Origin of the sequence: Xanthomonas arboricola (genome assembly GCF_003353015.1) — a bacterium.
Taxonomy (GTDB): domain Bacteria; phylum Pseudomonadota; class Gammaproteobacteria; order Xanthomonadales; family Xanthomonadaceae; genus Xanthomonas; species Xanthomonas arboricola_E.
In genome coordinates this window covers 759,554-806,033 of sequence record NZ_QREM01000007.1, presented here as the reverse complement: position 1 = coordinate 806,033, position 46,480 = coordinate 759,554, and the positions used below count along the sequence as shown (strand labels likewise).

At 68.3% G+C, this 46,480-nt stretch carries 33 protein-coding genes, 1 tRNA gene and 1 pseudogene (1 of these 35 only partly in view); 24 read left to right on the top strand and 11 right to left on the bottom strand.

The window, feature by feature from the left end; all coding sequences use genetic code 11:
- Nucleotides 1-24 precede the first annotated feature (24 nt).
- The 6 genes from C0541_RS06875 to C0541_RS06850 are packed head-to-tail and all read left to right on the top strand — an operon-like array spanning nt 25 to nt 5,876.
- Complete coding sequence (locus tag C0541_RS06875) at nt 25-1,056, top strand: 3-oxoacyl-[acyl-carrier-protein] synthase III C-terminal domain-containing protein (RefSeq protein WP_161959921.1); 1,032 nt, start codon at nt 25-27, stop codon at nt 1,054-1,056.
- A gap of 35 nt (nt 1,057-1,091) precedes the next feature.
- Nucleotides 1,092-1,940 carry an MBL fold metallo-hydrolase gene (locus C0541_RS06870; protein ID WP_115046916.1) on the top strand — a complete coding sequence of 283 codons (849 nt, stop codon included), beginning with the start codon at nt 1,092-1,094 and terminating at the stop codon, nt 1,938-1,940.
- The gene (locus C0541_RS06865; protein ID WP_115046914.1) at nt 1,937-2,896 is read left to right on the top strand and encodes an NAD-dependent epimerase/dehydratase family protein; all 960 of its coding nucleotides are present in this window, start codon (nt 1,937-1,939) and stop codon (nt 2,894-2,896) included. Before C0541_RS06870 ends, C0541_RS06865 begins: the two co-directional genes overlap by 4 nt.
- Entirely contained in the window at nt 2,887-4,041 is a 1,155-nt protein-coding gene (locus C0541_RS06860) for a glycosyltransferase family 21 protein (RefSeq protein WP_115047361.1), read from the top strand. Before C0541_RS06865 ends, C0541_RS06860 begins: the two co-directional genes overlap by 10 nt.
- Complete coding sequence (locus C0541_RS06855) at nt 4,019-4,630, top strand: hypothetical protein (RefSeq protein WP_115046912.1); 612 nt, start codon at nt 4,019-4,021, stop codon at nt 4,628-4,630. The genes C0541_RS06860 and C0541_RS06855 overlap by 23 nt, the downstream gene beginning before the upstream one ends.
- Nucleotides 4,620-5,876 (top strand): glycosyltransferase, encoded by a 1,257-nt coding sequence (locus tag C0541_RS06850; RefSeq protein ID WP_115046910.1) that lies wholly within the window; start codon nt 4,620-4,622, stop codon nt 5,874-5,876. The genes C0541_RS06855 and C0541_RS06850 overlap by 11 nt, the downstream gene beginning before the upstream one ends.
- Nucleotides 5,877-6,011: 135 nt before the next feature.
- Here C0541_RS06850 and dxs read toward each other — a convergent pair whose 3' ends face one another.
- The 5 genes from dxs to C0541_RS06825 all read right to left on the bottom strand — a co-directional run bounded on the left by dxs (nt 6,012) and on the right by C0541_RS06825 (nt 13,110).
- Nucleotides 6,012-7,928 carry a 1-deoxy-D-xylulose-5-phosphate synthase gene (gene dxs / locus C0541_RS06845; protein WP_115047358.1) on the bottom strand — a complete coding sequence of 639 codons (1,917 nt, stop codon included), beginning with the start codon at nt 7,926-7,928 and terminating at the stop codon, nt 6,012-6,014.
- Between the two features lie 408 nt (nt 7,929-8,336).
- Entirely contained in the window at nt 8,337-8,993 is a 657-nt protein-coding gene (locus C0541_RS06840) for an HNH endonuclease (RefSeq protein WP_115046908.1), read from the bottom strand.
- Between the two features lie 1,129 nt (nt 8,994-10,122).
- Entirely contained in the window at nt 10,123-11,916 is a 1,794-nt protein-coding gene (locus tag C0541_RS06835; protein ID WP_115046906.1) for an acyl-CoA dehydrogenase C-terminal domain-containing protein, read from the bottom strand.
- 37 nt (nt 11,917-11,953) lie between these two features.
- Nucleotides 11,954-12,430, bottom strand: coding sequence for an LEA type 2 family protein (locus C0541_RS06830; RefSeq protein WP_115046903.1), 477 nt, complete (start codon nt 12,428-12,430; stop codon nt 11,954-11,956).
- Between the two features lie 143 nt (nt 12,431-12,573).
- Nucleotides 12,574-13,110 (bottom strand): lipocalin family protein, encoded by a 537-nt coding sequence (locus C0541_RS06825; RefSeq protein ID WP_115047356.1) that lies wholly within the window; start codon nt 13,108-13,110, stop codon nt 12,574-12,576.
- 179 nt (nt 13,111-13,289) lie between these two features.
- On the opposite strand from C0541_RS06825, the gene C0541_RS06820 reads away from it, so the two are divergent.
- A tRNA-Phe gene (locus C0541_RS06820) sits at nt 13,290-13,365 on the top strand.
- Nucleotides 13,366-13,686: 321 nt separating this feature from the next.
- Nucleotides 13,687-13,944, top strand: coding sequence for a hypothetical protein (locus C0541_RS06815; protein ID WP_046343205.1), 258 nt, complete (start codon nt 13,687-13,689; stop codon nt 13,942-13,944).
- A 110-nt stretch (nt 13,945-14,054) separates the two neighbouring features.
- On the opposite strand, the gene C0541_RS06810 is transcribed toward C0541_RS06815, so the two are convergent.
- Entirely contained in the window at nt 14,055-14,729 is a 675-nt protein-coding gene (locus C0541_RS06810; RefSeq protein ID WP_115046901.1) for a class I SAM-dependent methyltransferase, read from the bottom strand.
- A gap of 507 nt (nt 14,730-15,236) precedes the next feature.
- Here C0541_RS06810 and C0541_RS06805 point away from each other — a divergent pair.
- Nucleotides 15,237-16,859 carry a hybrid sensor histidine kinase/response regulator gene (locus C0541_RS06805; RefSeq protein ID WP_115047354.1) on the top strand — a complete coding sequence of 541 codons (1,623 nt, stop codon included), beginning with the start codon at nt 15,237-15,239 and terminating at the stop codon, nt 16,857-16,859.
- A 270-nt stretch (nt 16,860-17,129) separates the two neighbouring features.
- On the opposite strand, the gene C0541_RS06800 is transcribed toward C0541_RS06805, so the two are convergent.
- The 4 genes from C0541_RS06800 to C0541_RS06780 all read right to left on the bottom strand — a co-directional run bounded on the left by C0541_RS06800 (nt 17,130) and on the right by C0541_RS06780 (nt 21,393).
- Nucleotides 17,130-17,408, bottom strand: coding sequence for an oxidative damage protection protein (locus C0541_RS06800; protein ID WP_104647961.1), 279 nt, complete (start codon nt 17,406-17,408; stop codon nt 17,130-17,132).
- Between the two features lie 22 nt (nt 17,409-17,430).
- A complete protein-coding gene (gene mutY / locus C0541_RS06795) occupies nt 17,431-18,504 on the bottom strand; it encodes an A/G-specific adenine glycosylase (RefSeq protein ID WP_115046898.1) in 1,074 nt (357 codons plus the stop codon).
- 335 nt (nt 18,505-18,839) lie between these two features.
- A complete protein-coding gene (gene ftsY, locus C0541_RS06785; protein ID WP_161959920.1) occupies nt 18,840-20,471 on the bottom strand; it encodes a signal recognition particle-docking protein FtsY in 1,632 nt (543 codons plus the stop codon).
- A 205-nt stretch (nt 20,472-20,676) separates the two neighbouring features.
- Nucleotides 20,677-21,393: an AraC family transcriptional regulator gene (locus C0541_RS06780; RefSeq protein ID WP_115046892.1), complete on the bottom strand. Its 717-nt coding sequence runs from the start codon at nt 21,391-21,393 to the stop codon at nt 20,677-20,679.
- Between the two features lie 160 nt (nt 21,394-21,553).
- Here C0541_RS06780 and C0541_RS06775 point away from each other — a divergent pair, with 160 nt between their 5' ends.
- The 13 genes from C0541_RS06775 (at nt 21,554) to C0541_RS06715 (ending at nt 39,284) form a co-directional block, all read left to right on the top strand.
- Nucleotides 21,554-22,492, top strand: a complete 939-nt coding sequence (locus C0541_RS06775; protein ID WP_115046890.1) for a proline racemase family protein — start codon at nt 21,554-21,556, stop codon at nt 22,490-22,492.
- A complete protein-coding gene (locus tag C0541_RS06770) occupies nt 22,492-23,742 on the top strand; it encodes an NAD(P)/FAD-dependent oxidoreductase (protein WP_115046888.1) in 1,251 nt (416 codons plus the stop codon). The genes C0541_RS06775 and C0541_RS06770 overlap by 1 nt, the downstream gene beginning before the upstream one ends.
- On the top strand, nt 23,739-23,984 hold the full coding sequence (locus tag C0541_RS06765) for a 2Fe-2S iron-sulfur cluster-binding protein (protein ID WP_024937895.1): 246 nt from the start codon (nt 23,739-23,741) through the stop codon (nt 23,982-23,984). Before C0541_RS06770 ends, C0541_RS06765 begins: the two co-directional genes overlap by 4 nt.
- Nucleotides 23,977-25,290 (top strand): NAD(P)/FAD-dependent oxidoreductase, encoded by a 1,314-nt coding sequence (locus C0541_RS06760; RefSeq protein WP_115046886.1) that lies wholly within the window; start codon nt 23,977-23,979, stop codon nt 25,288-25,290. The genes C0541_RS06765 and C0541_RS06760 overlap by 8 nt, the downstream gene beginning before the upstream one ends.
- The gene (locus C0541_RS06755; protein ID WP_115046884.1) at nt 25,287-26,195 is read left to right on the top strand and encodes a dihydrodipicolinate synthase family protein; all 909 of its coding nucleotides are present in this window, start codon (nt 25,287-25,289) and stop codon (nt 26,193-26,195) included. Before C0541_RS06760 ends, C0541_RS06755 begins: the two co-directional genes overlap by 4 nt.
- A gap of 186 nt (nt 26,196-26,381) precedes the next feature.
- The gene (locus tag C0541_RS06750; RefSeq protein ID WP_115046882.1) at nt 26,382-27,998 is read left to right on the top strand and encodes an aldehyde dehydrogenase family protein; all 1,617 of its coding nucleotides are present in this window, start codon (nt 26,382-26,384) and stop codon (nt 27,996-27,998) included.
- Nucleotides 27,995-29,194 carry a M24 family metallopeptidase gene (locus C0541_RS06745; protein WP_115046881.1) on the top strand — a complete coding sequence of 400 codons (1,200 nt, stop codon included), beginning with the start codon at nt 27,995-27,997 and terminating at the stop codon, nt 29,192-29,194. Before C0541_RS06750 ends, C0541_RS06745 begins: the two co-directional genes overlap by 4 nt.
- 139 nt (nt 29,195-29,333) lie before the next feature.
- Nucleotides 29,334-31,154: a DUF885 domain-containing protein gene (locus tag C0541_RS06740; protein WP_161959919.1), complete on the top strand. Its 1,821-nt coding sequence runs from the start codon at nt 29,334-29,336 to the stop codon at nt 31,152-31,154.
- Nucleotides 31,151-33,016: a DUF885 domain-containing protein gene (locus C0541_RS06735; RefSeq protein ID WP_115046879.1), complete on the top strand. Its 1,866-nt coding sequence runs from the start codon at nt 31,151-31,153 to the stop codon at nt 33,014-33,016. Before C0541_RS06740 ends, C0541_RS06735 begins: the two co-directional genes overlap by 4 nt.
- A gap of 173 nt (nt 33,017-33,189) precedes the next feature.
- The gene (locus C0541_RS06730) at nt 33,190-34,776 is read left to right on the top strand and encodes an APC family permease (RefSeq protein WP_115046877.1); all 1,587 of its coding nucleotides are present in this window, start codon (nt 33,190-33,192) and stop codon (nt 34,774-34,776) included.
- The gene (locus C0541_RS06725) at nt 34,766-37,108 is read left to right on the top strand and encodes a S9 family peptidase (protein ID WP_115046875.1); all 2,343 of its coding nucleotides are present in this window, start codon (nt 34,766-34,768) and stop codon (nt 37,106-37,108) included. Before C0541_RS06730 ends, C0541_RS06725 begins: the two co-directional genes overlap by 11 nt.
- Complete coding sequence (locus C0541_RS06720; protein WP_193725890.1) at nt 37,105-38,745, top strand: DUF5597 domain-containing protein; 1,641 nt, start codon at nt 37,105-37,107, stop codon at nt 38,743-38,745. Before C0541_RS06725 ends, C0541_RS06720 begins: the two co-directional genes overlap by 4 nt.
- A gap of 242 nt (nt 38,746-38,987) precedes the next feature.
- Complete coding sequence (locus C0541_RS06715; protein ID WP_115046871.1) at nt 38,988-39,284, top strand: hypothetical protein; 297 nt, start codon at nt 38,988-38,990, stop codon at nt 39,282-39,284.
- A 571-nt stretch (nt 39,285-39,855) separates the two neighbouring features.
- On the opposite strand, the pseudogene C0541_RS06710 reads toward C0541_RS06715, so the two are convergent.
- Nucleotides 39,856-41,011, bottom strand: a pseudogene (locus tag C0541_RS06710) (DUF5694 domain-containing protein).
- 500 nt (nt 41,012-41,511) lie between these two features.
- Here C0541_RS06710 and C0541_RS06705 point away from each other — a divergent pair.
- Together C0541_RS06705 and C0541_RS06700 are read left to right on the top strand one after the other, a co-directional pair.
- Nucleotides 41,512-43,869 carry a Tat pathway signal protein gene (locus C0541_RS06705; protein WP_115047350.1) on the top strand — a complete coding sequence of 786 codons (2,358 nt, stop codon included), beginning with the start codon at nt 41,512-41,514 and terminating at the stop codon, nt 43,867-43,869.
- Between the two features lie 592 nt (nt 43,870-44,461).
- A protein-coding gene (locus C0541_RS06700) for a TonB-dependent receptor plug domain-containing protein (protein WP_115046869.1) crosses the window boundary here: on the top strand, nt 44,462-46,480 show its 5' portion. 795 nt of this gene lie beyond the right edge of the window; only the first 2,019 of its 2,814 coding nucleotides appear in the window; it begins with the start codon at nt 44,462-44,464; the stop codon falls past the right edge of the window.

Genomic DNA, 46,480 nt, shown 5'->3' with positions numbered 1-46,480 from the left:
GGCTCGGCCCACGCCCGCCACGGTATGCTGCGCGCCTTGTCCAACGAGACCTCCGTGTTGAACGCATTGCCGCTGCGCATCCTGGGCACCGGGCGCCATGTCCCCGCGACGGAGGTGACCTCGCAACAGCTGGATCAACGCTGGCAGCTGCCGGCGGGCACCACCTTCGCGCGCTCGGGGGTGGCTACGCGCCATTACGTGGGCGAGGGCGAGACGGCCTCGTCGATGGGGGCGGCGGCGGCGGCCCAGGCGCTGGCAAGCGCGGGCATCGACGCCGATCAGATCGATTGCCTGATCTCGGCCTGCAGCGTCATGGAGCAGCCGATTCCCTGCCAGGCGGTGCTGATCCAGCGCGCGCTCGGGCTGGGCGATTCGGGCATTCCTGCCTTCGACGTCAACGCGACCTGCCTGAGCTTTCTGGTGGCGCTGGACATGGCCGCCAATGCGTTGGCGCTCGGGCGTTACCGGCGCGTGTTGATCGTCTCCAGCGAAGTGGCATCGGCTGGGCTGGATGCGTCGACGCCGGCCACGGCCGGCTTGTTCGGCGACGGGGCGGCCGCGGTGGTGGTGACGCGCAGCGCCGCCGATGATGGCTCGGCGCTGCTGTCCAGCCGCCTGGCCAGCTACGGCGATGGCGCGGAGCTGTGCCGCATTCGTGGCGGCGGCACGCGCTATCCGCGTGGCGAAGAGCAGGCGCCCGATGCCTTGCGCAGCTTCAGCATGGATGGGCGCGGTGCCTACCGGTTCGCGGCACGCCAGCTGCCTGCCTTCTGGGAACAGCTGCTGCGCGAGGCCGGCACCAGCACCGCAGCGTTGCGCTGCCTGGTGCCGCACCAGGCCTCCGGCGGCGGCCTGGAGCATGTGGTGCAGGCGCTGGGGCTGCGTCCCGATCAGGTGATCCGCATCCTGCAGGACACCGGCAACCAGGTCGCCGCCTCGCTGCCGCATGCACTGCATCACGCCCGGGTCGAGCAACGCCTGCAGCGCGGCGATCTGTTCGCGCTGCTCGGCACCGGGGCCGGGCTGGCGATCGGCGGCATGGTGTTGCGGTACTAGGGCGTGTGCGCATGTCCCGACCAGGTCGCGCGCTGATGCCGCCGCGCGTGTCGCTCGAGTTGCTGCGTATCGGCCATTGCCGCCACTGCGAGCGCATGGTGCGTGCGGACGGCCACTGGCATGCGGTGGAATTCCCCGCGTTGAGCGTGCTGATCCGGCATCCGCAGCGCGGCGCGTTGTTGTACGACACCGGGTATGCCGCGCATTTCTTCCGCGCGACCGATCCCTGGCCCGAGCGCCTGTATCGCTGGACCACGCCGGTGCGCCTGCCCGCGCACGCAACGCTGGGCGCACAGCTGGCACGCCGCGGCGTGCAGCTGGAGGAGATCGCCTGGTGCCTGATCTCGCACTTCCATGCCGACCATGTCGGCGGCCTGCGTGATCTGCCGAACGCCCGCTTCATCTGCCTGCGCGCGGATCATCAACAGCTGCGTGCCTGTTCACGCATCGGCGGCCTGCGGCGTGCCTTGTTGCCCCAGCTGCTCCCCGAGGATTTCGATCGGCGCCTGCAGTTTGCCGAGCAGGCACCGATGCGCGCGCTGACCGGCGCCTGGCAGGGCCTGGGCGCGGCCTACGATCTGTTCGACGACGGCAGCGTGCTGGCGGTGCCCTTGCCCGGGCACGTACCCGGGCAGATGGGACTGTGGGTGCGCGACCAGCACGACCGCGAGGTGCTGCTGTGCGCCGATGCGGTGTGGTCGTCGGCAACCTGGGCGACGCTGCAGTGGCCGGCCTGGCCCACGCGCTTGTTGATGCACGATTGGCACGCGTTCCGGCGCACCGTGCAGCAATTGCACGCGCTGTCGCTTGCCCATCCCGAGTTGGCCATCCTGCCGTCGCATTGCCAACCCAGTCTTGACCGTTATCAACCGGAGTGGCGATGAGCCTGCGTATTCTCGTGACCGGCGCGTCCGGCTTTGTCGGTGGTTCCTTCCTGCGACGTTTTCAGGAGCAGCCGGGTGTGGAGATCCACGGCATCGGTCGTCGTGCCAGCGATCTGCCCAACTACCATCGCATTGATCTGAGCCAGCCGTTCGCGCTGCCGTGGCAGCCGGACGTGGTGATCCACGCCGCGGCATTGGCCTCGCCGTGGGGCACGCGCGCGCAGTTCCAGCGGCACAACGTCCAGGCCACCGCCAACGTCATCGACTTCTGCAAGCGTCACGGCTGCCCGCGTCTGCTGTATGTGTCGTCCAGTTCGGTGTTCTATCGCGAGGCGCATCAATACGACCTCAGCGAGGACAGCCCGATCGGGCCGGCGTTCGTCAACACCTACGCGCAGACCAAGTACCTGGGCGAAACGCTGCTGCAGCACTATCCGGGCGACACCTGCGTGCTGCGCCCGCGTGCGGTGTTCGGGCCGGGGGACACGGTGCTGTTCCCGCGTGTGATCGCCGCTGCACGCAAGGGCGCGCTGCCACGCTTCGTCGGCCAGACGCAGCCGGTGATCGGCGACCTGATCTACATCGACACGCTGTGCGATTACCTCTATCGCGCGGCGACGGCGCCGCAGTTGCAGCCGGCCTACAACCTCACCAATGCGCAGCCGGTGGATCTGCAGCAGTTGCTGTTGGACCTGCTCACGCGCCTGCAGCTGCCGCTGCCGCGACGCGAGGTGCGCATCGCCACCGCACTGCGCATGGCCAGCGTGGTGGAAGCGGCCTATCGCGTGCTGCGCCTGCGCGGCGAGCCGCCGATCACGCGCTTCGGCGTGGGGGCGTTCGCCTATTCCAAGACCTTCGATCCACGACGCACGCTTGCCGATCTCGGGCCGCCCAGCGTCAGTCTGGAACAAGGCATCGAGGCATTCGTGCGTTGGCAGGCGGCGCAGTGGGCGTAGTCGTTCCGATAGTGGCAGCCGCCTACCTGGCGGTGCTGACGGTCAAGACGGCTGCAGTGCTGTGGGTGCTGCGTGGTGCGCGCACACTGCCACCGGGTGGCGCCAGCGCAACCCAGGCCGAGGTGGCGATCCTGCAGCCGGTGCTGGGGGGCGATGCGCAGTTGCAGCAGGTGCTAGCCACCAACCTGCAAGCGCTGCCGGATGCGCAGTTTGTCTGGTTGCTGGATGCAGACGATGGCCCGGGAAATGCGGTTGCCGACGCCTTGGTGGCGCTGCATCCGCATGTACGCATCGCGCGCATGCAGGTGCCGGCCGCGCCGGCCGGGATCAACCCCAAGGCCTGGAAGCTCGACCACGCGCTGGCGCATGTGCAGGCGCCGATCAGCCTGATCCTCGACGACGACGCACAACTGGGCGCCGGCGCGCTCGCACGCCTGCTGCAGGATCTGGCCGACGCCGATGTGGTGACTGCATTGCCGTACTACCAGGACGGCAGCACGCTGGCAGGCCGGCTGTTGTCGCAGTTCGTCAACAACAATGCGGCGCTGACCTATCTCGGTTGGCTGCCGTTCGCCGCGCCGCTGACCATCAACGGCATGTGCTATGCCGCGCGGACCGAGCAACTGCGCGCCTGGGGCGGCTTTGCCGCGTTGCTCGACCAGCTCACCGACGATCTGGCCGTTGCCACCTTGGTGCGTGAGCGCGGCGGGCGACTCCGCCAATCCGTCGCGCCGGTGGCGATGCGCACCGCGCTGCCGGATCTGGCCAGCTATGCGCGCCAGATGCATCGATGGATGCTGTTCGCATCGATCCTGCTGCGTCGGCAGACCGTCGGCGTGCGTTTGGCGATCGGCGTGCTGCAGGGGCTGCCGCCGTTGCTGCTGCTGGCCTTGCTGGCCTGTGCCTGCGTGCAGGCGAGCTGGCCGGCAGCGGCCGGCGTGCTGGGCACCGTGCTGCTGCGTGCGCTGCTGCTGTGCCTGGTGCAATGGCGGGTGACCGGGGCGGTGCGCCACCGTCCGTTGCTGTCGGTTGTCGCGGAGTGCCTGCAGCCGCTGCATCTGCTGCATGCCGCGCTGGTGCGCACGATCCGCTGGCGCACCCGGCGTTATCGCGTGTTGCCGGATGGACGTTTCCGTGCGGACTGACGGCGCCGGCCTGCAGGTGGCCTTCCTCACCGGGCAAAGCGATCCGGAGCGCTGCGCGTTGAGCGGGGAACAACAGCAGTTTCTGCACCAGCTTCAAGGCGAAGGCCGGCGGCTGATCGACTGCAATTATCCGTATCGCTCCGCTGGCCTACCGCACCGGCGCACACCGCTGTGGCGCGCCAGCGTGTGCAACGCGCGCCAGTATCTGGCCGCACGCGGCGCACGCGTCGCGGACGCCGATCGCATGCGCGTGGTGGCGCTGCTGGAGCAGGCGCCGAGGACGGTGCTGTTGGCCGGCAGTTGTGGCCTGCAGCTGCTGACCGCGTTGCAGCTGCCGCAGGCGCTGCGCGCGCGTCTTGCGGTGTTTGCCTATGGCCCGGTATGCACTGCGCCTGCGACGTTCGGACAGCTGCGCATCGTCCAGGGCCGTGGCGACTGGATCTCGCGCCTGCTGTTCGGCGCTGCGCCAGATCTGAGACCGGCATGCGGGCATCTGCACTATCTGCGCGATGCAGCGGTGCTGGCCGAGTGCCAGGCCTTTGTCGCGCAGATCGAGCAGGCAGTGCAGGGGAGGGACCATGCGCATTGATCTGATCGCACCCCCGTACAGTGGGCATCTGCATCCGATCCTGGCGATCGCCCTGCAGTTGGCGCCGCATCACGAGGTCCACGTCATCAGCACGCCGGCGGCACTGGCGCGCATCCAGGCCTGCGGGCTGAGCGGCGTCGGCGTGCTGGACGCGCAAGCCGACCGGCAGTTACGCGAGATCGCCAATCCGCCGTATGCGGTGGGCCACAACCCCTTGCGGCTGCGCCGCCAGTTGCACGAGGCGCTCGGCCTGATGGCGCGGCTGGGCGATGCGGTCCGGCAGCGCTGGCGCGACCGCAGGCCGGACCTGGTGATCGCCGACTTCACCTTGCCCAGCGCGGGATTGGCGGCACAGGCGATGGGCATCGCCTGGTGGACCAGCATGCCGTCGCCCTGCGTGATCGAAACCGGCGACGGGCCGCCGGCGTATTTCGGTGGTCTGCTTCCGGCATCCACGGCACGGCAGCGGATCTGGCATGCCGTGGCGCGGCGGCTGACGCGTGGATTCAAACGGAGCCTGCACCTGTGTTATCGCGGTCAGATGCGTGCAGCCGGATTGCCGGCGATCTATCGCAACGACCGCAGCGAGGCGGTGTATTCGCCGCACTGCATCCTGGCCCTGGGGCTGCCGTCGTTCGAGCTGGCCCGGCGCTGGCCTGCGGCGGTGCGCTTCGTCGGGCCGCAGCTGTGCACGCCGCCCTCGACGGTGGCGCCGCCGCCGTTCGTCCCCGGTCGTCGGCACGTGCTGGTGACGCTGGGCACGCACCTGCAGTGGGTCAAGCAGCGGATGGACCAGGTACTGCGTGCGGTGGCCGTGCAGTTCCCGCAGGTGATCTTCCACTTCAGCGATGGCGATACCGCCGCGCCGCCAGCGCAGGCACACGGCAACTACCAGCGCCTGCCGTACGTGGACTACGCACGGCAGCTGCATCGCTACGACTTGGTCGTCCACCATGGCGGTGCCGGCATCCTGTATGCCTGCCTGGCTGCGGGATTGCCGTCGCTCGTCTATCCGCTGGATTACGACCAGTTCGATCACGCCGCGCGCCTGCACAGCGCAGCTGCGTCGCGGTGGTTGCGCAAGCTGGATGACCTGCCTGCGTTGTTGCGCCAGGCGCTTGCTGCCACCGGGGTGCCGGCGGGCGTGGGTAGATTGCAGGCAGAACTGCGCGACATCGAGGCGCAGGCGCGCATCGTGCGGCTGGTGGATGCGTTCGCGCGTACCGGGGCGGTGCCGCAGCTCTGATGTCCCACCAGGCGGATCGGTCACGCCCGGCGCCAATCCATCAGCGTCAATACGCCGCACATGGCATTGCCGGGACCGGCCGGCGATTTTCCAACCGCCTGCCGCAACGACCGCTGCGTGCAAGCAGCGCGGGCCTCAGCCCGCAGCCGCGTTCAACGTGGGCGCCTTGCCTGCCATCAGCTGCGGCCAGCGCCTGAGCACGGCGGCGCGGATGCCGGCCTGGTCGATGCCGGCCTCGGCCAGCAGGTCTTCGCGGCTGGCGTGGTGCTGGAAGCTGTCCGGCAGGCCCAGGTGCAGCATCGGCAGGGTGACCGCTTCGGCGTTGAGCAGTTCGGCCACGCCCGAGCCGGCGCCGCCGGCGACGACATTGTCTTCGATGGTGACGAAGCCTTCGTGGCTGGCGGCCAGCTCCAGCAGCATGGCCTTGTCGAGCGGTTTGACGAAGCGCATGTTGACCACGGTCAGGCCAAGTTCGCGGCCGACCGCTTCGGCCGCATCCACGCTGGCGCCAAAGCCCAGCAGGGCGATACGGCTGCCACTGTGACGCAGCTGCGCCTTGCCGATCGGCAGGGTGGTCAGCGAGGCATCCAGGGCCACGCCCGGGCCGGTGCCGCGCGGGTAGCGCACGGCCGCCGGGCCTTCGTAACGCACGCCGGTGGTCAGCATCTGACGGCATTCGGCCTCGTCGGCCGGCGCCATCACCACCATGTGCGGGACGCAGCGCAGGAAGCTCAGATCCAGGTTGCCGGCGTGGGTGGCGCCATCCGGGCCGACCACGCCGCCGCGATCGATCGCAAACAGCACGTCGAGCTTCTGCACCGCCACGTCGTGCACCAGCTGGTCGTAGCCGCGCTGCAGGAAGGTGGAGTAGATCGCCACCACCGGTTTGGCGCCTTGCGTGGCCATGCCGGCGGCCAGCGTCACCGCATGCTGCTCGGCGATCGCCACGTCGAAATAGCGCTGCGGGTATTCCTTGCTGAAACGTACCAGGCCCGAGCCTTCGCGCATCGCCGGGGTGATCACCAGCAGCCTGGGCTCGGCCGCCGCCATGTCGCAGACCCAGTCGCTGAAGACATCGGTATAGGTCGGCTTCTTGGCGCCGGGCTTGGCGACCAGGCCCTTGCTCGGGTCGAATGGTCCGACGGCGTGGTAGCCGATCTGGTCGCCTTCGGCCAGCTCGTAGCCCTTGCCCTTGGTGGTGACGACGTGCAGCAGCTGCGGGCCCTTGAGGGTCTTGAGCGTCTTCAGCGCGCCGACCAGGCCGGGCAGGTCATGGCCGTCGATCGGGCCGGTGTAGTGAAAGCCCATTTCCTCGAACAGCGTGGACGGCACGAACATGCCTTTCCAGTGTTCTTCCCAGCGCCGCACGAAGCGCGCGGTGGGGTTGTTCTTCTTGTCCCCGAGGATCTTCTTGCCGCCCTCGCGGATGGCGTTGAGCGTGCGGCTGCCGCTGGCACGCCCCAGCATCTTGGTCAGCCCGCCGACCGCTTCGGAGATCGACATGCGGTTGTCGTTGAGGATCACCAGCAGGTTCGGCTCCGGGTCCATGCCGCCGGCATGGTTGAGTGCCTCGTAGACCATGCCGGCGGTCATCGCGCCGTCGCCGATCACCGCCACCACCTTGCGCTCGTCGCCACTGCGCTGCGCGGCGATCGCCATGCCCAGCGCAGCCGAGATCGAGGTCGAGGAATGGCCGACGCCGAAGGTGTCGTAGATGCTCTCTTCGCGCTTGGGGAACGGCGCCACGCCGTCCTTCTGCTTGACCGTGTGGATCTGGTCGCGGCGGCCGGTGAGGATCTTGTGCGGATAGGTCTGGTGGCCCACGTCCCAGACCAGCTGATCGACCGGGGTCTGATACAGGTAGTGCAGGGCGACGGTGAGTTCGATCACGCCCAGGCCGGCCGCAAAATGCCCGCCGCTCTTGCCCACCGATTCGATGAGGTAGGCGCGCAGCTCTTCGGCGATCGCGGTGAGATCGGCCTCGTCGAACGTGCGCAGATCGTCGGGGGTCTGGATGCGGGACAGGCGCGGGTAGCGGGTGGAGTCGATCATCATCGTGTCAATGTTCTGAAGCCGTATTGTCCTCCCCATGCGAAGGCCCGGCAAGCAAACCGGTTCAGCTGTCAGCGGGAAGTGATGGCCCGGGCACGGTCGTCAGTGCAGGCGCGCGCGCTGCCTTCTTGGACCCGGGTGCGGCAATCCGCCGCACGGGTCCAAGGGCCTGGAACACCGGCCGGCGAGGCTGCGAGGCTGCGTGGCTGAGCGGCGGCCGGCTGGCCGGGTCGCCGCGATGATTGACGCAGCGGTAGGGCGGCGCATTGCGTGGAGGAGCTGCGGGCTGCGGATTGCGTCGAGTCGACGCGCCCGCCAATGCACGCGTTGCTACATGTCGGTTGGACGATCCCGACGCCTGTCCCGGCGATCCAGCCGGAGCGTCGTGTCGTGCCAGCCGGTGGCGGCCTACAGCGACAGTTTCGAGCGCTTGGGCAACTGCGCGCGCAGGAACGCCATCTGGTCGGACAGGATGTTGCGGTTGGACAGGATCAGGTGCTCGATCCAGCTCGGCCGGTACGGCACCGCCAGCAGCGGCATGTGCGCCTGCTGTGGCGTCCGGTTGGCCTTGCGCGAGTTGCACTGGAAGCATGCCGTGACCACGTTCTCCCAGCTGTCGCGGCCGCCCTTGGAGACCGGCATGACGTGATCGCGGGTCAGCTGCGGGCGACTGAAGTGCTGGCCGCAATACATGCACAGCTGCGCGTCGCGCGCGAACAGGGCGGTGTTGCTGAGGGTGGGCGTCGGGTCCAGCGCGCGCGAACGGGCGTGCCCGCGTGCGGCGATGATGGGATGCAATGCCAGCGTGCTGCGCTCGCCGGTGAGCCGCGAGATGCCACCGTGGATCTGCATGCAGGGCTCGCCCAAGGTCCAGGACACCGCATCGCGCGCGTACAGGCAGGCAGCGTCCTGCCAGTTGATCCAGTCCAGAACGCGACCATGCGCATCGAGCGAGAGCAGGCGCAAGGTGGGAAGTTGCTGGATTGCAGCGACAGCGCTGCCCGCGACCGGGGCTGAGGAGCCTCCGGGGACGATCACATCACCTGCGTGCGTGTCTGTCTCCATCGGGAAAACAGCTTATACCCGATCGTTGACAGTTTGTGTATCGCAGCGACGGGCCGTGGCGCGCGTCTTGCAATCAGGGGATCAGCACGTGCCCGCGCGGCTGCGATGCTTGCGTGCTGCGGGATCGATCCTTGGGCGCGTCGAGGGCCTGGTTTAGCCGTAGGAGGGCACCTGGGCGCGACGTCTCGTTGATCGGTCATGCCTCGTCGCGGCCAGGTCCGCTCCTACGACGGTGGTGGGGTGCTGTGAGGTGCCGTAGGAGNGCACCTGGGCGCGACGTCTCGTTGATCGGTCATGCCTCGTCGCGGCCAGGTCCGCTCCTACGACGGTGGTGGGGTGCTGTGAGGTGCCGTAGGAGGGCACCTGGGCGCGACGTCTTGTTGATCGGTCATGCCCGTCGCGGCCAGGTCCGCTCCTACGACGGCGGTGGGGTGCTGTGAGGTTGCTGTAGGAGCGCACCTGGGCGCGACGTCTTGTTGATCGGTCATGCCTCGTCGCGGCCAGGTCCGCTCCTACGACGGTGGTGGGGTGCTGTGAGGTGCCGTAGGAGCGCACCTGGGCGCGACGTCTTGTCGATCGGTCATGCCTCGTCGCGGCCAGGTCCGCTCCTACGACGGTGGTGGGGTGCTGTGAGGTGCCGTAGGAGCGCACCTGGGCGCGACGTCTTGTCGATCGGTCATGCCTCGTCGCGGCCAGGTCCGCTCCTACGACGGCGTTGGGATGCTGTGAGGTTGCCGTAGGAGCGCACCTGGGCGCGACGTCTTGTCGATCGGTCATGCCTCGTCGCGGCCAGGTCCGCTCCTACGGCGGCGGTGGGGTGCTGTGAGGTTGTGGTAGGAGCGCACCTGGGCGCGACGTCTTGTCGATCGGTCATGCCTCGTCGCGGCCAGGTCCGCTCCTACGACGGCGGTGGGGTGCTGTGAGGTTGNGTAGGAGCGCACCTGGGCGCGACGTCTTGTCGATCGGTCATGCCTCGTCGCGGCCAGGTCCGCTCCTACGACGGCGGTGGGGTGCTGTGAGGTTGTGGTAGGAGCGCACCTGGGCGCGACGTCTCGTTGATCGGTCATGCCTCGTCGCGGCCAGGTCCGCTCCTACGACGGCGGCAGTCCGCCGCGAGGAGGGCGCTTGCTCAGGCTTCGCCGAACAGCTCCGCTTCCAGCGTCATCAACGGCGCGGCGCCGCTGCGAATGGTGGCGGCATGGGTCAGCGTGCGCGGCAACACGCGGGCGAAGTAGAAGCGTGCGGTTTCGCGCTTGGCGCGTTTGAAGTCCTCGCTGTGCGCGGAGGCATCGGCCGCGGCCACGCTGCGCGCCCACCAGTACGCCAGCACCACGTAACCGGAATAAAACAGGTAGTCGTAGCTGGCGGCACCGAGTTCGTCCGGGTTGCGCGCGGCGCGATCGAGCACGTCGCGGGTCAGCATCGCCCACTCGCTGCACTTGTCGCGCAGCGGCTTGATGAACTCGGCCAGCGCGGCGTTGCCTTCCTGCGCATTGGCAAAGCTTTCCACATCGGCCAGGAACAGCTTCAGTCCGGCCGCCTGGCTGGCAGCGGTCTTGCGGCCGATCAGATCCAGTGCCTGGATGCCGGTGGTGCCTTCGTAGATGGTGGTGATGCGCGCGTCGCGGGCCAGCTGCTCCATGCCGTATTCGCGGATGTAACCGTGGCCGCCGAAGCACTGCAGCGCGTGGTAGGTGTTCTCGATCGACCACTCGGTCTGGCAGGCCTTGGAGATCGGGGTGAGGAAGCTCACCAGGGTTTCGGCATCGGCGCGTTCCTGTTCGGTGGCGCCGCGATGGGCGACATCGACCAGGCTGGCCGCGTGCAGCGCCAGCAGGCGGCTGCCTTCGGTCAGCGACTTGATGGTCAACAGCATGCGGCGCACGTCCGGATGCACGATGATCGGGTCGGCCGGCTTGTCGGGCGCCTTGGCGCCGCTGAGCGCACGCGACTGCAGGCGCTCGCGGGTATAGCGCAGGGCGTTCTGGTACGCCCGCTCGGACAGGCCGATGCCCTGCAGGCCCACGCTCAGGCGCGCGGTGTTCATCATCGTAAACATCGCCTGCAGGCCCTTGTGCGGCTGGCCGACCAGGTAGCCCTGCGCGCCTTCGAAGTTCATCACGCAGGTCACCGAGCCCTTGATGCCCATCTTGTGCTCGATCGAGCCGCAGTGCAGCGCGTTGCGCTCGCCCACGTTGCCGTCGCGGTCCACCTTGAACTTGGGGGTGACGAACAGCGAGATGCCCTTGGCGCCGGCCGGTGCGTCCGGCAATTTGGCCAGCACCAGATGCACGATGTTGTCGGTGAGATCGTGCTCGCCGGCGGTGATGAAGATCTTGGTGCCGGTGATGGCGTAGCTGCCGTCGGCGTTGGGCTCGGCGCGGGTCTTGAGCAGGCCCAGGTCGGTGCCGCAATGCGGCTCGGTCAGGCACATGGTGCCGGTCCAGCGGCCGTCGATCAGCGGCTTGAGGAACACGTCCTGCTGCCAGGTTTCGCCATGCTGGCGCAGCGCTTCCATCGCGCCGTGCGAGAGCAGCGGGAAGTTGCCCCAGGCCAGATTGGCGGCGTTGATCATTTCGCTCAATGGCACGCCCAGCGTGTGCGGCATGCCCTGGCCGCCGAATTGCGTCTCGGCGGTCAGCCCGTTCCAGCCGGCGCCAACGAACTGGTCGTAGGCGGCGCGGAAGCCGGGCGGGGTGGTCACCGCGTGGGTGCCCTTGTCGAACGCGCAGCCGATTTCGTCGCCGATGCTGTTGAGCGGCGCCAGCACCTGCGCGGTGAAGCGGCCGGCCTCTTCGAGCACGGCGTCGATGATGTCGGTACTGGCATCGGCATAGCCGAGCCGGGCAAACAGGTCCTGCGCGCCGAGCACGTCGTGCAGGGCGAAGCGGAAATCGGTCAGCGGGGCGGTGTAGCTGCTCATGCGGGATCCTTCAAACGAGTGCGGGAAGGCGTGCGCGTCAGCGCAGCACGCCGTTGAGGCCCGGGGCCGGGCTGAGCGTATTGCGCGACTCGACGCTGAAATCGCGCTGCTTCTTGTCCTGCGGCGTCGCCCACACCGTGCCCTTGAGCGCGTAAGGCAGCGAGCGGCCACCGGCCAGCACGTCGGCGACGGTGATGCGGCCCAGCGAGGTCGGCTGCACGCTGACGGTCACCACGTCGGCGGTTTCCGGGCCGATCGAGATGCCGACGCTCTGGTCGAGCTTGCCGGCGACCTGATCGCCGGCGGAAATCTCCAGCGCCACGCGCTCGAACTGCATCGGGATGCTGCTGTAGTTCTGCAGCCGCAGATCGACCGACCAGGAACCATCGGCACGCACGGTCAATTGCTGGATGCTGGCGGCCGGCTCGGACACGCGGCGTACCGCACCGCCGCAGGCGCTCAGCAACAGGCCGCAGGCCAGCGAAACAATCAGGAGACGATAGGCGCGAGGCATGTGCTGAAGTCCTTGGCGGGATGAGGCGGCGCCAAGAATACTACGCAGTACGGTTGCTGCCTTGCTGCCTTGCTGCCTTGCCCCCTGCGTGTGCAGGGAAGGCGTGTGTTGCGGTACCGCGCGCGGCGGGCCGGCCACAAGCGTCAGGGCAGCGGCGCAGCCACGATCAGCGGCGACAGGTCGTAGCCCATCTGCGTGGCCCGGGCCTTGAGCTGCTCGAACTGCGCGCGCGGCATCTGCGGCGAACGCGACAGGATCCAGAGGTACTTGCGCTCCGGTTCGCCGACCACTGCCCATTGGTAATCCGGGTCGAGCGCGATCACCCAGTAGTCGGCCCACACCAGCGGCAACCAGCTCAACCATTCAGGGGCGAAGCGCACCCGCAGCTGCCCGGGCTGGCCAGCGACCGGGCGCGCCACCCCGTCGGCCTGGGTCAGCTCGCCATCGGCGGTGCGGCAGCCGTTGCGCACGCCGATCAGGCCATCGTCGCGCAAGGTGTAGCTGGCAGTGATATCGCGGCGGCACTTCTTCTGGAACGACACCGGAAGATGCGCGATCTCGTGCCACTGGCCCGCATAGCGGGAGATGTCCAGTTGCGGCACTGCGCGTACCGGCGGTTGGGCGGCAGCCGCCAGCGGCAGCAGCAAGGCGAACGACAACAGCAGGCGGGGCAGGCGCATGACGATCTCCTCGGGACCTGCGCAGGCTAGGCCATGCCGCCCGCCGCGCGGCGTGAACCGTTGCAGGAAAGCATGGGCATTGCGCCGGCCCGCAACAAAGTTCATCGCAAGGCTTGCCCAAACTGCGCCTGCTCGCTATGATGCGCGTCCTCGCAACGCAGGCAGCATGTTGCGATAGTGGCCGAGTAGCTCAGTTGGTAGAGCAGGGGATTGAAAATCCCCGTGTCGGCGGTTCGATTCCGTCCTCGGCCACCATTTTTTTCAAGCCTTCGTTCGCAAGGCTTCCCGGCAACCGCCGGAGATGCACTCCCCTCTTTCAACTCATGTCGGCGCCACGTCGCAGCGTTTGCTGCGGGCGGGTTTTGCTGCGTTTGCCGGCCGCCGTTTCGCATGCGTCCGGACGATGTCGAGGTCGATGTTGCCCGCGCTGCGTCTGGGCGGTGCGTGAATCGCGTCCTGGGAATGGCTGGCAGGCTGCGTCGGGGGAGTGGCGCAAGGGGCTGCGGCCGGCGCGCGCTGCCGGCGCGCGGCGGGTTTCCACGTGGTCTTCAACTGCGCATGGTGATACTTCCGCGCATGACGCACAGAACACTTCGACGCACGTTGATTCACGGCTACTGCGGTGAGTTCCGCGTGGAAACGATGGAAAGTCAGGCCCCTGGACAGACGCAGTGGTCGTCGACGGCGTTCGTGTACCACCGCGACCACCCCTCGCCGATCGCCACCATCGAAGGCGCAGGGCAGGGCGAGTACCGCGGCGATGCGCGCGAGCAGGCGCTGCGCGTGGGGTCGTGTCTGGCGGAGTTCCTGGACCCCAAGGAATACCGGCTCTGAGGTCCGCCGCCGCTACTGCGGCGCCGGACGGTGCGCTCTGGTTTGTCGATGGTGCCGGCAGGTTGCGCCGTCTGCCGGCACGCCTGCAGCGGAGTGGCGCGGCCAACCGGTCAGCCGCCCGCCGGCCACCAGTTGTCCATGTTGCGCCGGTAGACGAACAGGCGCGGCGCCTTGGTCACCTGGGCCGCGGCCTGGCGCTCGCCGGCGACCAGTGAAAACCCGATGTCCGCCAGCATGCGCGACAGCGCATTGGCATTGCCGCGGCCCGGGTCGCTGATGACGATCTCGCACGAGGGCTTGGCCAGTGCGGGAATGAGGGTGGCCAGCATGCTGGCGTGGCGGCTCTCGTAGAGCACGTCGCTGGCGATGATCATGTCGAACTGGCCCGTGTTCAGCGCCCCGGCATCCCAGTCGAGCCGGCGATACGGCACCGAGTCCAGCGAGTTGAGCGCCGCGTTGTACGCCAGGAACACCTCGGCCAGCGGGTGATGGTCGCTGGCGACCACGTCGGCGCCGCGCCTGCGCAACACCAGGCTGGCCAGCCCCAGGCCGCAGCCGAGTTCGAGAATGCGCCTGCCGTCGATCGGGCGCGTGGCCATTGCTTCGGCCAGCAGCCGGCCGGCAGGCCAGACCTGTCCGAACAGGCTCCATTGCGCCGAGGAGATGCCGGCATCGGCCGCACTCTCGTCCGGATCGGCGTATTGCTGCTTGTCGGCAAGTGCGCGGATGACGTAGGTCAGTTGCCCGAAGGTCAACGCGTGAATCTGGGTCTGATAGCCCGGCATGGTGGCATCGCATGATCGCCAGAGCCTGCGCTGGCTGGAAAGACGCGCGCAACGGCGCCGGAATGGCCGAATGAAGCGCAGGAGCTGCTTGCTGCCCGCGCATGCTACGGCAAAACCGCTGCTGCACCTGCCGGCCACGGACGGCCTGTCGCGGCACCATTCACCAGCTTTTTCAGCAAGCGACGGTGCAGGCAATGGCTCACAGCCGCGCGCTTGCATGCGCGCCGGTCGTGTGGCGACGGCTCGCCCCATGCTTCGCGGTGGCCCGGGCCATGCACGGATAATCGCGCAGCGTGCCGGTGCTGCTGGGATGGGGCTGATGGTAGCCGGTGCGGAGGGCATCGACGTGTTGCCAAAGCGGGCGCCGCAGCAGCACGTGCTGTGTCAGACGCGTCGGGTTGCATCGGCAGGGGCGGCCGTACGGGAAAGGCTCATGGATGTGAGGGATCAGCTCACCGGCCCCGACTAGACTATCGCCACGGGAATGGCCCCGCGGAGAACATGCACTTGAACGATTCTGGTCACGTCGAGCCACGGGCGCCTCACATCGGCGAATCGCGCAGCCTTCCTGTCGACAAGCGTCGCTCGGACATCTTCTTTGCGGCGGTGGAAACCACGCGGATGCCGATGACGGTGACCGATCCGCATCTGCCCGACAATCCGATCGTGTTCGCCAACCGGGCATTCCTGGAAATGACCGGGTATTCGGCCGACGAGATCATCGGCAACAACTGCCGCTTCCTGCAGGGACCGGAAACCGATCGCTCCAGCATCGACGATGTCCGCGAATCGATCGAAAACCGGCGCGAATTCGCCACCGAAGTGCTGAACTACCGCAAGGACGGTTCGTCGTTCTGGAATGCGCTGTTCGTCTCGCCGGTGTTCGACGAGAGCGGCCGTCTGGTGTACTTCTTCGGCTCGCAGCTGGATGTGAGCCGGCGTCGCGATGCCGAGGACGCCTTGCGCCAGGCGCAGAAGATGGAAGCGCTGGGGCAGCTGACCGGCGGCATTGCGCACGATTTCAACAATCTGCTGCAGGTGATGGCCGGCCATCTGGAAGTGATCCAGATGATGGCCAACAAGGGCGGCGACAATGCGCAGCGCATCGCCTTCAGTGCCGAGCACGCGGCCGCGGCGGCGGCCAAGGCGGCCACGCTGACGCAGCAGCTGCTGGCGTTTTCGCGCAAGCAGAAGTTGCGCGGGCGGGTGGTGAACCTCAATGGCCTGGTGGCGGGCATGAACAACATGGCCGAGCGCGTGCTGGGCGGTGGCATCACCATGCAGCAGTCGCTGGACGAGCAGTTGTGGAATTGCCAGATCGATACCACCCAGGCCGAAGTGGCGCTGTTGAACGTGTTGATCAATGCGCGCGATGCGATGGCGCAGGTCGAGCGCAAGCAGGTCACGGTGCAGACGCAGAATGTGGAAATCACCAACCACGATCTGGCGATGTATCACCAGCTGGCACCGGGCCGTTATGTGAGCCTGGCGGTGAGCGACACCGGCTCGGGCATGCCGCCGGACGTCGCCAGCCGGGTGATGGAGCCGTTCTTCACCACCAAGGACGAAGGGCAGGGCACCGGCCTGGGCCTGTCGATGGTGTATGGCTTCGTCAAGCAGTCCGGCGGCACCGTGCGCATCCATAGCGAAGTGGGCGAGGGCACCACGGTGCGGCTGTACTTTCCTGCCTCCAGCGAGTTCGAGAACGAACTGCTGGCAGCCAAGGGCCGCGCGATCGACAAGGGCGGCAGCGAGACCATCCTGATCGTGGAAGACAAGCCGGATGTGGCGGTGGTGGCGCAGATGTTCCTGGAGGATGCCGGTTACCGCATCCTCACCGCATCCAGCGGACGCGAGGCGGTCGAGGTGCTGGAACAGCATCCGGAAGTGGACGCGGTGTTTACCGACCTGATCATGCCCGGCGGCATGAATGGGGTGGTGCTGGCCCGCGAGGCGCGGCGCATGTTGCCCAGGATCAAGGTGCTGCTGACCACCGGTTATGCCGATGCCAGCATCGAGCGCACCGACGTCGGCGGTGCGGAATTCGACGTGGTCAACAAGCCGTACACGCAGAAGGAGTTGCTCAAGCGGATCCGCATGCTGCTGGACGGGCCCACCGGCGTCGGCTGAGCGGCGCGCATCCGGGCATTGCGATACCCGGATGTCGGTTGCAGCTGGTCGGCGATCGTGCAGTGCCGCTGCACTGCCGGGGATGCGCTGCGCTGCGCCAGGCGGACTCCCGCTCAGGAACGGTCAGCCAGTCGTGGCGAGCAATCCTTCCGCTTGCGTAAACGGCGCAGGATCCGCACGGCACACGCGATGCACGCCGATGGCATGCACTGGCCGCGCCTGCCCGGCACGAGCGCAGCCGTCGGTGAGCGGCGTCGAATCCTGCCGCGCTTACTCTTCGCGCATCGGCGCGACATAGCCATCGGGCTTGTCGGCATTGCGTTCGAACAGGAACTTCTGCAGCTCGGCCTCGAGAAACGCGCGGTGCTTGGGATCGCGTGGCGAGAGCCGGTTCTCGTTGATCAGCATGGTCTGGTGCGCCAGCCACGCCTGCCATGCGCTCTTGCCGATCTGCGCGAACACGCGCTGGCCGAGCTCGCCGGGATACGGCACGAAATCCAGGCCTTCGGTGTCGCATTGCTGGTACTGGCAGAACACGGTGCGGGACATGCGGATTCCTTTGGGTGCGCGCCTAGAGGGCGTCGAGCAGTTTGCGGATCGGCGCCGGCAGGCCCAGCGCGGCGAGATCGGCGCGGGCGACCCAGCGCAGAGCGTCATTGTCGCGCAGCGCCGGGCGCAGCGCGACCTTGCCGATGCGCAAGGGCTGCAGATGCAGGCGGTAATGGCTGAAGGTGTGCACGATCGGCGGCAGTTCGTCGGCGCGGTCGTAGTTGCCATCGATGTGTGTGTCGAACCATGCGCGCATGCCGCCATCGGTCTCGGCCTGCGGCAGCGTCCACAGCGAGGCCCAGATGCCGGTCGGCGGGCGGCGCTGCAGCAGGATCTGCCTGTCTGCGTTTTCCAGCAGCAGCGCGGTGGCTTCGCGCTCGGGCAGGGTCTTGCCGGGCTTGGGCGTGGGCAGTGCCTCCACCAGGCCATCGCGGCGTGCCACGCAAGCGTCCTGCAGCGGGCACAGCACACAGGCCGGTCTGGCGCGCGTGCACAGCGTGGCGCCGAAATCCATCTGCGCCTGCGTGTAGTCGGCCAGGCGGCCGACCGGCACGTGCGCCACATGCGTCGTCGCCAGTTGCCACAACTGCCTTTCGATCACCGGCAGGCCGGGATAGCCGGCAATGCCGTGGAAGCGCGTCAGCACGCGCTTGACGTTGCCGTCCATGATCGCGAAACGGTCGTTCCAGGCCTGGCTGAGGATCGCCCCGGCGGTGCTGCGGCCGATGCCGGGCAGGGCGAGCAAGGCGTCGACATCGCGTGGCAGTTCGCCATCGTGCAGGGTCACGCATTGTTTGGCGGCCGCGTGCAGGTTGCGTGCGCGTGCGTAGTAGCCCAGCCCGGCCCAATGCGCCATCACGCTGTCGTTGTCGGCGGCGGCCAGGTCGGCCAGGGTCGGAAAGCGGGCGACGAACTTCTGGAAATACGGAATGACCACCGCGACCTGGGTCTGCTGCAGCATGATTTCCGACAGCCACACCCGGTACGGCGCACGTGGATGCTGCCAGGGCAGGTCGTGGCGGCCGTGGCCGTCGAACCAGTGCAGCACGCGGTCGACGAAAGCGTCGGTGGTGGGAGTGGCGTGGTCGGCTGGCATGGGCTCTGCTGGCGATGGAGGGCAATGGCGTCGGGGCGGGGCCGGCTGCGTGGCTGCGGCGGCGGGGCCGCTCAGCGCAGCGGAAAGGCCATTCCGACCAGGCACTGTTCGCAGAAAACGCCCTCATCGCCAGGCCAGTGTGGTGCGGCCGGTGCGTGGTAGTAGACCACCGCCGGATGGGCGCGGGCCTGTCTGCGCAGCGCCGCCGGAAGGGGCTGGGCAAACTCCAGGACACGTCTGGCACGCGACCAGTCGCGGGACACCGCCCTCACCGTGCAGCCGGCCTGCAGCGCCTGTGCGCACAGCGGCTGCAGATGCGGGCAGGTGTCTTCCACTCAGCTGCCCAGGGCTTCCGGCAGCAAGGCATCGACGAAGGCGACCGGGTCGAACACACGCAGGTCTTCCGGGCGTTCGCCGATGCCGGCGAAGCGGATCGGGATATTGAACTCGCGCGCCAGGGCGAACACCACGCCGCCCTTGGCGGTGCCATCGAGCTTGGTCACGACCAGGCCGGTGACACCGACCGCGGCATGGAACTGGCGCAGCTGCGAAATGGCGTTCTGGCCGGTGGTGCCGTCGATGACCATCAGCACTTCGTGCGGCGCGGCGGCATCGATCTTGCCGAGCACGCGGCGGATCTTGCCCAGCTCGTTCATCAGCCCGGTCTGGGTGTGCAGGCGGCCGGCGGTGTCGGCGATCAACACCTCGGTGCCGCGCGCCTTGGCGGCCTGCAGGGCGTCGAACGCCACCGAGGCGGCGTCGGCGTTCTGTCCCTGCGCGATCACGGCCACACCGTTGCGATCGCCCCAGGCCTGCAGCTGCGCCACCGCGGCGGCGCGGAAGGTGTCGCCGGCCGCCAGCATCAGGCTGTTGCCGTCGTCCTTGAAGCGCTTGGCCAGCTTCCCGATGGTGGTGGTCTTGCCGACGCCGTTGACGCCGACGGTGAGCACCACGAAGGGCCTGGCCGCGCGGTCGATGACCAGCGGCTTGGAGACCGGCTGCAGCAGCGCGATCAGGTCGGCGCGCAAGGCCTTGAACATCGCCTGCGCATCGACGAACTCGCGCGACTTCATGCGCTTGCGCAGGCCCTCCACCAGGGCGGTGGTGGCGCCGATACCGACGTCGGCGGTGATCAGCGCGGTTTCGATCTCGTCGAGCAGGTCGTCGTCGAGCTTGGGATTGCGCGAGAACAGGCCGCCGAAGCTGCGCGCAAAGCTGCTGTTGCGCAGGCGGTCGCGCCAGCCCGGTTTGCCGGCCGGGGCGGCCGGTAGCGCATCGCGCTGGCCGCCGATGCCGTCGTCGATGGAGGTGGTGGCCGGCGGGGCGGCGATCACGGCCGGGGCGACGACGCCGGGCGGCGGGGCGGCGACCGGCGCCGCTGCGGGTGCCGCGGTGACTGCGGCAGGCGCCGCCACGACGGGTGCAACGACCGCAGGCGTTGTGGTCGAGGGTGCAACGGCGGGCGTGCTGCTTTGCGAAGGCGTGGCGGTGCCAGCCGGCGGTACGGGGGCGCTCTGCGGCTGCACGACCACCGGCGGCACCACCACTGCAGTGGACGGACGCGGCGCGGCAGCGGGAGCCGGATCGGGCAGCGCCTGCAGCGCCGAAGGCGCCGGTGTTGCCGGCGGCGTGGGTGCGCCGGGGACTGCGGCAACGCTCTGCGCCTGGCCGGTCCGCGCGGCGATGTCCTGCGCATGCCGTTCGGCCGGTGCGGCGGCGGGCGGCGGTGCGGCGGGTGTCTGCGCTATCGGTTCGCTGCGTGCGGGTGCGGCGGGGGCGGGCGGTGCCGTCGTTGCCGTCGTTGCCGACGTGCCGGGTTCGGCGGTCGGCATTGCCTCGACCGGCGACGCCGGGGTGGCGGCGGAAGGTGCGGTGGGGAATGCGGCTGCCAGTTCTTCCAGGCTATAGCGCGAGGTACGCGCGCTGTCGGGCGTGGTTGGCTTGTTACGGCGGAAAAAGCTGGCCATTGGCAACGCAGTAGGGGAAACCCCGAATTCTATCATCCGGGTCTGGTCTCGCCTTGACGCGCGCTTCAGCGGGGTCCTGTGCGGGCCATGGCCGGCGCGCCGCAACGGCTGCGCAACAGCCCTGGCGATCTGCACCGCCACGGCACCATCGATGCTGCCGAATTCGGCATTTGTGCCAGCGCGGTGTCGGGGCCTGTCTGCGTGCCTACAACTGCCCCTTGAGCGCACGGTAATCGCGCGGGGTCATGCCGACGGTTGCCTTGAACTGACGCGCGAACGCGCTCTGGTCGGCAAAGCCGCAGCGTTGCCCGATGCTGGCGATGCTGTCCTCGCCATACAGCAGCCGCATCGCCGATTCGATCCGCAGCTTGGTCAGCAGTTGCTGCGGGGTCACCTGGAACACGCGGCGGAAGTGCCGCTCCAGCTGCGCCACCGACAGGCCGGCCAGGTCGGCCAGGCTCTGCACGCGCAGGTTGTCGCCGAAGTTGGCCTGCATGTGGTCCATCACCTGGCTCAGCCGCTCGTAGGCCGAGTGCCGGCTGTCGGGCTGGCCCAGGTCGCGCGAAATGCCGACCACGCCGATCACCTCGTTTGCTTCGCAGAGCGGGCGCTTGAAGGTCAGGCACCAGCCGGGCAGGCGGTTGGGATACAGATGCACTTCCAGCTGGTTGTCGATGAGCTCGCCACACAGCACGCGGCGGTCCTGCATCATGTAGCTGCCTCCCAGCGGCAGCGGAAACACTTCCAGTGGCGAGCGGCCGATGATGTCGCTACGCAGCTTGCGCCCGAGCCGGCGTACCAGCGTCAGGTTGCAATGGGTGTAGCGGCCCTCGCTGTCCTTGATGAAGAACACCACGTCCGGCAGTGCATCGAACAGCGTCTGCATTTCCAGCGCGGGAAGGTTGAGGTCCATCGGCGTCATGGTGGAGATCACGATTGACGGCTGCACGAAAGGCGCGGCCCTGTATGGATCCTAGCGCAAACGCGGGGCTGTGAACCGGGTTGTCGATTGTGCGGATTTCCGCATTTGCAACTCGCATTGGACGCTAGTCGTCCGGCCGCCGGCAGTGGGAGCATGAGCCATGCACACCATCGACGTCATCGACTCCCATACGGCCGGCGAACCTACCCGCGTGGTCCTCTCCGGCTTCCCCGATCTGGGCGATGGCGACCTGGCGCAATGCCGCGAGCGGTTTCGCCGCGACTTCGACCCGTGGCGCAGCGCGATTGCCTGCGAGCCGCGCGGCTCGGACACCATGGTCGGCGCCTTGCTGCTGCCGGCCCGCGACCCCGACGCCTGCACCGGGGTGATCTTCTTCAACAACGTCGGCTACCTGGGCATGTGCGGGCACGGCACCATCGGAGTGGTGCGCACGCTGGCCGAGCTGGGGCGCATCGCGCCGGGCCGGCACCGCATCGAGACGCCGGTCGGCACGGTGGGCGTGGAACTGGCCGAAGACGGCACGGTGTCGGTCGACAACGTCGAGAGCTACCGCTTCGCGGCGGGTGTGGACGTGGACGTGCCCGGTCATGGCCGGGTGCGCGGCGACGTGGCCTGGGGCGGCAACTGGTTCTTCATCACCGGGCAGGCGCCGTGCGCGCTTGAGCTGGCGCATCAGCGCGAACTGACCGCCTATACCGAAGCGATCCGGCTGGCGCTGGAAGCGGCCGGCATCACCGGCGAGGCCGGTGGCGAGATCGACCATATCGAAGTCAATGGCGCCGCGCCCGATGGCAGCGGCGTGGCACGTAATTTCGTGCTGTGCCCGGGGCTGGCCTACGACCGCTCGCCGTGCGGCACCGGCACCAGCGCCAAGCTGGCCTGCCTGGCCGCCGACGGCAAGCTGGGCGAGGGCGAGCAATGGGTGCAGCAGGGCATCCTGGGCAGCGCCTTCGAGGGCAGTTACCGCCTCAGCGGGCGCGGCATTGCGCCACGCATCAGCGGGCAGGCCTACCTCACTGCGCGATCGCAGCTGCTGATCGACCCGGCCGACCCGTTCGCCTGGGGCATCGTGGCCTGATGGACGAGCAGCTGCGCGCGCAGGAGGGACATGCCGGCGCAGCGTCTGCTGCGGCCGCCCCCTTGCCCGGCGCGGCGCTGGCCGCCGCGGACGCGCCAGCCGCGCACACCGGCAGCGTGCCGGCCGCTGCCGGCACGCGACGCAGCTACGACCTGATCGTGGTGGGCGCGGGCATCGTCGGGGCGGCCTGCGCCGAGGCGGCGGCCGGCGAAGGGCTGCGGGTGGCGATCGTCGAGCCGGGGCCGATCGGCGGCGGTTCCACCGCCGCGGCGATGGGGCACCTGGTGGCAATGGACGACGATCTGGCCGAGCTGGCGTTGTCGGCGTACTCGCTGCGTTTGTGGGAGCGGTTCGCCGAATTGAGCGAGGCAGAATTCAGCCGCTGCGGCACGCTGTGGGTGGCCCGCGATGCGCGCGAACTGGCGGCGGTGCCGGCCAAGATCGCGCGGCTGGCGGCGGCCGGCCTGCAGGCCGACGCGATCGATGCCGGCCGGTTGTACGCGCTGGAGCCGCACCTGGTGCCGGGCCTGGCCGGCGGCATGCTGGTGCCGGGTGAGGCCGTGGTGTATCCGCCGCGGGTGGCGCGGCATCTGGTGAGCCTGGCCTGCAAGGCGGGCGCGCAGCTGTTTGCCGGCCGCAAGGTGGCGCAGTTGCAGGCGCAGGGGGTGCGCCTGGACGATGGCCAGCTGCTGGGCGGCCCGGTGCTGGTCGCCAGCGGCGTGGCCTTGCCGCAGCTGTTGCCCGAGCTGGCGCTGCGCCCGCGCAAGGGCCATCTGGTCATCACCGACCGCCATCCGGGGCTGATCCGGCATCAGTTGCTGGAGCTGGGCTACGCCGATTCGGCGCATGGCGCCGACGCCACCAGCGTGGCCTTCAATGTGCAGCCGCGGCCGACCGGTCAGATCCTGATCGGTTCCTCGCGCCAGTTCGGCGAGCACGACCGCGCGCTGTCGCTGCCGGTGCTGCAGCAGATGCTGCAGCGCGCATTCGCCTATCTGCCGGTGCTGCGCGAGTTGCAGGCGATCCGGGTGTGGACCGGGCTGCGCCCGGCGACCCCGGACGGGCGCCCGTATCTCGGGGCGGTGCCTGGCCGGCGCGATGTCTGGGTGGCCGCCGGTCACGAGGGGCTGGGGGTCACCACGGCACTGGGGAGCGCACGGGTGATCGTGGACAGCCTGCTCGGGCGCACCCCGGCCATCGACCCCAGCCCGTACGCTCCGGCGCGCGCCGTGCACGGTGCCGCCGCATGAGCGCCACGGTGCGCCTGCACGTGGACGCGCAAGCGGTCGAAGTGCCGGCCGGCGCCAGCGTGGCCGCGGCGGTGGCGCAGGCGACGCTGCAGTTCCGGCAGTCGTGCAGTGGCCAGCCGCGCGCGCCGTTGTGCGGCATGGGCGTGTGTTTCGAATGCCGGGTGCGCATCGACGGCATCGGCCAGCAACGCGCCTGCCTGGTGGATGCGCGCGACGGCATGCAGGTACGCACCGATGGCTGAGCGCGTGCAGCATTTCGATGTGCTGGTGATCGGCGCCGGCCCGGCCGGGCTGGCGGCGGCGCAGGCCGCGGCCGGTCATGGCGTGCGGGTCGGCGTGGTCGACCTGCAGCCGCGTGCCGGCGGGCAGGTGTGGCGCAGCGACGTGCGGCATGGCGCGCCCGCCGATGCGCGCACGCTGTTGCAGCAGGTGCAGGGCGCGGCGTCGATCACGCTGCTGACGCGCACGCAGATCCTGCTGGCGCAGCCGGGCTGGCTGCTGGCCGATGGCCCGGATGGCACCCTGCAACTGCATTACGCCGCGCTGGTGCTGGCCACCGGCGCACGCGAGTTGCTGCTGCCGTTCCCCGGCTGGACCTTGCCCGGGGTGACCGGCGCCGGCGCGGCGCAGGCGCTGGCAAAACAGGGCTGGCCGCTGGCCGGCAAGCGCGTGGTGGTCGCCGGCAGCGGCCCGCTGCTGCTGGCCAGTGCGGCCACCTTGCAGCGGCATGGCGCACAGGTGCTCGGCATCCACGAACAGACCTCGGCAGCCGCACTGCGGCAGTTTGCGCTGCAACTGTGGCGCTGGCCGGGCAAGGCGGCGCAGGCGGTTGCGCTGCGCCTGCAGTTGCGTGCGGTGGCCTATCGCGCCGGCAGCATCGTGGTTGCCGCACACGGCGACACGCAGTTGCGCGAAATCGAAATGGAAGGGCCAGCCGGCCGCAGGCGTGTCGCCTGCGATCAACTGGCGGTGGGCTATGGCCTGGTGCCCAATACCGAACTTGCGCAGTTGCTGGGGTGTCAGCTCGACGCCTGCGGCGCGCATCAGCAGGTACAGGTGGATGCCTTGCTACGCACCAGCGTCACGCAGGTCTTTGCAGCGGGCGAGGCCTGCGGCATCGGCGGGCGCGATTGCGCACTGGTCGAAGGTGCGATGGCCGGGCATATGGCTGCCGACGCACCGGACGCTGCGCTGCGGCTGCAGCCGCGGCGGCGTGCCGCGCGTGCGTTTGCCGAGCTGTTGCAGCGGCAGTTCGCACTGCATCCACGCATCCACACGCTGGCCCGGCCCGACACGCTGGTGTGCCGCTGCGAAGACGTGCCGCTGGCTGCGCTGGACAACTTCGACGATGCCCGCGATGCCAAGCTCGCCTCGCGTTGCGGCATGGGCGCTTGCCAGGGCCGCATCTGCGGCACCGCACTGGCCGAACTGGGGCGGTGCCCGCCCGCGTTTTCCACCGACGCCGGCCGCCGGCCGCCGTTGTTCCCGGTCCGCCTCGCGGCGCTGGCCGACCCGTTCACTTCCGACTCGCAAGGGAATCATCCATGAGTATTGCTGCGTTCTGGCACGGCGTGCTGCCGGCCATCACCACCCCGTTCACCGCCTCCGGCGAGATCGACCACGCCTTCCTGGGCAAGCACGCCAATCAACTGGTGGACGCCGGCTGCACCGCGATCGTGCCGCTGGGTTCGCTGGGCGAAGCGGCCACCTTGAGCGTGGACGACAAGATCGCCGTGCTCAAGACGCTGATCGGCGCATTGGACGGCCGCGTGCCGGTGGTGCCGGGCATCGCCAGCCTGGCCAGCGGTGAGGCGGTGGCGCTGGCCAAGGCGGCCAAGGAGCTCGGTTGCGGCGGGCTGATGGTGTTGCCGCCCTACGTCTACTCCACCGACTGGCGCGAGATGGGCGCGCATGTGCGCGCGGTGATCGCCGCGACCGACCTGCCGGTGATCCTGTACAACAACCCGGTGGCCTACAAGACCGACTTCGGCCCGGCGCAGATTGCCGAGCTGGCCGCCGAATTCCCCAACCTGCAGGCAGTGAAGGAGTCCTCGGGCGATGTGCGTCGCTTCGCCGCGCTGCAGGAATTGCTGGGCGACCGCCTGGCGCTGCTGGTCGGCATGGACGATGCCATCGTCGAAGGCCTGAGCATGGGTGCCAAGGGCTGGATCGCCGGCCTGGTCAACGCCTACCCGAAGGAATCGGTGCGCCTGTTCGAACTCGCGCGCGATGGCGGCTACCCGGCGGCCAAGGAACTCTATGACTGGTTCCTGCCGCTGCTGCGCCTGGACACCGTGCCCAAGTTCGTGCAGTTGATCAAACTGGTGCAGGAAAAAGTGGGCCTGGGCAGCGAGCGCGTGCGCGCGCCGCGCCTGGTGGTCGACGGTGCCGAGCGCGAGGCCGCGCTCAAGGTGATCGATCACGCCATCGCCACTGCGCCCACACTGTCCTGACGATGCGGTCTCGCCGCACGTCCCCGGATACGCGACGCGCACGGAGTCATGCGCGCACAGGGTGGCCGGTGTAGCGAGACGCGGGTCGCCGAGGGTGTCGCATCGACATGGCATCCTCGGCGTTTTTTGGTCGGCCGCTGCCGCATGGCGTGCAGCGGCCGTCCTCATGCAACCGAAGGTGCCGCAATGAACGAGACGCTCCACTCCACCCCCATCCAGGAGGCCGAGGTATTGCTGGCCGGCCGCTGGCAACCCAGCCGCGGCGCGACCGGTCGCTTCCGTGCCGCCGACCCGGCCACGGGCGAGGCGATCGGGCCGCAGTTTCCGGTCAGCGGTGCGGAGGATGTCGAAACCGCACTTGCGGCAGCGCAAGCGGTTGCAGCAGAGCTTGCGGCGGCGCCGGTCGACAGGATCGCCGCATTCCTGGACGCCTACGCCGACGCGCTGGATGCCGATGCCGACACCCTGGTGGCGCTGGCCCATGCGGAAACCGCATTGCCGGCGCCCACGCGCCTGCGCGGCAACGAACTGCCGCGCACCAGCGGGCAGTTGCGCCAGGCCGCACAGGCGGTGCGCAGCTACAGCTGGACCCAACCCATCATCGACACCGCTGCCGACCTGCGTTCGCATCTGGCACCGCTCGGCAAGCCGGTGGTGGTGTTTGGCCCGAACAATTTCCCGTTCGCCTTCAACGCGATTGCCGGCAGCGATTTCGCCTCGGCCATTGCCGCGCGCAATCCGGTGATCGCCAAGGCGCATCCGCTGCATCCGGCCACCAGCCAGCGCATGGCGCAGCTCGCGCACACAGCCTTGCTTGCGGCGGGCCTGCCGGCTGCGGCGGTGCAGTTGCTGTATCACGTTGACAACGCCACCGGCCTGCGACTGGCCGGCGATGCGCGGCTTGGAGCCATCGGTTTCACCGGCAGCCGTGCCGGCGGGCTGGCGCTGAAGGCCGCCGCCGATGCGGCCGGCGTGCCGTTCTATGCCGAGCTGTCCAGCGTCAACCCGGTGTTCCTGCTGCCGGGCGCCCTGGCCGAACGCGGCGCGGCGCTGGCGCAGGAATTCTTCTCCTCGTGCACCCTGGGCAGCGGCCAGTTCTGCACCAATCCGGGGGTGGTGGTGGTGCCGCACGGCGCGGCCGGCGATGCCTTCGTGGCCGCGACCACGGCGCATTTCGACGCTGCCATGCCGATGGTGCTGTTTTCCAGCGCAGGCGTGGACGGCGTGCAATACGGTGTGGCAGCCCTGCGCGCTGCCGGTGCCGCGCTGCTGGCCGGCGGGCATACCGGCGAAGACGGCTATCGCTATGCGCCGACCTTGTTGAGCGTGGATGCACAGGCGTTCCTCGCCAGTCCGCATGCATTGCAGACCGAGGCCTTCGGCCCGGTGAGCCTGCTGGTGCGTGCGCGCGACGTGGCGCAGATGGCGCAGGTGGCCGCGGCATTCGAAGGCAACCTCACCGGCACCTTGTATCGCGCAGCCGATGGCAGCGACGATGCGGCCTGGCAGGCCATCGCCCCGGTGCTGCGGGCGCGGGTGGGGCGCTTGATCAACAGCAAGATGCCGACCGGCGTGGCGGTGAGCGCGGCGCAGAATCACGGCGGGCCATTCCCCAGCACCGGGCATCCGGGGTTCACCGCAGTGGGCATGCCCGGTTCGATCCGCCGCTTTGCCGCCCTGCACAGCTACGATGCGGTGCCGGACGCGTTGCTGCCGGCCGAGTTGCGCCAGCGCAATCCGGGCGGGGTGGCGCGGCTGGTCGATGGGCAATGGAGCACCGCCGATCTTGGAGCGGGCACATGAGCGGCCAGATCGGCGGGCTGTCGCTGGAGCAGGCGCGCGCGCAACTGGCGCCGTGGACGCAACGCGCCGCGCCGATCGCCGCGGACGAATACCAACAGCGCATCGAGCGCGCACGCAGCCTGATGCGCGCGCACGGCGTGGATGCGCTGCTGATCGGCGCCGGTACCTCGCTGCGTTATTTCACCGGCGTGCCGTGGGGCGCGAGCGAGCGCCTGGTCGCGCTGCTGCTGACGCCGGACGGCGACCCGGTGCTGATCTGCCCCGCGTTCGAAGAAGGCTCGCTGGATGCGGTGCTGCAGGTTCCGGTCGCCAAACGTCTGTGGGAAGAACATGAGGACCCGTACGCGCTGGTGGTGCAGGCGATGGACGACCGCCATGCGCATGCACTGGCGCTGGACCCGGGCATCGCCTTTGCCGTGCACACCGGCCTGCGTGCGCATCTGGGCACGGCCATCCGCGACGCCGGGGCCATCATCGACGGCTGCCGCATGTGCAAGTCGCCGGCCGAGCTGGCACTGATGCAGCAGGCCTGCGACATGACCCTGCGGGTGCAGCGGCTGGCCGCCGGCATCGCGCAGGAAGGCATCGGCACTGATCAATTGGTGCGTTTCATCGACGAGGCGCATCGCGCGCTGGGCGCGGACAACGGCTCGACCTTCTGCATCGTGCAGTTCGGCCATGCCACCGCCTTCCCGCACGGCATTCCCGGCGTGCAGCACCTGCGCGCCGGCGAGCTGGTGCTGATCGACACCGGCTGCACCGTGCAGGGCTACCACTCCGACATCACCCGCACCTGGATCTACGGCACGCCCGATGACGCGCAACGGCGCATCTGGGAGCTGGAACAGGCGGCGCAGGCGGCGGCGTTCGCGGCGATCCGCCCCGGGCTCGCCTGCGAGGCGGTGGACCAGGCGGCGCGTAGCGTGCTGCAGGCGGCAGGGCTGGGCCCGGACTACCGCTTGCCCGGCCTGCCGCATCGCACCGGCCATGGCTGCGGCCTGGCGATCCACGAAGCGCCGTATCTGGTGCGCGGCAATGCGCAGCCGCTGCAGCCGGGCATGTGCGCCAGCAACGAGCCGATGATCGTGGTGCCCGGCGCGTTCGGCGTGCGCCTGGAAGACCACTTTCATGTCACCGATGCCGGCGCGCAGTGGTTTACGCCGCCGTCGCCGGCGATCGATCAACCGTTTGCGTGAGCCTGTACGGGCCCACGCATCCGTAGGAGCGCACCCGGGCGCGACGGGCTTTATCGATAACGCCCGACGGGCATTTCCGATAAAAGCCGTCGCGCGCAAGCGCGCTCCTACCGCCGCCATTGCATCCTGGAGTCACTGCATGAACCATCTGCGTCCCGTCGCCATCGGCCTGCTGGCCGCCGCCTTGTTCACTGCCTGCAAGCCGGCGCCGCCCGCAGCGGAAACGTCGGCTGCGGCCACTCGCGCGGCGCCGACCGGCGAACAGGCCGCCAAGGCCTTCGACGCGCTGCTGGACAAGCAATGGCAGTATCAGTTGCAGCACAACCCGGAGTTCGCCAGCATCATCGGCGACAAGCGTTACAACGATCGTTGGAGCGATTATTCGCTCCAGGCCGTGCAGGCCGAGCGCAGCGCCACTGCCGAGCTGCTCACGCAATTCGAGGCGATCGACAGCACGACGCTGGACGAGCAGCGCCAGCTCAGCCTGCAGATGATGCTCGGCCAGCTGCGCGACACGCTGGAAGGCATCGACCTGAAGACCTACGCGATGCCGCTGGAGCCGATCGGTGGCATCCAGCTGGCGTTGGCCGGGTATGGGGATGCGTTTGCGTTCGAGAACGCCAAGGATTACCAGGACTACATCACGCGCCTGCAGACGATTCCGACGGTGATCGACCAGGTGATCGCGGTGTCGCGCCAGGGTGCGAAGGAAGGCCTGGTGCAGCCGCGTTATCTGCTGGAGCGCCTGCCCGAGCAGATCGACAAGATCGCCGCGCTGACCGGCGAGCAGAGTCCGTTCGCCTCGCCGCTGAAAAAGCTCGATGCCGCAGTGCCGGCCGAGCAGCGTGCTGCGCTGCGCACGCAGCTGCTTGCGGCGATCGCGCAGCAGGTGCGCCCGGCCTACGCCAAGCTGGCCGCGTTCGTGCGCGACGAATACGCCGCGCAAGGGCGCGCGCAGGAAGGGCTGTGGTCGCTGCCCGATGGCGAACGCCGCTACCGCTACGCCATCCATACCCAGACCACCACCGACATGGCGCCGGAGGAAATCCACCAGATCGGCCTGAAGGAAGTGGCGCGCATCGAAGGCGAGATGACGGTGATCGCCAAGGCGCAGGGCTTTGCCGACCTGGCCAGCTTCCGCAAGGCGGTGGACACCGACAGGCGCCACTTCGCCCGCTCCGGCGAGCAGATCCTGCAGCAGTACCGCCAGTACATCGCCGCGATGGAGCCGGAGTTGCCCAAGCTGTTCGGCCACCTGCCGAAGACGCCGCTGGAGGTGCAGGCGATGCCCGCATTCCGACGCAGCGCGCCCGGCGCCGAGTACTGGCAGAGCAATCCGGAAGGCAGCAAGCCGGCGATCGTGAAGGTCAATACCAGCGACTTCGCCAGCCGCACCCTGGTCAACATCGAAACCACCGCCTACCACGAGGGCGTGCCGGGCCATCACCTGCAGATCTCGCTCGCCCAGACGCTGCCATTGCCGCCGTTCCGCCAGCAGGCCGGCTACAACGCCTATATCGAAGGCTGGGCGCTGTACGCCGAGCGCCTGGGCAAGGAGATCGGCTTCTTCAAGGACCCCTATAACGACTACGGCCGGCTGTCGGGCGAGCTGTTGCGCGCCAACCGGCTGGTGCTCGACACCGGCGTGCACTACAAGCGCTGGAACCGCCAGCAGATGGTGGACTTCTTCCACGCGCACCCCTCCGACGACGAACCCAGCATCCAGTCCGAAACCGACCGCTACATCGTCTGGCCGGGCCAGGCGTTGGGTTACAAACTGGGGCAGCTGCAGATTCTTGCGCTGCGTGCGGAGGCGGAAAAAGAGCTCGGCGATCGCTTCGACGTGCGCGCCTTCCACGATGCGGTGCTCGGCGGCGGCGCGATGCCGCTGGCGATGCTGCAGCAACGCGTGCGGCAGTGGATTGCACGTGCCAAGGCTGCGCCGGAGGCACGCGGATGAAGACGAGCAGCGTTTTACGCGCGAGCGCATTGGGTATGTTGATTGCGACGAGCTTGAGTGGCATTGCCGCGACCGCCGATGCCGCCGAGCCGGTCGCCGCCACGCAGAACGCGGCAGCCGCGCGCTTCAAGGCGCTGTACACGCGTGAATGGCGCTGGCGCCAGGCGCAGCTGTCCGGCGCGGTGGATGAAGACAACCAGGCCACGCAAGACAAGCAGTCCGACCATCTGCCCAAGGTGGATGTGGCCACCCAGAACCTGCGTACCGCGTACTGGCAACAGGCCTTGAAGGAACTGGATGCGATTCCGGCATCACAGTTGCCGGCCGAGGACCAGGTGAGCTACCAGGTGTACCGGCAGCAGCTGCAGGTACTGCTGGACCAGCAACGGTTCCGCGCCTGGGAAATGCCGTTCAACAGCGACTCGGCGTTCTGGAGCGACCTGGGCTTCAGCGCCGAGGCCAAGTTGCGCACCCGCGAGGATTACCAGCGCTATCTGAAGATGCTGGCCGACATCCCGCGCTACTTCGCCGAGCACACCGACAACATGCGTGCCGGCCTGGCGCGCGGTTTCAGCCAGCCCCGGGTGACGCTGACCGGGCGCGACCAGTCCATCGCCGACGTGGTGCAGGCCAAGGGCGAGGCCAATCCGTTCTACGCACCGTTCAAGCAGATGCCGGCGACGCTGCCTGCCGACGTGCAGGCGCAATTGCGGCAGCAGGCGGTCAACACCATCGATGCGCAGGTGCTGCCCGCTTACGCCAAGCTGCTGGACTTCATCCGCAACGAGTACCAGCCGCGTGCGCGCACCACGCTGGCCGGCGAAGCCTTGCCGGACGGGCCGGCGTACTACCGCGCGCAGATCCGCGAGTTCACCACGCTCGATCTCAGCCCCGAGCAGATCCACCAGATCGGCCTGCAGGAAGTGGCCAGGCTGCGCACGCAGATGGATCAGACCATCGCCGCCAGTGGTTTCAAGGCGCCGGCCGGGCAGGCGGTGTTTCCGGCCTTCCTGCAGTTCCTGCGCAGCGACCCGCAGTTCTACGCCAGGACGCCGGAACAGTTGCTCAAGCAGGCCGCGTGGATCGCCAAGCGCGTGGACGCCAAGGTGGGCGATTACATCGGCCGGCTGTCGCGCCGTCGCTTCGCGATCGAGCCGGTGCCGCCGGAACTGGCGCCGTTCTACACCGGCGGGCGCGGTGGCCCCGGCATCTACCTGGTCAACACCTACAACCTGCCATCGCGTCCGCTGTACAACCTGACCGCGTTGACGCTGCACGAGTCCTCGCCCGGCCACGCGCTGCAGATGCCGCTGGCGGCCGAGGCGCAGGGGCTGCCGGAGTTCCGCCGCTACGCCTACATCTCTGCCTATGGCGAAGGCTGGGCGCTGTATTCGGAGTATCTGGGCCAGGAAATGGGCATGTACGACACGCCCTACGATCGTTTCGGCTATCTGACCTACCAGATGTGGCGCGCCTGCCGCCTGGTGATCGACACCGGCATCCACCACCAGGGCTGGACGCGCGCGCAGGCGCAGGCTTACCTGCGCGACAACACCGCCCTGAGCGAGCATGAAGTCACCACCGAGGTCGATCGCTACATCGCCTGGCCGGGGCAGGCGTTGTCGTACTACCTGGGCGAGCTGAAGATCCTGGAACTGCGGCGCAAGGCCGAAGCCGCATTGGGCGAAAAATTCGACCTGCGCCATTTCCACGATGCGGTGCTGCAGACCGGCTCGGTGCCGCTGCCGGTGCTGGAAGCGCGCATCGACCGGTTCATCGCCGATGGCGGCGTGTCTCCCTATCCGGACGACACCACGGCCGGCGCCGCCGATGCAGGGCCGGCGGCGGCTGCCGATGACTGAGTGCTGCCGGATGCGCCTGCATCCGCTGGCCAGCGCCGTGTTGCCGCTGCCGGCATATGGCCGCTGCTGCACGACCACCAACGCAGGGGCGCAGAACCACTGACCGCCATATGCCACGCACCACCACGCCATCTTCCGCAGCACGCGCACTTTCCATTCGTTCGGGGCCAGCTATGACCACACACGGTGCGACCACGCAAGGCAAGTTCCACAAGCGACTGAGCCTGACCGACCTGACCTTCATCGGCCTGGGTTCCATCTTCGGCTCGGGGTGGTTGTTTTCCGCAAGCCATGTGTCTTCGATCGCCGGCCCGGCCGGCATCCTGTCGTGGATCCTCGGCGGCATTGCGGTGTTGTTGCTCGGCCTGGTGTATTGCGAACTCGGTGCCGCGCTGCCGCGCGCTGGCGGGGTGGTGCGCTACCCGGAGTATTCGCACGGTGCCTTGCTCGGTTCGTTGACCGGCTTCATCACCCTGATCGCGTTTTCCAGCCTGATCGCGATCGAAGTGGAAGCGGCGCGCCAATATGCGGCGGCTTGGTTTCCGGTGCTCAACCAGCCCAACGGCACCCATCCCAGCGTGTGGGGCTGGCTGGTGCAGCTGGTCCTGCTGCTGCTGTTCTTCCTGCTCAACTACTTCAGCGTCAAGACCTTCGCGCTGGCCAACAACATCGTCAGCATCTTCAAGTTCCTGGTGCCGATCCTGGTGATCGTGCTGCTGATGAAACACTTCAACGCAGACAACCTGAGCGTGCATGGGTTCGCACCGTCGGGCATGGCCGGGGTGGAAGCGGCGATCTCGGCCGGCGGCATCATCTTTGCCTACCTGGGGCTGACGCCGATCGTGTCGGTGGCCAGCGAGGTGCGCGACCCGCAGCGCAATATCCCGATCGCCCTGATCCTGTCGGTGGCCTTGTCCACGGTGATCTACGTGCTGCTGCAGCTGGCGTTTCTGGGCAGCATCCCGGCCGCGCAACTTGCGCCTGGCTGGAGCGGTATCGACAAGGTGTTTGCGCTGCCGTACCACGACATCGCGCTGGCCTTGGGGATGGCGTGGCTGGCCGCCCTGGTGATCTGCGATGCGATGGTCTCGCCCAGCGGCACCGGCAACATCTACATGAATGCCACCCCGCGGGTGGTGTATGGCTGGGCGCGCAGCGGCGGGTTCCTGCCGGTGCTGACGCGGGTGGATCCGCAATCGGGCATTCCGCGTCCGGCATTGTGGCTGAGCCTGGGCTTGTCGATCTTCTGGACGCTGCCGTTCCCTTCGTGGGAGACCTTGATCGGCGTGGTGTCGGCCGCGCTGGTGCTGAGCTATGCGGTGGCGCCGGTGACGGTGGCGGCGTTGCGCCGCAGCGCGCCGGCGCTGCCGCGGCCGTTTCGCGTCCGTGGCCTTGCCGTGCTGGGGCCGCTGTCGTTCATGGTCGCGGCCTTGATCGTGTACTGGTCGACCTGGCCGACGCTGTCGTGGTTGCTCGGCCTGCAGGTGCTCGCGTTCGCGCTGTACGTGCTGTATCGCCTGCCTTCGCGCGCGGGCAGGGCACGCCTGCTGCGCCAGGTGCGCGCATCGCTGTGGCTGATCGTGTTCTTCGTGCTGGTGATGGCGGTGTCCTGGGCCGGTACGTTCGGTGGCCACGGCTGGATCGCGCATCCGTTCGACACCGTGAGCGTGGCGGTGATTGCGTTCTTCATCTATCACTGGGGCGCGCGCAGCGGCCTGCGCAGCGACGAGCTGGCGCTGGAAGAAGACGATGGCGAATGACGCGCGGCGTCCCGCATGGGCAGTGCAGGTCTCGCGCGCCATGGCCGCCTGCATGCTGTTGCTCGCTGCCACTGCGCAGGCGGTGCCCGGGATGGCCGATTACCAGCGTTCGCTCGGCCTGCGCGCGCACTGGAGCACGCTGACCGAAAACGTCGCCTGGCCGGCGCAATGGCAGGACGACGGTACGTTCTACTACCGCAAGACCGTGCCCGGTGGTTTCGCCTTCGTTCGCGCGGACGTGGCCACAGGGCGCAAGCAGCCGGCCTTCGACCAGGCGCGCGTGGCGCAGGCGCTGCAGGCCGCCACCGGCACCGCCTATGCGGCGTTGGCGTTGCCGTTCGAGCAGTTTGCGTACTCGCAGGAAGGCGCGCGCGAAGACGGCGCGATCGTGTTCGCCATCGAGGATGCACCCTGGCGCTGCAGCTTGGCCACGTATCAATGCGCGCCCGACGCCCCCGGCCGGCAGCCGCAGCCGCGACCACGCGGCTTCGGCGTGGTGCGCGACCCGGACGTGGCGGCCGACGCCACCCCACGCCGTTCGCCCGACGGGCAATGGGAAGCGCTGGCCGATGGCTGGAACCTGATCGTGCGCCGGGTGGCCGATGGCCGGCTCGTGCAGCGCACCGACGATGGCCGCGCCGAGGATTATTTCGATCCGGACAGCATTGCCTGGTCGCCCGATTCGCAACAGCTGGCGGTATATCGGGTGCGGCCGGGCACTGCGCGCCGGGTGACGCGTGTGGAGGCCGCGCCGGCCGGACGCCTTCAGCCGATGGTGCATACCCAGCTGTATCCCAAGCCAGGCGATGCGGTGGATGTGGAACGGCCGGTGCTGCTGGCGGTGGATGGCACGCGGCGGGTGGTGGACAACGCCTTGTTTGCCACGCCGTACTCCCTGTCGCCGCTGCAATGGCGGGCAGATGGGCGCAGCGTGAGCTTTGAGTATGTGCAACGCGGCTTTCAGCACATGCGCGTGATTGCGGTGGATGCCCGCAGCGGGCGTGCGCATGTGGCCGTGGCCGAGGACGCATGCACCTTCGTCTATGCGGACCGCAGCTTTCGTCACGAAGTGGACGCGCATGGCAACGAGATCGTGTGGATCTCCGAGCGCGACGGCTGGCGGCATCTGTACCTGTTCGATGGCCGCAGCGGCAAGCCCAGGCGCCAACTCACCCGTGGGCCCTGGGTGGTGCGCGATGTGCTGAAGGTCGACGATGCACAGCGCCGCATCTGGTTCACTGCCAGCGGCATGGATGCAGGCAAGGACCCGTACTACCGGCAGCTGTACAGCGTGGATTTCGACGGTCGCCGCTTGACCCGGCTGACCCACACCGATGCCGATCACGAGGTGGCCATTGCAGCGGACGGCCGGCATTACGTCGATGTCTACTCGCGTCCGGATCTGCCGCCGGTGATGGAGCTGCACGCCATCGATGGCCGGCTGCTGCAGCAGGTGGAGCAGGGCAACATCGACAAACTGCTGGCGGCCGGCTGGCGCGCGCCGGAGACCTTCGTGGCCAAGGGCCGCGATGGCCGCACCGACATCTGGGGCATGGTGGTGCGCCCGCGCGATTACGACCCGCGCAAACAGTATCCGGTGATCGAGAACATCTATGCCGGCCCGCACGACGCTTTTGTGCCAAAGACATTCTGGCCGTTCGGTTACCACTCCGGTGGCGACAAGCAGATCGGCATGCAGGCGCAGGCCGACCTGGGCTTCATCGTGGTGATGATCGACGGCATGGGCACCGCCAACCGCTCCAAGGCCTTCCATGATGTGGCGTGGAAGAACCTGGGCGATTCCGGCTTCCCCGATCGTATTGCCTGGCATCGCGCCCTGGCGGCAAGGGACCCGTCCTACGACATCAGCCGCGTCGGCATCTACGGCGCCTCGGCTGGTGGGCAGAGCACCTTGGGCGCGCTGGAACGCCATCCGGAGTTCTACAAGGTGGGCGTGGCGTTTGCCGGGTGCTACGACAACCGCATGGACAAGATCAGCTGGAACGAGCAGTGGATGGGCTGGCCGGTGGATGCCAGCTATGTCGCTGCCTCGGGCGTGGTGAACGCGGCCAAGCTGCAGGGCGACCTGCTGCTGATCGTCGGCGAGCAGGACAGCAATGTGGACCCGGCCTCCACCGCGCAGGTGGTCGATGCGCTGATCAAGGCCGGCAAGGACTTCGACCTGCTCAATGTGCCGGGCGGCGAGCATTCGGTGGGCCGCTCCAGCGGGCCGATCGACTACGTGCAGCGTCGCCAGTACGACTTCTTCGTGCGCCACCTGCTCGGGCAGCCCACGCCGCACTGGAATTCATCCGCCCCGGAGGCTCGCTGATGCTGTTTTCCCGTTTATTCGCCTTGCGCCGGCGTGGCCGCGCGGTTGTCTGCCTGTGTGTGCTGTCGCTGCTGACAGCCGCGCTGGCACCGGCAGCGTGCGCAGAAGAAATGCCGCGCTTCGTCAGCCAGAACGGCCGCCACGCGGTCTTTGTCGATGGGGCGCCTTACACCATCCTGGCCGCGCAGTTGCACAACTCCAGCGCGTGGCCGGCGGTGCTGCCCAAGGCGCTGGACGAGGTGGTCGCGCTGCATGCCAATACGGTGGAAGCGCCGGTGTACTGGGAGCAGTTCGAGCCGGCGCCGGGCCGCTTCGACACCACCAACGTGGATGCGCTGATCGCCGGCGCACGCAAGCGCGGCCTGCGCGTGGCCCTGCTGTGGTTCGGCAGCTGGAAGAACGGCCAGATGCATTACGTGCCGGAGTGGATCAAGCGCGACGACGCCACCTACCCGCGCATGCGCGATGCCAATGGCGAGCCGGTGGACGTGCTGTCGCCGCATGTGGCCGCCAACGTGCAGGCCGATGCGCGCGCCTTCACCGCGTTGATGCAGCACCTGCGCAAGGTCGATGGCGAGCGCCACACGGTGATCCTGGTGCAGGTGGAAAACGAGCCCGGCGCGATCGGCACGGTGCGCGACCATGGCCCGGCCGGCGAGGCGGCGTTCGCACAACCGGTGCCCGCGGCGATCGCGCAGGCGCTGGGCAAGCCGCAGGGCAGCTGGCAGCAGCTGTTCGGTGCCGAGGCGGCCGAAGCCTTCAATGCGCATGCCACCGCCGCGTATATCGAACAGGTGGCCGCGGCCGGCAAGCGCGCCTATCCGCTGCCGCTCTACGTCAACACCTGGCTGCGCTACAAGGGCAAGCGTTATCCGGGCATGGATTATCCGTCCGGCGGTGCGACGGTGAATGTGTTCGCGCTGTGGCGCGCGGCCACGCCGTCGATCGACTTCATCGGCACCGATATCTACACCAGCGACTACAACGAGTACACCAAGGTCATCGGCCAGTACGCGCGGCCGGACAACCCGGCCTGGGTCTCGGAGACCGGCTTCGAAGCGGCCACCGCGCCGTATCTGTTTCATGTGCTGGGGCAGGGCGGGATCGGGTTTTCGGTGTTCGGCATGGATGGCAACCCGGACAGCGCCGCCAACCGCGCCGCGATTGCAGCGCACGCCGCCAACTTCAAGCTGCTGGCGCCACTGCAGCGCGTGATCGCCCAGGCGGCCTTCGACGGCCGGCTGCAGGCAGTGGCCGAACAACCCGGCGCGCCGCAACGCACGCTGCGCTTCGGCGACTGGCAGGCCAGGGTGTCGTTCGGGGCGCCGCTATGGGGCGATGCGCCGGCGATCCTGCCCGGTAACGACGATCATGCCGGGCGGCTGCTGGTGGCGCAGCTGGGGCCGGAGGAGTTCCTGGTCACCGGCATGGCCGCACGCATTGAATTTTTCCGCGAGGCGGCCGATACCCGTCATGGGCAACTGGTGCGGGTGGAGCAGGGGCGCTATGTGGACGGGCGCTGGCAGGTCGAAAGACAGCTCAACGGCGACCAGACCGACTACGGGCTCAACCTCGGGCGGGTGGATGCGGCCGGCGAGGTGCCGGTGGTGTTGCGCGTGCGGGTGGGCACCTATTGAGCCTGCGTGAGGCGACTGCGCAGCCATGAGGTGGGCGTGATCGGAATCGGAGGGTGGGACACGTCATTGCGGTTCCTGTTGGATGGTTCCAACTCGTGAGACACGCTCGCCACGTGCATTGGGTGGCGTAAGTGGGTTGCGTAAGAGCGAAAGCGGTACGGCGCAACTGCCCGCAGCGGTTGTGCTGATTGTTTGGTAAGCAAACGTCATTGGTATTTCTCAGTTTCTGCACCGGAGCCATCATGAGCATCAGCAGCATCGCCAGTTCCGGAATGCAGGTCGCCGCACTGCGCCAGCAGGTGGCCGCCAGCAATGTGGCGCGTCAGCCGGTGGACGGCAGTCCACGTCAGGCCGTTGCGGCCAGCACGCAGCTCAATGGTGGAGTGGCCGCCAGCGTGGTCGACGCCACCGCCGATCCAGCGGCACCGGCCACCGATCTGGTCGAGGGCCTCTCGGCACGCAACGACTTCCAGGCCAACGCCAATGCGCTACGGCGTTCCGACCAGATGCTGGGTAGCTTGCTGGATGTGCTGACCTGAGAGCCTGGATTGACGAAGGCCGGTTGTCGATCTAGTGCATTAAGTGCACGGCCTTCGCCTTGATGCCGCATCTGGCGATCACTGCGGTTCTCTTGTCTGCGGGTGTTACGACCGTGCGGGACCGTGCGGGCAGCCCGCAAGCGTAGAGGGGCTGATCTGTTACCTGGCTGCCGGGCCCTTGCCCGCCCACCATCGCGGGACACGCCGTGAATCCATCCATGGAGGCTCTTACGCGGCATCCATGCCGCGTAAGGTCCCGCGACGGTAGGCGGGCAAGGACCAGTCGAGATGGTCGGCGCGCAAGGTCGCGAGCAAAACATGACGTGTGTTGTTTGGAGCGTCGCCTCCGATCAGCCTTCCAATGCACCCCGAGCAACAAGCAGATTTCTGCCAAATCACCGACCAACTCTCTGATGCGGTGTCCTCGCCGGTTGCGGGACCGTATGGCGGCACGGATGCCGACACCGAGCCACTAGCGAAAGGTTTACGGCGTGTCCCACGAGCGGCGAGGGCACCGCGGCCTCGGCCAATCAGGCTTTTGCGTTAGAGCGTCACGCTGAAGTCGTTGTACTCACTTTCCGTCAGCACCCAGCACCTGCGCCGCATCCACGATATCCACGCCCTGCAGCTGTCCCAACCAGTTGTCGAACCAGGGCTTGTGCGTAGCGCCCACCACCGCCAGCACACGTGCACCGGGTTGATCGGCAAAGCTGGCACGCACGTTGGACACCATGCGCAGGTTGCGGATCTCCCAGCCGGAGACGTAGCGATAGCGGCGAGGCCTCGCTCAGTGCGGCGCGAAAATCCACCGCGATGGCCAGCTGCTGGCTGGCCGGCAGGTTGATCGCGCGATAGAGCTCCAGCACCTTGCCGTCGCTGGCCAGCTGGTCCTCGCGCTCGCGCATGCCGCGCGCCTGCGGCGCGGCCCTGTCCCAGGCGGCCTGGATCGCCTTGCCGTACGCCGCCGGGTCGCCCAGGTCAACGTTGTCGCCGGTGTGATCGTCGGCCGGGTAGACGCGCTGCAGGCCAAGGCGCGCCGCCAGTCGCGCGGCGATCTGGTAGCTCTCGTCAGGACGCTGTTCAAGCGTGCGCAGTCGCGCCACCAGTGCCGCATCCAGGCCATCGCCGCTGCGCTGGTCGGCTTGCGCAAGCTGCAGCCATTGCACCAGCGCAGACGCCGGCTCGCCCGAGGCCAGGAACAGCGCAGCCAGGTGCCGACGCTGTGCCGGCGTGGGCGCGGCCGGCCAGGTGCGCAGCGCTGTGCGGACCTGGCCGATGGCGGTGGGAACATCCAGCCCGGTGGCACGCGCGGCCTCGCTGGTCGCCGGGCAATAGGTCGTGGTGTCTTCGGGCAGGTAGACCGCAGGATGGCGCCGCATCAGGTCGCAGGTTTCGCCCGACAGGTCCTCCGTGGTGATGATGTCCGGCCTGTAGGCGGCCAGCCGGTCCAGCAACGGTTGCAGGCGCGCGGCACGGATGTCGCTGCCCTTGGGCAACTGCGACAGGTGCACGCTGCCAAGCACCAGCACCTGGGTGCGTGGCGCGGCCATCTCGGCATCCAGCTGCGACAGGTCCACCTGCGCCTGCGCGATGCAGGGCGCGATCACGGCCAGCCACAGCCAGGACGGCGCTGGAGGTCTTGACCGCCTGGCGGACGTGGGGGCGGCGTCAAGAAGCCGCGTTGTTGCGCGGGCAACGTGCGCGATAAGCGGTAAGGCTGGCGGCATGACGGTCCTTGTACGTGGGCGTTGGTTGCGGGGCTGCCTGGCGACGCGGCAGGCTGCGTGGGCGCAGCCAGTGTGGCTGCCAGCGCAGATGCCGGCGTGGCCAGAAAGTCACGCGGCTAAATGGCAGGGGCGACGGACAGGCGCTGCACTGCTGCCGCGAGGGCCGTGCGTCACCAACTGCAGCCGACATCCGGCAGCCGGCAGCCTGCGGGTTGGAACAGTCTGCTCAGATGCGTATCGTCGATGGCGCCACGGCTGGTGTCGGCGTCTCGCTGGCGATGCGCGGAAGCCGCTCCGTCGGCACGCCAGCGCTGCTGCCGCGCTCACTGCCGGTGCTCGATCACGCGACAGCCAACCGGCACGGCAGCGCAACCGGCGCGATCGTTGCTCGACCGGTGCGCGGTTATGTGCGGATTTCCGCATACGTGCCAGATACGCGCCACAAGACGCAGGGTGCGCGGTCGCGCACGATGTGGATGAAATCACTCGAGGGCGTGACGATGGACCGCAGGACCTTTTTGCGTCAGGGCATGGCGGCGACTGCGGCGGTGGGCGCAGGTGCCGCGCTCGCAATGCCGGGCACGTCGCACACCCCGGCGACGTTGCCGCCAGCGGCGCTGCCACGTCTTGAAGCGCTGCCGTCGGCCGCGCATGTGGGCCGCAAGCTGTGCAGTTTTGAACACCTGCAGCAGCAGTGGACCGTCTACGAGCACCTCGACAGCCCGCAGGGTGCGCTGACGCTGTGGAGCGACAGCGGCATGCTGCGCCTGGACAAGCGCACCGAGCCGGCCTATCCGGCCGAGGGCAAGCCGTACTTCGGGATGTCGCTGGCCGAGGTGGCGATGCCCGAGGCGGATCTGCTTGCCGACCGCCTGCTGCGCGATGGCGACCCGGACGAGGCGCAGGTGCGCGATGTCGCGCCACCGCCGGCCTCGCTGCTCGACCCCAAGGACACTGGTGGCCGCTGGCCGTGGACCACCTTCGTCGGCACCCGCGAAAGCCTGGACACCATGCCGATCCTGCCCAACGGCCGTAGCCGCACCGCGCGGCCCGAACACGCCTTCCCCGAGCTGGGCGACGAGGCGCTGATCAAGCGGCGCGAGGAAGGCCTGCTGGGCGGCTGGATGCCGGCGGTGCGCAAGGTGATGCGGCGCGACGGCGAGGCCGATGGCTGGTACGACGTGCTGGTGTTTGCCGATGTGCGTGCCAGCGATCGCTTCGTGGTGCAGACCTGGCACCGCACGATGCATGTGCGTGGCGGGGAGATCGTCGGCGTGCATTACACCCACAGCTATCCCGCGTTCGCACCGTCGCGCAAGCCGGCCACTGCCGAACAGTTCTACGCGGCCTTGCTCGATTTTGCCGCGTACTGGCAGCAGGCCCTGGACGGCACGGTGCAGGCGCAACTGCCCGATGCCAGCTGGAATGCCATGGCGCAGTTCGCCTTCGCACGCGAGCTGGTGGTGCGCCCGGGTGGCGATTACCCGAAGTACGGTGCGGTGGAGCGCGACTACTACGGCAACGAATACGACGGCTTCCAGGACACCTTCACCAGTTCGTTCTACGCCAATCTGGAATGGGGCCGCTTCGCGCAGGCCGCTGCGGTGCTGGACAATTACTTCGACGAGTTCGTGCAGGACGACGGCCTGCCGAACATGCGCGGGCCGGAGGTCGGGCAGTTCGGGCTGACCCTGTCGCTGCTGGCGCGCTATCTGCGCTACACCGGCGATGCGGCGCGGTTGCGGCGCCTGCTGCCCAAGATCGCCGCCACCGCGCAGGTGCTGTGCGGCCTGCACGACCAGGCGCTGGCCTTGCCGCGCAGCGCCCACGGCCATGGCCTGCTGCATGGCTGGAACGAATCCGATGCCTGCCTGTTTCCCGACCCGTCGCTGTGGTGGAAACCCTATTACGCCAACAGCGCGCTGACGATTCGCGGCTGGGAAGACATCGCCCAGGTCTGGAGCACGCTCGGTGGCGATGCCGGTCTGGCCGCCCAATGGCAGCGTCGCGCCAGGCAGTTGCGCACACGGCTGCACGCCAGCCTGCGCGCCAACGTGCGCCGCGATCTGTCGCCGCCGTATATCGGCCCGTTGCCGGGCACCACATTGACGTTTCGCCAGTCGTTGCTGCAGGAAAAACCGAGCGAGCAGCAGTGGCCGCATCGCGCCTATGCCGAATTGCTGCAGGCCGATGTGCTGCCCGACGACCTGGCCAACCTGGTGATCGACTGCCTGCGCGGCCACGGCGGCACCAGCATCGGCGTGGTGGCCAATATCGCACCGCCCGAGCCGGGCAGCCGCGACCTGCTCGGTTTCATTTCCTACGGCTATGCGCAACAGCTGCTGCGGCTGGATCGCATCGAAGAGTATCTGTTGTTCGTCTACGCGCATCGCTACCAGGTACATACGCGTGGCAGCTGGACCGCCGGCGAGGTCAGCGGCATCACCGGCGGCATGCCGCTGTTCTGCATGCCGGCGCAGATGACCATCCCGTTGCTGTTGCGCTGGATGCTGGTCAGCGACGATAGCGCAGGCGAGCAGTTGTTCCTGGCGCGTGCGCTGCCGCGCGCGTGGCTGGGCAGCGGTGCGGCGGTGGGCATCACCGCAGCGCCCACGCGCTGGGGCAAGCTCACGCTGAGCCTGCGCAACGACACGCAGGCACGCCGCATCGATGCCGAGGTGCAGTTGCCGGAACGCGCGCCGCCTCGGACCTGGCTCAGCCTGCGCGCACCGGCAGGCACGCGCCTGCAACGCGTGCTGGTCGATGGCGCACCGGCGCGCCTGCAAGGCCCGCACGCCGACCGCGTGGCGCTGCCCGCAGCCGCGGCAGCGGTCAAGGTGCAGGCGTGGTACGGCTGAGGCAGGGCACCGCGTACTAGCCCGGCGGTACGGCGCAGCCGTGCGTTGCACGCCGCCGGGAGTGGCCCGGCGGGCCGGTCGCGCGTGCACCTGTGTGCAGCTCGGGCATGCATGCGGCGCTGCGGTGCCGCAGATCGCAGGCCGATCCGGACGGCGTCGATGCACGCGCAGGAGCTCGGTCGCACGATGCCGCGCAGGCATGTGCCAGTGCCACGCCCGACGCCGACACAAGCTGCAGCTTGCGTCTCCACCCTGGGCAGCAGGCACGATCAGGCGATGCGGCGGGAAGGCGCGCCCTGCAGGCTGCTATGCCGATAAACGGGCACAAGCACGTCAATTTCCGCATGCGAGCCGGATAAATTCGTCAAGACGTCGTGCTGGCGTTGCCGCAAGCTTTTTTTGCGTCGCCCGGCAATGCCTGGGCACGTGCTCTCAGGGGGGAGCCGCACCGTCGCGTGGTGGACAGCTGCCGTTCTATCGGCAGCGCAGTGCCGTTTTTTTGTCGTGATCTCTTTCCGCTGGCGCCAATGCGGTGCGGCCTGGCCGTGCGCGCTGGATGAGCCGTTGCCCTGTTCAAGCACAAGGACTTCCGATGTCGTCGAGCCGCTCCGTGATTTCGTCGTCGTGCCGTCGTTTGCAACCCACGTCCTTGCGCAACGCCATCGTGCTGGTCCTGGTGCTGGCCACCGTGCCGGCGGCAGCGCAGCAGCTGGCCGACGCAGGCAGCGCCCCGCAGACGCTGGAACAGATCAATGTCACCGGTACCCATTTGCGGCGTGTGGATGCCGAAACTGCCAGCCCGGTGATCGTCATCGATCGGCAGCGCATCGAAGACAGCGGCCAGAGCACGCTTGGCCGGCTGCTGCAGCAGATGCCGGCCATGGCCGGGTTCATGCCCGGTCCGGCGCTCAACTCCGGCTTCAGCCATGGCCGCGCCTTGGTGTCGCTGCGTAACCTGGGCCCGGAGCGCACCCTGGTGCTGGTCAACGGGCATCGCATGGCCGGCCCCGCCAGCAGCGTGGCTTCGGCCCCGGGCGTGGATGTCAATGCGATTCCTGCGGCCATGGTGGAGCGGGTGGAGGTGCTGACCGACGGTGCATCGTCGGTCTATGGGTCCGATGCGATCGGCGGCGTGGTCAACATCATTCTCAAGGACAAGTACGACGGGGTTGCCGCCACCGTCGACTACGCACAGAGTACCCACGGCGATGCCAACAAACGCACGCTGGGGCTGGAATGGGGCAGGAGCTGGGACCGCGGCGGGCTGATTCTGGGGCTCAGTCGCAATTCGATGAATCCGGTCTTCAACCGCGACCGCAGCTACGCGGCCAAGGCGGTGGAGTTTCTCGATGGGCAGGTCAGTGAAATCCGCGGCGGAAATACGCGTGCGCTGCTGACCGATGGGCGCGTGGTGACGCCGGTGGACGGCGTGGCGCCCGGCCCGGTGGACGCGCAGGCCTTTCGCCCCTATCAACGCGCGACCGACAGCTACAACGCCTACGACGCGCAATACCTGATCACCCCGATCGAGCGCACCAACGCTTCGCTGCACGGCAGTTTCGACGTCACTCCTGCCGTGCAGGGTTACATGGACGTGTTCTGGACGCGCAGCAAGACCACTTCGCGGCTGGATGCGTTCGGCATGGAGATGCAGGATGCGGTGGACAACTACTACAACCCGTTCGGCGACCAGCTGGACCGCTATCTGCTGCGTTCCACCCAAGCCAACACGCGCGTCTATACCGCCACCATGTTCCAGACCAACCTCGTGGCCGGGGTGCGTGGGCGGGTGGAGGGCAGCAGCTGGCAATGGGACGCAGCGGCCGGCTACGCGCGCTACAAGGACACCTTGGTGCGCACCGGCTTTTCGGTGACCTCGGCATTGAACGCTGCGGTGGGCGCCTCGTTCCTGGACAGTGATGGCGTGGTCAGGTGTGGTGCGCCAGGCGCAGTGATTGCCGGCTGCACGCCGATCAACATCTTCAACCCCGACGACCCGGCCACCATTGCCGCGTTACGCGGCACCCAGCGGGCGGTGGACCTGATCGACGAAAGCCAGATGCGGTTTGTCGACATCAGCGCCAATGGCGACCTGTTCCCGCTGCCGGCCGGCGCCGTGCAGGCGGCAGTGGGGCTGGTCTACCGCACCAACAGGTTTGCCCAGGGCACCAGCAGCGACGTGGCCGCTGCCGACGCCGACGGCAACTGCGATTACAACGATGGCTGCATCCTCCAGCAGGGGCGCGAGGAATCGGTACGCGAGGCCTACGCCGAGCTGCTGCTGCCGTTGCTCAAGGATGTGCCGTTTACCAGCAGCCTGAATCTCAATCTGGGCTCGCGCTATTCCAACTACGATGCCTGGGGCAGCACGACCAACAGCAAGGTGGCGATCGAGTGGCGGCCGATCGCCAACCTACTGCTGCGTGCCACCGGCTCGCAGGTGTTTCGCGCACCGGCGCTGGGCGATCTCTACGGTTCGCCGTACAACGCGGTGGTCGACACCACCGGCGATTTCCAGGACCCGTGCGATGGCTACGCAGGCCCCGGCAATCCGGCCTGCGCCAACGTGCCCAACGATGGCAGCTTCACCAACACCGCGCAGTTCAACGTG

What these genes read in the sequence shown, in the direction of transcription:
- C0541_RS06725 (WP_115046875.1), top strand. Translation starts at nt 34,766, where the DNA reads ATGGCGAATGACGCGCGGCGTCCCGCATGGGCAGTGCAGGTCTCGCGC.
- C0541_RS06875 (WP_161959921.1), top strand. Translation starts at nt 25, where the DNA reads ATGCTGCGCGCCTTGTCCAACGAGACCTCCGTGTTGAACGCATTGCCG.
- C0541_RS06745 (WP_115046881.1), top strand. Translation starts at nt 27,995, where the DNA reads ATGAGCGGCCAGATCGGCGGGCTGTCGCTGGAGCAGGCGCGCGCGCAA.
- C0541_RS06840 (WP_115046908.1), bottom strand. Translation starts at nt 8,993, where the DNA reads ATGGAGACAGACACGCACGCAGGTGATGTGATCGTCCCCGGAGGCTCC.
- C0541_RS06770 (WP_115046888.1), top strand. Translation starts at nt 22,492, where the DNA reads ATGGACGAGCAGCTGCGCGCGCAGGAGGGACATGCCGGCGCAGCGTCT.
- C0541_RS06760 (WP_115046886.1), top strand. Translation starts at nt 23,977, where the DNA reads ATGGCTGAGCGCGTGCAGCATTTCGATGTGCTGGTGATCGGCGCCGGC.
- C0541_RS06765 (WP_024937895.1), top strand. Translation starts at nt 23,739, where the DNA reads ATGAGCGCCACGGTGCGCCTGCACGTGGACGCGCAAGCGGTCGAAGTG.
- mutY (WP_115046898.1), bottom strand. Translation starts at nt 18,504, where the DNA reads ATGCCAGCCGACCACGCCACTCCCACCACCGACGCTTTCGTCGACCGC.
- C0541_RS06740 (WP_161959919.1), top strand. Translation starts at nt 29,334, where the DNA reads ATGAACCATCTGCGTCCCGTCGCCATCGGCCTGCTGGCCGCCGCCTTG.
- C0541_RS06850 (WP_115046910.1), top strand. Translation starts at nt 4,620, where the DNA reads ATGCGCATTGATCTGATCGCACCCCCGTACAGTGGGCATCTGCATCCG.
- C0541_RS06815 (WP_046343205.1), top strand. Translation starts at nt 13,687, where the DNA reads ATGACGCACAGAACACTTCGACGCACGTTGATTCACGGCTACTGCGGT.
- C0541_RS06755 (WP_115046884.1), top strand. Translation starts at nt 25,287, where the DNA reads ATGAGTATTGCTGCGTTCTGGCACGGCGTGCTGCCGGCCATCACCACC.
- C0541_RS06735 (WP_115046879.1), top strand. Translation starts at nt 31,151, where the DNA reads ATGAAGACGAGCAGCGTTTTACGCGCGAGCGCATTGGGTATGTTGATT.
- C0541_RS06835 (WP_115046906.1), bottom strand. Translation starts at nt 11,916, where the DNA reads ATGAGCAGCTACACCGCCCCGCTGACCGATTTCCGCTTCGCCCTGCAC.
- C0541_RS06810 (WP_115046901.1), bottom strand. Translation starts at nt 14,729, where the DNA reads ATGCCGGGCTATCAGACCCAGATTCACGCGTTGACCTTCGGGCAACTG.
- C0541_RS06715 (WP_115046871.1), top strand. Translation starts at nt 38,988, where the DNA reads ATGAGCATCAGCAGCATCGCCAGTTCCGGAATGCAGGTCGCCGCACTG.
- C0541_RS06825 (WP_115047356.1), bottom strand. Translation starts at nt 13,110, where the DNA reads ATGCGCCTGCCCCGCCTGCTGTTGTCGTTCGCCTTGCTGCTGCCGCTG.
- C0541_RS06855 (WP_115046912.1), top strand. Translation starts at nt 4,019, where the DNA reads ATGGACGTTTCCGTGCGGACTGACGGCGCCGGCCTGCAGGTGGCCTTC.
- C0541_RS06750 (WP_115046882.1), top strand. Translation starts at nt 26,382, where the DNA reads ATGAACGAGACGCTCCACTCCACCCCCATCCAGGAGGCCGAGGTATTG.
- C0541_RS06870 (WP_115046916.1), top strand. Translation starts at nt 1,092, where the DNA reads ATGCCGCCGCGCGTGTCGCTCGAGTTGCTGCGTATCGGCCATTGCCGC.
- C0541_RS06800 (WP_104647961.1), bottom strand. Translation starts at nt 17,408, where the DNA reads ATGTCCCGCACCGTGTTCTGCCAGTACCAGCAATGCGACACCGAAGGC.
- C0541_RS06780 (WP_115046892.1), bottom strand. Translation starts at nt 21,393, where the DNA reads ATGACGCCGATGGACCTCAACCTTCCCGCGCTGGAAATGCAGACGCTG.
- dxs (WP_115047358.1), bottom strand. Translation starts at nt 7,928, where the DNA reads ATGATCGACTCCACCCGCTACCCGCGCCTGTCCCGCATCCAGACCCCC.
- C0541_RS06730 (WP_115046877.1), top strand. Translation starts at nt 33,190, where the DNA reads ATGACCACACACGGTGCGACCACGCAAGGCAAGTTCCACAAGCGACTG.
- C0541_RS06830 (WP_115046903.1), bottom strand. Translation starts at nt 12,430, where the DNA reads ATGCCTCGCGCCTATCGTCTCCTGATTGTTTCGCTGGCCTGCGGCCTG.
- C0541_RS06865 (WP_115046914.1), top strand. Translation starts at nt 1,937, where the DNA reads ATGAGCCTGCGTATTCTCGTGACCGGCGCGTCCGGCTTTGTCGGTGGT.
- C0541_RS06705 (WP_115047350.1), top strand. Translation starts at nt 41,512, where the DNA reads ATGGACCGCAGGACCTTTTTGCGTCAGGGCATGGCGGCGACTGCGGCG.
- ftsY (WP_161959920.1), bottom strand. Translation starts at nt 20,471, where the DNA reads ATGGCCAGCTTTTTCCGCCGTAACAAGCCAACCACGCCCGACAGCGCG.
- C0541_RS06775 (WP_115046890.1), top strand. Translation starts at nt 21,554, where the DNA reads ATGCACACCATCGACGTCATCGACTCCCATACGGCCGGCGAACCTACC.